General features: G+C 63.4%; 50 protein-coding genes and 1 pseudogene (1 of these 51 running past the window's edge). 29 read left to right on the top strand and 22 right to left on the bottom strand.

Translation table 11 applies throughout. The features are described 5' to 3' along the window. The 8 genes from NCS00_RS03410 to NCS00_RS03375 form a co-directional block, all read right to left on the bottom strand. On the bottom strand, positions 1-497 hold the 5' portion of the coding sequence (locus NCS00_RS03410) for a hypothetical protein (protein ID WP_250439081.1). 145 nt of this gene lie to the left of the window's left edge; the window shows 497 of its 642 coding nt (coding positions 1-497); its start codon is at positions 495-497; its stop codon lies beyond the left edge, outside the window. 186 nt (positions 498-683) lie between these two features. Then, complete coding sequence (locus tag NCS00_RS03405) at positions 684-1,388, bottom strand: ABC transporter ATP-binding protein (protein ID WP_008351154.1); 705 nt, start codon at positions 1,386-1,388, stop codon at positions 684-686. Positions 1,389-1,406: 18 nt separating this feature from the next. Beyond that, a complete protein-coding gene (locus tag NCS00_RS03400; RefSeq protein WP_008351156.1) occupies positions 1,407-2,183 on the bottom strand; it encodes an ABC transporter ATP-binding protein in 777 nt (258 codons plus the stop codon). Positions 2,184-2,200: 17 nt separating this feature from the next. After that, positions 2,201-3,370: an ABC transporter permease subunit gene (locus NCS00_RS03395; protein ID WP_008351157.1), complete on the bottom strand. Its 1,170-nt coding sequence runs from the start codon at positions 3,368-3,370 to the stop codon at positions 2,201-2,203. 24 nt (positions 3,371-3,394) lie between these two features. Further along, positions 3,395-4,345, bottom strand: a complete 951-nt coding sequence (locus tag NCS00_RS03390; protein ID WP_008351160.1) for a branched-chain amino acid ABC transporter permease — start codon at positions 4,343-4,345, stop codon at positions 3,395-3,397. Positions 4,346-4,557: 212 nt separating this feature from the next. Continuing rightward, a complete protein-coding gene (locus NCS00_RS03385; RefSeq protein ID WP_008351162.1) occupies positions 4,558-5,784 on the bottom strand; it encodes a branched-chain amino acid ABC transporter substrate-binding protein in 1,227 nt (408 codons plus the stop codon). Positions 5,785-6,215: 431 nt separating this feature from the next. Further along, entirely contained in the window at positions 6,216-7,178 is a 963-nt protein-coding gene (gene ispH, locus NCS00_RS03380) for a 4-hydroxy-3-methylbut-2-enyl diphosphate reductase (RefSeq protein ID WP_008351164.1), read from the bottom strand. Between the two features lie 2 nt (positions 7,179-7,180). Beyond that, complete coding sequence (locus NCS00_RS03375; protein ID WP_008351167.1) at positions 7,181-7,636, bottom strand: FKBP-type peptidyl-prolyl cis-trans isomerase; 456 nt, start codon at positions 7,634-7,636, stop codon at positions 7,181-7,183. A gap of 204 nt (positions 7,637-7,840) precedes the next feature. Between NCS00_RS03375 and radC the strand changes: the two genes are divergently transcribed. The 4 genes from radC to nadB all read left to right on the top strand — a co-directional run bounded on the left by radC (position 7,841) and on the right by nadB (position 11,007). Next, positions 7,841-8,590, top strand: a complete 750-nt coding sequence (gene radC, locus NCS00_RS03370) for a RadC family protein (protein WP_081851872.1) — start codon at positions 7,841-7,843, stop codon at positions 8,588-8,590. A 216-nt stretch (positions 8,591-8,806) separates the two neighbouring features. Then, positions 8,807-9,040 (top strand): 50S ribosomal protein L28, encoded by a 234-nt coding sequence (gene rpmB, locus NCS00_RS03365; protein ID WP_008351171.1) that lies wholly within the window; start codon positions 8,807-8,809, stop codon positions 9,038-9,040. 11 nt (positions 9,041-9,051) lie between these two features. Further along, a complete protein-coding gene (gene rpmG, locus NCS00_RS03360) occupies positions 9,052-9,219 on the top strand; it encodes a 50S ribosomal protein L33 (protein ID WP_007180630.1) in 168 nt (55 codons plus the stop codon). A 189-nt stretch (positions 9,220-9,408) separates the two neighbouring features. After that, positions 9,409-11,007, top strand: coding sequence for an L-aspartate oxidase (gene nadB, locus NCS00_RS03355; RefSeq protein WP_250439079.1), 1,599 nt, complete (start codon positions 9,409-9,411; stop codon positions 11,005-11,007). Here nadB and nadC read toward each other — a convergent pair. The 6 genes from nadC to purN form a co-directional block, all read right to left on the bottom strand. Next, positions 11,004-11,876, bottom strand: coding sequence for a carboxylating nicotinate-nucleotide diphosphorylase (gene nadC, locus NCS00_RS03350; RefSeq protein ID WP_250439075.1), 873 nt, complete (start codon positions 11,874-11,876; stop codon positions 11,004-11,006). The two genes, nadB and nadC, sit on opposite strands and share 4 nt — an antisense overlap. Next, entirely contained in the window at positions 11,876-13,003 is a 1,128-nt protein-coding gene (nadA, locus tag NCS00_RS03345) for a quinolinate synthase NadA (protein ID WP_034472958.1), read from the bottom strand. Before nadA ends, nadC begins: the two co-directional genes overlap by 1 nt. Before the next feature lie 115 nt (positions 13,004-13,118). Then, positions 13,119-14,315, bottom strand: a complete 1,197-nt coding sequence (locus tag NCS00_RS03340; RefSeq protein ID WP_008351187.1) for a DesA family fatty acid desaturase — start codon at positions 14,313-14,315, stop codon at positions 13,119-13,121. Positions 14,316-14,554: 239 nt separating this feature from the next. Further along, complete coding sequence (locus NCS00_RS03335; RefSeq protein ID WP_250439072.1) at positions 14,555-15,919, bottom strand: mechanosensitive ion channel family protein; 1,365 nt, start codon at positions 15,917-15,919, stop codon at positions 14,555-14,557. Positions 15,920-15,922: 3 nt separating this feature from the next. Next, positions 15,923-17,221, bottom strand: coding sequence for an RsmB/NOP family class I SAM-dependent RNA methyltransferase (locus tag NCS00_RS03330; protein WP_008351189.1), 1,299 nt, complete (start codon positions 17,219-17,221; stop codon positions 15,923-15,925). Continuing rightward, complete coding sequence (gene purN, locus NCS00_RS03325; protein ID WP_008351190.1) at positions 17,218-17,868, bottom strand: phosphoribosylglycinamide formyltransferase; 651 nt, start codon at positions 17,866-17,868, stop codon at positions 17,218-17,220. The genes NCS00_RS03330 and purN overlap by 4 nt, the downstream gene beginning before the upstream one ends. 150 nt (positions 17,869-18,018) lie before the next feature. Between purN and NCS00_RS03320 the strand changes: the two genes are divergently transcribed. The 6 genes from NCS00_RS03320 (at position 18,019) to NCS00_RS03295 (ending at position 25,358) form a co-directional block, all read left to right on the top strand. Then, positions 18,019-19,014, top strand: a complete 996-nt coding sequence (locus NCS00_RS03320; RefSeq protein WP_008351191.1) for a bifunctional riboflavin kinase/FAD synthetase — start codon at positions 18,019-18,021, stop codon at positions 19,012-19,014. A 95-nt stretch (positions 19,015-19,109) separates the two neighbouring features. Further along, complete coding sequence (gene ileS / locus NCS00_RS03315; RefSeq protein ID WP_034472965.1) at positions 19,110-21,941, top strand: isoleucine--tRNA ligase; 2,832 nt, start codon at positions 19,110-19,112, stop codon at positions 21,939-21,941. Further along, positions 21,942-22,460, top strand: coding sequence for a signal peptidase II (gene lspA, locus NCS00_RS03310; protein WP_033537118.1), 519 nt, complete (start codon positions 21,942-21,944; stop codon positions 22,458-22,460). Positions 22,461-22,514: 54 nt separating this feature from the next. Next, positions 22,515-23,723 carry a bifunctional phosphopantothenoylcysteine decarboxylase/phosphopantothenate--cysteine ligase CoaBC gene (coaBC, locus tag NCS00_RS03305; protein ID WP_034472998.1) on the top strand — a complete coding sequence of 403 codons (1,209 nt, stop codon included), beginning with the start codon at positions 22,515-22,517 and terminating at the stop codon, positions 23,721-23,723. A gap of 88 nt (positions 23,724-23,811) precedes the next feature. Beyond that, positions 23,812-24,258 carry a dUTP diphosphatase gene (gene dut, locus NCS00_RS03300; RefSeq protein ID WP_008351195.1) on the top strand — a complete coding sequence of 149 codons (447 nt, stop codon included), beginning with the start codon at positions 23,812-23,814 and terminating at the stop codon, positions 24,256-24,258. Between the two features lie 482 nt (positions 24,259-24,740). After that, a complete protein-coding gene (locus NCS00_RS03295; protein WP_008351196.1) occupies positions 24,741-25,358 on the top strand; it encodes a hypothetical protein in 618 nt (205 codons plus the stop codon). 176 nt (positions 25,359-25,534) lie between these two features. On the opposite strand, the gene clpA is transcribed toward NCS00_RS03295, so the two are convergent. Continuing rightward, on the bottom strand, positions 25,535-27,838 hold the full coding sequence (gene clpA / locus NCS00_RS03290) for an ATP-dependent Clp protease ATP-binding subunit ClpA (protein ID WP_008351197.1): 2,304 nt from the start codon (positions 27,836-27,838) through the stop codon (positions 25,535-25,537). Then, positions 27,835-28,149 (bottom strand): ATP-dependent Clp protease adapter ClpS, encoded by a 315-nt coding sequence (clpS, locus tag NCS00_RS03285; protein WP_008351199.1) that lies wholly within the window; start codon positions 28,147-28,149, stop codon positions 27,835-27,837. Before clpS ends, clpA begins: the two co-directional genes overlap by 4 nt. Before the next feature lie 525 nt (positions 28,150-28,674). Here clpS and cspD point away from each other — a divergent pair. Then, positions 28,675-28,881 carry a cold shock domain-containing protein CspD gene (cspD, locus tag NCS00_RS03280; protein ID WP_008351201.1) on the top strand — a complete coding sequence of 69 codons (207 nt, stop codon included), beginning with the start codon at positions 28,675-28,677 and terminating at the stop codon, positions 28,879-28,881. 158 nt (positions 28,882-29,039) lie between these two features. On the opposite strand, the gene icd is transcribed toward cspD, so the two are convergent. Continuing rightward, positions 29,040-30,296, bottom strand: coding sequence for an NADP-dependent isocitrate dehydrogenase (icd, locus tag NCS00_RS03275; RefSeq protein ID WP_008351202.1), 1,257 nt, complete (start codon positions 30,294-30,296; stop codon positions 29,040-29,042). A gap of 200 nt (positions 30,297-30,496) precedes the next feature. On the opposite strand from icd, the gene NCS00_RS03270 reads away from it, so the two are divergent. From NCS00_RS03270 to NCS00_RS03225, 10 genes are all read left to right on the top strand, one after another. Further along, positions 30,497-31,072, top strand: coding sequence for a pseudouridine synthase (locus tag NCS00_RS03270; protein ID WP_008351207.1), 576 nt, complete (start codon positions 30,497-30,499; stop codon positions 31,070-31,072). Positions 31,073-31,468: 396 nt separating this feature from the next. After that, positions 31,469-31,675 (top strand): hypothetical protein, encoded by a 207-nt coding sequence (locus NCS00_RS03265; protein WP_075583544.1) that lies wholly within the window; start codon positions 31,469-31,471, stop codon positions 31,673-31,675. 123 nt (positions 31,676-31,798) lie between these two features. Then, on the top strand, positions 31,799-32,368 hold the full coding sequence (locus NCS00_RS03260) for a DUF192 domain-containing protein (protein WP_008351215.1): 570 nt from the start codon (positions 31,799-31,801) through the stop codon (positions 32,366-32,368). A gap of 193 nt (positions 32,369-32,561) precedes the next feature. Next, positions 32,562-34,667 (top strand): elongation factor G, encoded by a 2,106-nt coding sequence (fusA, locus tag NCS00_RS03255; protein ID WP_008351216.1) that lies wholly within the window; start codon positions 32,562-32,564, stop codon positions 34,665-34,667. Between the two features lie 100 nt (positions 34,668-34,767). Then, the gene (locus NCS00_RS03250) at positions 34,768-35,250 is read left to right on the top strand and encodes a cupin domain-containing protein (RefSeq protein ID WP_033537126.1); all 483 of its coding nucleotides are present in this window, start codon (positions 34,768-34,770) and stop codon (positions 35,248-35,250) included. 128 nt (positions 35,251-35,378) lie between these two features. Then, positions 35,379-37,040, top strand: a complete 1,662-nt coding sequence (locus NCS00_RS03245) for an ABC transporter substrate-binding protein (protein ID WP_250439070.1) — start codon at positions 35,379-35,381, stop codon at positions 37,038-37,040. A 4-nt stretch (positions 37,041-37,044) separates the two neighbouring features. After that, on the top strand, positions 37,045-38,052 hold the full coding sequence (locus NCS00_RS03240; protein ID WP_008351219.1) for an ABC transporter permease: 1,008 nt from the start codon (positions 37,045-37,047) through the stop codon (positions 38,050-38,052). Continuing rightward, entirely contained in the window at positions 38,049-38,906 is an 858-nt protein-coding gene (locus NCS00_RS03235) for an ABC transporter permease (RefSeq protein ID WP_008351220.1), read from the top strand. The genes NCS00_RS03240 and NCS00_RS03235 overlap by 4 nt, the downstream gene beginning before the upstream one ends. Beyond that, positions 38,903-40,978, top strand: coding sequence for an ABC transporter ATP-binding protein (locus NCS00_RS03230; protein WP_034472969.1), 2,076 nt, complete (start codon positions 38,903-38,905; stop codon positions 40,976-40,978). The genes NCS00_RS03235 and NCS00_RS03230 overlap by 4 nt, the downstream gene beginning before the upstream one ends. Before the next feature lie 74 nt (positions 40,979-41,052). Further along, positions 41,053-41,472 carry a Rap1a/Tai family immunity protein gene (locus tag NCS00_RS03225; RefSeq protein ID WP_008351222.1) on the top strand — a complete coding sequence of 140 codons (420 nt, stop codon included), beginning with the start codon at positions 41,053-41,055 and terminating at the stop codon, positions 41,470-41,472. Between the two features lie 12 nt (positions 41,473-41,484). Here the strand turns inward: NCS00_RS03225 and NCS00_RS03220 are convergent, their stop codons facing one another. Genes NCS00_RS03220 through aspT (NCS00_RS03210) form a run of 3 tightly spaced genes read right to left on the bottom strand, consistent with a single transcriptional unit; the run spans position 41,485 to position 45,767 of the window. After that, entirely contained in the window at positions 41,485-42,333 is an 849-nt protein-coding gene (locus NCS00_RS03220) for an aldo/keto reductase (RefSeq protein WP_034472970.1), read from the bottom strand. Between the two features lie 55 nt (positions 42,334-42,388). Then, positions 42,389-44,080 (bottom strand): aspartate-alanine antiporter, encoded by a 1,692-nt coding sequence (aspT, locus tag NCS00_RS03215; protein WP_008351224.1) that lies wholly within the window; start codon positions 44,078-44,080, stop codon positions 42,389-42,391. Positions 44,081-44,084: 4 nt separating this feature from the next. Next, positions 44,085-45,767: an aspartate-alanine antiporter gene (aspT, locus tag NCS00_RS03210; protein ID WP_034472972.1), complete on the bottom strand. Its 1,683-nt coding sequence runs from the start codon at positions 45,765-45,767 to the stop codon at positions 44,085-44,087. Between the two features lie 475 nt (positions 45,768-46,242). Here aspT (NCS00_RS03210) and NCS00_RS03205 point away from each other — a divergent pair, with 475 nt between their 5' ends. Beyond that, entirely contained in the window at positions 46,243-47,253 is a 1,011-nt protein-coding gene (locus tag NCS00_RS03205) for a LysR family transcriptional regulator (RefSeq protein ID WP_241484878.1), read from the top strand. A 106-nt stretch (positions 47,254-47,359) separates the two neighbouring features. On the opposite strand, the gene NCS00_RS03200 is transcribed toward NCS00_RS03205, so the two are convergent. Continuing rightward, a complete protein-coding gene (locus NCS00_RS03200) occupies positions 47,360-47,866 on the bottom strand; it encodes a plasmid fertility inhibition factor family protein (RefSeq protein ID WP_008351228.1) in 507 nt (168 codons plus the stop codon). Between the two features lie 235 nt (positions 47,867-48,101). Here NCS00_RS03200 and NCS00_RS03195 point away from each other — a divergent pair, with 235 nt between their 5' ends. From NCS00_RS03195 to pdeM, 4 genes are read left to right on the top strand one after another with little or no spacing between them, the layout of a single operon-like run. Beyond that, a complete protein-coding gene (locus NCS00_RS03195) occupies positions 48,102-49,130 on the top strand; it encodes a ligase-associated DNA damage response exonuclease (protein ID WP_034473003.1) in 1,029 nt (342 codons plus the stop codon). Then, positions 49,127-50,782, top strand: a complete 1,656-nt coding sequence (locus NCS00_RS03190) for an ATP-dependent DNA ligase (RefSeq protein ID WP_034472974.1) — start codon at positions 49,127-49,129, stop codon at positions 50,780-50,782. The genes NCS00_RS03195 and NCS00_RS03190 overlap by 4 nt, the downstream gene beginning before the upstream one ends. Further along, positions 50,779-53,376: a ligase-associated DNA damage response DEXH box helicase gene (locus NCS00_RS03185; RefSeq protein ID WP_034472976.1), complete on the top strand. Its 2,598-nt coding sequence runs from the start codon at positions 50,779-50,781 to the stop codon at positions 53,374-53,376. Before NCS00_RS03190 ends, NCS00_RS03185 begins: the two co-directional genes overlap by 4 nt. Further along, entirely contained in the window at positions 53,377-54,060 is a 684-nt protein-coding gene (gene pdeM, locus NCS00_RS03180) for a ligase-associated DNA damage response endonuclease PdeM (protein WP_008351232.1), read from the top strand. It begins immediately after the preceding gene. On the opposite strand, the gene NCS00_RS03175 is transcribed toward pdeM, so the two are convergent. Further along, a complete protein-coding gene (locus NCS00_RS03175; RefSeq protein WP_250439141.1) occupies positions 54,023-54,466 on the bottom strand; it encodes a hypothetical protein in 444 nt (147 codons plus the stop codon). The two genes, pdeM and NCS00_RS03175, sit on opposite strands and share 38 nt — an antisense overlap. Before the next feature lie 325 nt (positions 54,467-54,791). Here NCS00_RS03175 and NCS00_RS03170 point away from each other — a divergent pair, with 325 nt between their 5' ends. From NCS00_RS03170 to NCS00_RS03160, 3 genes and pseudogenes are all read left to right on the top strand, one after another. After that, positions 54,792-55,964: an MFS transporter gene (locus NCS00_RS03170; RefSeq protein WP_250439069.1), complete on the top strand. Its 1,173-nt coding sequence runs from the start codon at positions 54,792-54,794 to the stop codon at positions 55,962-55,964. A gap of 22 nt (positions 55,965-55,986) precedes the next feature. Further along, a pseudogene (locus tag NCS00_RS03165) lies at positions 55,987-57,127 on the top strand (MFS transporter). An 82-nt stretch (positions 57,128-57,209) separates the two neighbouring features. Then, positions 57,210-57,551 carry a zinc ribbon domain-containing protein YjdM gene (locus tag NCS00_RS03160; protein WP_008351239.1) on the top strand — a complete coding sequence of 114 codons (342 nt, stop codon included), beginning with the start codon at positions 57,210-57,212 and terminating at the stop codon, positions 57,549-57,551. Positions 57,552-57,671: the final 120 nt, after the last annotated feature.

The following is a 57,671-nucleotide window of genomic DNA, read 5'->3' as shown; positions in this document are numbered from 1 at the left end:
GCATCGTAGTCACGGCCCGCAACCGGACTGAAAGTCACACGCGGTGGAGTACACCACCAATGGGCGTTACCCGCACTGCCGCTCGTTCCCATGCTCAGGACAATCGGCTGGCCGCCCGCCACCACATACTCTCTGATGGAATCCTTGAACTCCAGGCCGTCGACTCGCATGAACTCGCGCGGGCTCGGCGGCATGCCGATAACCTCGCTCCGCGACGAATATTTCCAATTGGCAAAAAAACCGTCGTCACCGGCCACCCATTCAGCTCCCTCGACGGAACCGCCATAACAGGCGTGATTGGGAAGGTACGAGGCAGTGCGCGTTCCGTTGCCGGAGAGAAGTCTGATACGCGCAGAGACCGCGCTATCGTATTCCGGCGCCGCGACGGTCACGTTATGACTGGGCTGCGGAAACAATCCGCAGCCCGTCAGTGCCATCGTGGCTGCGATGAGGAGGTGGCCGCGCTTCGGCAGCTGGCTGAGACTGGAGGTGAACATCGAAATCCCCGATTCTTGATCGGCATCCTGAGCTTCGATAGTGGGAAGAATCTGAGAAAGCGGGCTAATGCGACAGATGACAAGAAAGCGAGAACGATTTGGCGAAGCACCCGTAATCCTGGAAAAGAAAAAAGCCGACTGTCTCGCGACAGTCGGCTCCCTTTCGAGCATCGGACGGTTAAGTCTTCACTCACCCAAATACGCCGCCCTCACCTTCGGATCATCGAGCATGACCTTCGCGTCGCCGGACATCGTCACCGTGCCTGAATCCATCACGTAACCGCGATTCGCCGCCTGCAGCGCGAGACGCGCGTTCTGCTCCACGAGCAGCACCGTCAGCCCTTCCTTCGAGATTTCCCGCACGACTTCGAAGATCTTCTCGACCATGATCGGCGAAAGACCCATCGACGGTTCGTCGAGCAGCAAGAGCTTCGGGCGCGACAGCAGCGCGCGGGCCATCGCGAGCATCTGCTGTTCGCCACCCGACAGCGTGCCCGCGTACTGCGACGCACGTTCCTTCAGACGCGGAAAGAAGCCGAACATGCGCTCCGTGTCCTTCTGAATGCCGTCCGAATCGTTGCGCAGATACGCGCCCATCTGCATGTTCTCGAGAATCGACATGCGCGCGAAGATGCCGCGGCCTTCCGGCACCATCGCGAGGCCGCGCTTGAGCAGTTCGTGCGTCGGCACGCCCTTGATCGACTGGCCCATGTACTCGATATCGCCGCCCGAGTACGGCTTGAGGCCGGTGATGGCCTTCATCGTCGTCGTCTTGCCCGCGCCGTTCGCGCCGATCAGCGTAACCAGTTCGCCCTGCCCGACTTCGAGATCGACACCCTTCACCGCCTGGATGCCGCCGTAATTCACCTGCAGACCCTTGACCTTCAACATTGCGCTTGTGGTCGCCATTTAGTGCACCCCCGCACCCAGATATGCCTCGATCACCTTCGGGTCCTTCTGCACGTCCTGCGGCAGACCTTCGGCGATCACCTTGCCGTAATCGAGCACCGTCATGCGGTTGCACAATCCCATCACGAGTTTCACGTCGTGTTCGATCAGAAGAATCGTCTTGCCGTCCGCGCGGATCTTGTCGAGCAGACGAGTGAGCTCGACCTTCTCCGTCGCGTTCATGCCGGCGGCGGGTTCGTCGAGCGCGAGCAGCTTCGGATCGGTCGCCAACGCGCGCGCGATCTCCAGACGGCGCTGATGCCCGTACGACAGATTGCGCGACGTGTAATCCGCGTATTGCAGCACGCCGACGTATTCCAGCAGTTCGAGCGCGCGCTCCTTGATCTCGCGCTCTTCGCGGCGTTCGGCGGGCGTCTGGAACACCGCGCCGACCAGACCGTGCTTCGTGCGAACGTGACGTCCGACCATCACGTTCTCCAGCGCCGTCATGCCGCCGAAAAGACGAATGTTCTGGAACGTGCGCGCGATGCCCGCCTTCGCCACCTGATAAACCGCCGTCGGGGTGTACGCCTGGCCGTCGAGCTTGAACTCGCCCGAATCCGGCGTGTAGAGACCCGTGATCACGTTGAAGAACGTCGTCTTGCCTGCGCCGTTCGGGCCGATCAGACCGTAGATCTCGCCTTCCTTGATTTCGAGGCGTACGTCGGACAACGCCTGCAAGCCGCCGAAACGCTTGTTGACGCCCGTGACGGAAAGTCGTGTTTGCTTATCGCTCATCTTTCAATCCCCCGCCTTTAAGCACGCACCGGCTTCTTGCCGTTGCGCTTCGCGATCTTCGCGATCTTGTCTTCGTGTTTCGCGGCGGGCCACAGGCCTTCCGAGCGATACAGCATGATCAGCACCATCGCCAGACCGTACAGCAACTGGCGGATGACTTCGGTATCGACAAGCTGATGACCGAAGATGGCGTTCTGCAGCGGACCCATTGTCGTGCGCAGGAATTCGGGGAACACGGCGAGCAGCACCGCGCCGAGAATCACGCCCGGAATATGGCCCATGCCGCCCAGCACCACGCACGCCAGCACGACGATCGACTCCCAGAACGTGAACGATTCCGGCGACACGAAGCCCTGGAACGCACCGAACATCGCGCCCGACAGACCGCCGAACGACGCGCCCATCGCGAATGCGAGCAGCTTCACGTTGCGGGTGTTGATGCCCATCGCCTTCGCGGCGATTTCGTCTTCGCGGATAGCGGCCCACGCGCGGCCGATACGCGAATGCTGAAGACGCGTACACACCCAGATCACGAACAGCGCGCACAGCACGAACAGGTAGTAGTACAGGTACACCGACGGGAATTTGAAGCCGAAGAACTCGTGCGTCTGCGCGAGGCTGTAGCCGCCGACGTGCACCGGATCGATACCCGTGATGCCCTTCGGACCGTTCGTGATGTTGACCGGACGATCGAGGTTGTTCATGAAGATCCGGACGATTTCCCCGAAGCCCAATGTCACGATCGCGAGGTAGTCGCCGCGCAGACGCAGCGTCGGTGCGCCGAGCAGCACGCCGAAGGTCGCGGCGAGCGCCATCGCGATCGGCACGATGATGAGGAACGGCACATGCAATCCGTTCGGCGCGAGCGCCGCGATCCACTCGAACTGCGTCGACAGTTGCGGCGACGACAGCAACGCCGCCGTGTAAGCGCCGACCGCGTAGAACGCGATGTAGCCCAGGTCGAGCAGGCCGGCGAAGCCGACCACGACGTTGAGACCCAACGCGAGCATGACGTAGAGCATCGCGAAGTCGAGCACGCGGACCCAGTAGTTGCCGCCCGCTGCGCCGATGACCATCGGCGCGGCAATCACGAACACAGCGGTGAGAATGCCGATGACGAGCGTCTTCGTCATGTTCTTCTCGGGGATGAGCGTCGTGGACGGCTCAATCGGTTGAATCGAAGTCATTTTTTTGAGCTCCTCACACGTTCTTTAAGCGCGGTCCGCGACACGTTCGCCGAGCAGACCCGACGGACGGAACACGAGCACGATGATCAGCACGACGAAGGCGAAGACGTCCTGGTAGTTGGAACCGAAGACCCCGCCCGTCAGATTGCCGATGTAACCGGCGCCCAACTGTTCGATGAGACCGAGCAGCACGCCGCCCACCATCGCGCCCCCCAGGTTGCCGATGCCCCCCAGCACCGCCGCCGTGAACGCCTTCAGGCCGGGAATGAAGCCCATGTAGAAGTGCGCGTTGCCGTATTCCGACGCGATCATCACGCCCGCCAACGCAGCCAGCGCCGAGCCGATCATGAAGGTCGCGGAAATCACGAAGTTCGGGTTCACGCCCATCAGCGACGCGACGCCCGGGTTCTCGGCGATCGCGCGCATCGCGCGGCCGAGCTTGGTCTTGTGCACGAGGAGCAGCAGGCCGCCCATCACGAGGAACGCGACGACGATGATGACGATTTCGGTCATCGAGATCACCGCGCCCGGACGGGTTTCGTCGGCGGCGATCACGTTGATCGGATCGGTCGGCAGAAGCTGCGGGAAGGCGAGCGGATTGCGGCCCCAGATCATCATCGCGATGGTCTGCAAGAGGATCGAGACGCCGATCGCGGTAATCAGCGGCGCGAGACGCGGCGCCTTGCGCAGCGGCCGGTACGCGACGCGCTCGATGGTGTAACCGACGATCGCGCAGACGATCGCGGCGATAACGAGCGCGATCGTCAGCATGATCGGTCCGGGCAAGCCGGGCGCGTGATTCTGCATGACGCCGATGGCGGAGAGCGCGACCATCGCGCCGACCATCAGCACGTCGCCGTGCGCGAAGTTGATGATGCCGAGAATGCCGTACACCATCGTGTAACCCAACGCGATGATGGCGTAGACGCTGCCAAGCACCAGACCGTTGAGGATCTGCTGGATGAAAATATCCATTTAAAGCTCCTTAGCCCCGTGCGATTCGATAACGCCTTTATCACCGGCCGATAAACCGGTGTGAAGTGAAATCTGAAGCGGCACTGCGCGTACTTTTAAAAAACCGGTAAGGGTTGAGCGCCGATCGTCCGCCCGCGGCCGGATGAGGCTGCGAGCGGTTCACGGACGGATACGAAAACAGCGCCGCCGGATAGCTGGCGCCGCCAGACTGCCTACTGCTTGACGACGTCGAGTACGTCCTTCTTCTTGTCCTTGAAGTCGTACAGCGTGATGGTCCCCGCCTTCAGATCGCCCTTGTCGTCGAATGCGATATGCCCCGTCAGACCGTTGTAGTCGGTCGTGGCAATCGCAGCGAGCACCTTGGGCGCTTCGATGGAGTTCGCACGCTTCATTGCATCGACGATCACGTACATCGCGTCATACGTGAACGGCGCGTAAATCTGCACCGGCGTGTGAAAGCGCGCTTCGTACTTCTTCTCGAAGTCGGCTCCCTTGTCCATCTTCGAAAGCGCGAGCCCCGCCTCCGAGCAGACGATGTTCTGCACCGCGTCGCCCGCGAGCTCGGCCACCTTGTCGGTGCAGACGCCGTCGCCCGCCAGAATCTTCGCCTTGATGCCGAGCGCCGCCGCTTCCTTGGCGAACGGGCCGCCCGTCACGTCCATGCCGCCGTACATCACGACGTCCGGCTGGATGCGCTTGATCTTCGTGAGAATCGCTTTGAAGTTGCGCGCCTTCTCGGTCGTTGCTTCGCGGGCGGCGATCTTCACGCCGCCGGCCTGCGCGCTCTTCGTGAATTCGTCGGCGAGGCCGCGGCCGTAGGCACTCGCGTCGTCGACCACGACGATCTTCTTCGCGTGCAGCGTCTTCATCGCGTAGCCGGCGAGGACCGGGCCCTGCAACGCATCGGTCGCGACGACGCGAAACGTCGTCTTGTAGCCCTGCTTCGTGTACTCGGGATTCGTCGTCGACGGCGAAATCTGCGCGATGCCCGCATCGCTGTAGATCTTCGACGCCGGAATCGACACGCCCGAATTCATGTGGCCGATCACCGCAACCACGTGGTCATCGACGAGCTTCTGCGCGGCTTCGGTGCCGACGCGCGGATCGGCTGCATCGTCCTGGGCGTCGAGCTCGAGGCGGATGGAACGCCCGTCGATGGTCAAGCCTTGCGCGCTGATCTCCTCCAGTGCGAGACGCGCGCCGTTTTCGTTGTCCTTGCCGAGGTGAGCCTGCAGGCCCGTGAGGGGCGCCACATGACCGATCTTCACGACAGTTGCTTCGCTCGCGGGCGCTGGCGCCGGCGCGGACGCAACGGGCACGGCGGCGGAACTCGCTGCCGATGCCGCTGTGCTCGCCCCGCCTTCATCCTTCTTGCCGCATGCGGTTGCCATTGCAACCGCAGCCGCGATGGACACGGCGTGAGCAAACTTGAATCGCATCAAATAGGTCTCCTGCGCCTCTAAAAACTGTCGTCGTGAACCCTTCTGGCCTCAAGACGCGCGCATTGTAACGCTAAATATGAGACGAGCAATATTCTTGCGTGGCGGGGTTTTCCAGCATTGCAACCAGCATTTTTCGAGCGATTTTCCGGCTAGAGCGCAACCGGGTTGCGATCCGCATTTGTGCAGCAGTTGCACCACAACGGGAACAGGTTTAATCGATCGGTTCCGACGGTTACGTTTGCTTATCCGATTTACGGGGAAACCCTGAAGGCTTTCGGCGAAATTGCTCGTCGCGGCGCGCGCCCCATATCGGTGCTTACGCTTGGTGTCATCTCTCGCGTGAGGGTTCCGTTTCGATGGCGCCCGATGGGTTTCAAGCGCGAAAAAAAAAAGCGCCCGCAGGCGCTTTTTTAGAGGAAGGCCGCTAGTTACTGCGGCAGCGACAGTCCGCGCGGCAGCGGAAACGAGATCGTCTCTTCGATGCCTTCGAGCGAGCGCACGTTGCGCACGCCGAGTTCACGCAGACGCGCGATCACGGCCTGAGCCAGCACTTCCGGCGCCGATGCGCCCGCCGTCACGCCGATGCGCTTCTTGCCTTCGACCCACCGCGGATCGATCTGCGTCGGCGAATCGACCATATAAGAAGGGATGCCGCGCTTCTCAGCGACTTCACGCAGACGGCTCGAATTCGAGCTGTTCGGGCTGCCGACGACGATCACGACGTCGCACTGCGGCGCGAGAAATTTCACCGCGTCCTGGCGATTTTGCGTCGCATAGCAGATGTCCTGCTTCTTCGGCTCCTTGATCTCGGGATACTTGCTCTTGAGCGCGTCGATGATCGCGGAGGCATCGTCGACCGAAAGCGTCGTCTGCGTCACGTACGCGATGCGCTGCGGATCGGGCAGATCGAGCTTCAGCACGTCGTCGATATCCTCGACGAGATGCATGCCCTCGCCCGACTGACCCATCGTGCCTTCGACTTCCGGATGACCCTTGTGGCCGATCATCACGATGTCGAAGCCTTCCTGACGCATCTTCGCGACTTCGATATGCACCTTGGTCACGAGCGGGCACGTTGCGTCGAACACGCGCAGGCCGCGCGCCTCCGCTTCGCTGCGCACCGCTTTCGAGACGCCGTGCGCGCTGAAGATCAGTGTCGCGCCTTCGGGCACGTCGGAAAGCTCTTCGATGAAAATCGCGCCCTTCTTGCGCAGATCGGCGACGACATATGCGTTATGCACGATCTCGTGGCGCACGTAGATGGGCGCGCCGAACAATTTGATCGCGCGCTCGACGATCTCGATCGCGCGATCGACGCCCGCGCAAAACCCGCGCGGCTGCGCGAGCAGGATTTCGACGTCGGTCTGAACTTCGTTGAGGCTTTCAATCATGGTTACAGAATCCCGATGATTTTCACTTCGAAGACGAGCGCCTGGCCCGCGAGCGGGTGATTGAAATCGAACAGTGCCGCCGTTTCGCCGACTTCCTTCAGCACGCCGGCGTAGCGTCCGCCGTTCGGCGCGTTGAATTCGACGAGATCGCCGGGAGAAAAATCCTCGCCGATCATGCTGTTTTCGCGCAGCGTCGCGAGCGACACCCACTGGACCAGTTCCGGATTGCGCGGCCCGAACGCCTGATCCGGCGTTAGCTGAAAGGTCGAATGGTGGCCGACCTTCAGTCCCAGCAAAATCTCTTCCAACGGTTCGGCGAGTTGCCCTGCGCCTAGCAGAAGCGTCGCGGGCTTGTCGGCGAACGTATTGACGATGTCAGCACCATCGGCAAGCGCGAGCCGGTAATGAAGCGTGACGTGCGAACCGGGTTTCACCTCGGAGATATCGATGATGCTCATGAGTATTGGATGTGGCCGTTCGTTTGAAGGCAGGGCGCAGGCCCCGCATGGGGCGGCTCTTCGGCGCGTGGCAGCGAACCGCACGGCGCCCGTGCGAACCGGACGCCAAAACCGCTATTGTAAGACAGAGTTGTGGCAGCACGCGTCACGCGGCTCAGTCCCGTGTGCGCTTGCCCGCACGCCACGCGGTCCGGGAGCACCGCGATGAGCGCCGATCTGCGGCTCGTGCCGCCGCTCGTCGCACCCGACGGCGACAGTTTGTCCGCGATCGCGCCTCTCCTGCCGATCCGCAAGTGGGCGCGCGCGGACCGGCCGCGCGAACGCCTGCTCGATATAGGCCCGGCGTCGCTGTCGGACGCGGAACTGTTCGCCTTGTTCCTGCGCACCGGCCTTCCGGGGGCCACGGCCGTCGATGTGGCGCGTCAGCTTCTGCTGCGTTTCGGGTCGCTGCGCGGCGTGCTGGACGCGTCGGCGGCGGAATTGCGCGAACTGCGCGGCATCGGGCCGGCGCGGGCGGCGACGCTCATCGCCGTATCGGAATTGTGCCGGCGCGCGCTCGCCGAGAAGGCGCGCGATCGCGAACTGCTGAACGCGCCGGGCGCGGTGGAAGACTATCTGCGGCTCTTGATCGGCACGCGGCCCTACGAGGTGTTCATCTCTCTGTATCTGGATGCGCGCCATCAGTTGCTGCATGTCGAGGAGTCGGCGCGCGGCTCGCTGACGCGCGTGGCCGTGTATCCGCGTGAGATCGTGCGGCGCGCGCTCACGCTGAACGCGGCGGGGCTCATCGTCGCGCATAATCATCCGTCGGGCGGCGTCGAGCCGAGCGCGAACGACCGGCGACTCACCAAGACGCTGCAGGACGCGCTGACGCTCATCGACGTGCGGCTGCTCGATCACATCGTCGTGGCGGCGAACGAGGTCTTCTCGTTCGCGCGGCATGGCTGGCTGTGACGGCATAAAACGTTTGATATTGCAGCGTTTTTCCTGTTAGAATCCTCGTTTGCTTTTCTCAACCCGCCTGTTCTGAACGAATGCGGCCCTCATTGGCATAACCGTGCTGCCAAGTCCCCGATCGGCAAATTGGGCGATAAGAGGCATCGAAGCTGAAAGCGAGTGCTTTCGATTCGAGCGTTCGTCTCGGACTCAACGTGTATTAGGAGTGTCACCATGGCACGCGTATGCCAAGTAACTGGGAAAGGCCCGATGTCGGGCAACAACGTTTCCCACGCAAACAACAAGACCAAGCGTCGCTTCCTGCCGAACCTGCAGAATCGCCGTTTCTTCGTTGAAAGTGAAAATCGCTGGGTGCGTCTGCGCGTTTCGAACGCCGGCCTGCGCCTGATCGACAAGAACGGTATTGACGCCGTGCTCGCAGACCTGCGCGCACGCGGTGAAATCTAAGGAGCACGCACATGGCCAAGGGCGCACGCGACAAGATCAAGCTGGAATCGACCGCAGGCACGGGTCACTTCTACACGACGACCAAGAACAAGCGCAACATGCCGGAAAAGATGCTGATCAAGAAATTTGATCCGGTCGTCCGCAAGCACGTTGAGTACAAGGAAACCAAGATCAAGTAAGCCGCTTGATTTTTGAGTAGCCTGCACGAAGACAGCAGAAAGCCCCGCACCTCGCGGGGCTTTTTGTTTTCCGGCGCCGCTTTAACACGCTTTGCACACGATCGTGCGGGGGTTTTCGCTGTCACGGAATGTTCATGCGCGTTATGCTTGCCGGCTATCGACGAAGAACACGGACGGAGAACCGGCAGCATGAATTTCGATGTGGCGATCGTAGGAAGCGGCCTCGCGGGTCTGAGCGTCGCGCTCAATCTGGCCGAGACGCGGCGCGTCGCGATTCTCGCGAAGCGCGCGGCGAGCGTCGGCGCGAGCGATTGGGCGCAAGGCGGCATCGCGGCGGTGCTGGACTCCGCCGACAGCGTCGACAATCACGTCGACGATACGCTCGTCGCGGGCGGCGGACTGTGCGACGAAGCCGCGACGCGCTTCATCGTCGAAAACGGGCGCGCCGCGATCGAATGGCTCATCGACGAAGGCGTGCCCTTCACGCGCGATGTCTCCGCCGAACTCGGCTTCCATCTGACGCGCGAAGGCGGTCACAGTCATCGCCGCATCATCCACGCCGCCGACGCGACCGGCCACGCGGTGGTCACGACGCTTTCCGAACGCGTGCGCAACCATCCGAACATCACCGTCCTCGAAGATCACTACGCGATCGACCTGATCACGTCCGACCGTCTCGGGCTGCCCGGCCATCGCTGTCACGGCCTCTACGCGCTCGATCTGAACTCGGGCCGCACCGTGACGATCCAGGCGCCGCACACCGTTCTCGCGACAGGCGGCGCGGGCAAGGTCTATCTCTATACGACCAATCCCGACACCGCGACCGGCGACGGCATCGCAATGGCGTGGCGCGCGGGCTGCCGCGTCGCGAACATGGAGTTCATCCAGTTCCATCCGACGTGCCTCTTCCATCCGTATGCGAAGTCGTTTCTGATCTCCGAAGCGGTGCGCGGCGAAGGCGGCGTGCTGCGTCTGCCGGACGGCACGCGCTTCATGCCCGCGCACGACGAGCGCGCCGAGCTCGCGCCGCGCGATATCGTCGCGCGCGCGATCGACTTCGAGATCAAGAAGCGTGGCATCGATTGCGTGTATCTCGACATCAGCCACCAGCCGCGCGCGTTTCTCGAAGAGCACTTTCCGACGATCCTCGCGCGCTGCGCCGAATTCGGCATCGATATCGCGAAGGAGCCGATTCCCGTCGTGCCCGCCGCCCATTACACCTGCGGCGGCGTCGTCACGGACCTCGCGGGGCGCACGGATCGTCCGGGGCTGTATGCGGTCGGCGAGACGTCGTACACGGGTCTGCACGGCGCGAACCGGCTCGCGAGCAATTCCCTGCTGGAATGCCTCGTGATCGGGCGCGCGACGGCGCAGGCGATCGAAGCGGACGGCTTCTCGAATGGTTGTCACGCCCAACTGCCCGACTGGGACGAAAGCCGCGTGTCCGATCCGGACGAGGAAGTCGTCGTCGCGCACAATTGGGACGAGCTGCGCCGCCTGATGTGGAATTACGTCGGCATCGTGCGCACGGACAAGCGCCTTGCGCGCGCGCAACATCGCATCGCGCTGCTGCGCGACGAGATTCACGAGTACTACGCCAACTTCAAGGTGAGCCGCGATCTGCTGGAACTGCGCAATCTCGTCGATGTGGCGTCGCTGATCGTCGAAAGCGCGTGCTCGCGCCGCGAGAGCCGCGGCCTGCACTACAGCCGCGACTGGCCCGCGACCTTGCCGAAAGCGCTGCCGACGGTGCTGATGCCGCCGGCCGCGCGCCGCACGAGCCTTTAGAGCAGACGCATCGAGAAATCGGTCGCGCGCAGGTCTTTTGTGAGCGCGCCGACGGAAATGCGATCGACGCCCGTGTCCGCGATCGCGCGCACCGTGTCGAAGTTCACGCCACCCGACACTTCGAGCAACGCGCGCCCGGCCGTGATGCGCACCGCGTCGCGCATCATGTCGAGCGTGAAGTTGTCGAGCAGGATCGATTCGGCCCGATGTGCGAGCGCCGTCTCGAGTTGCTCCAGCGTTTCGACCTCGATCTGAATCGGCACGCCCGCCTTCAGCGCGAGCGCCGCATCCATCGCCGCGCCGACGCCGCCCGCCGCTGCGATATGGTTTTCCTTGATGAGAATGCCGTCGTAGAGCGCGAGGCGCTGATTCGCGCCGCCGCCGACGCGCACCGCGTATTTCTGCGCGAGCCGCAAGCCCGGCAGCGTCTTGCGTGTGTCCAGAATCCGTGCGCGCGCGCCTTCGATCGCGTCGACATAGCGGCGCGTGGCGGTCGCGACGCCCGACAGCAATTGCAGGAAGTTGAGGCCGTTGCGCTCCGCCGTCAGAAGCGAGCGCGCCGGGCCGTGCAGCAGTACGACCGTGGAGTTGGCCGCCATGCGATCGCCTTCGCGATACTGCCATTCGACTTCGATCGTCGGATCGACGCGGCGCATGACTTCGTCGAACCAAGGCGCGCCGCACAGCACCGCTTCCTCGCGCACGATGATGCGCGCGGTGCGGCGGGCGTCGGCGGGCACGAGGCGCCCGGTGTGATCGCCCGTGCCGACGTCTTCTTCGAGCGCATCGACGACATTGCGTGCGAGCGCATCGTCGAATGCTTCGCCGTATTGCTTGCGGACTTCCTCGAAAATCGCCGGATACGTCATCACGCGGCTCCCACGTTCGAAAACAGCGTTCCGTCCTTGGCGAGATCGCCGCTCGCCTGCACGCGTTTCTTGTGACGCGCCGCGAAGTCGAGCATGCGATCGATCGGCACGCGCGCGCGCTGCCCGATGGCCGGATCGACGTGAATCTCGTTGTGACCGCGTTCGAGCACGTCGGCGAGATTGGCGAGACCGTTCATCGCCATCCACGGACAGTGCGCGCAGCTCTTGCAGGTCGCGCTGTTCCCGGCGGTCGGCGCTTCGATGAAAATCTTGCCGGGCGCGGCGAGCCGCATCTTGTGCAGGATGCCGAGGTCCGTCGCGACGATGAAGCGCTTCGCGTCCAGCTTCACCGCGGCGTCGATGAGTTGCGTGGTCGAGCCGACGACATCCGCGAGCGCGACGACGCCTTCCGGCGATTCCGGGTGCACGAGGATTTTCGCGTCGGGATATTCGTTGCGCAGCAAATCGAGCTCGATGCCCTTGAACTCGTCGTGGACGAGACATGAACCTTGCCACAGCAGCATGTCCGCGCCGGTCTTCTTCTGGATATAGCTGCCGAGGTGACGATCCGGCGCCCACAGGATTTTTTCGCCGCGCGCGTGCAGATCGGCGACGATTTCAAGCCCGATCGACGATGTGACCATCCAGTCCGCGCGCGCCTTCACGGCCGCGCTCGTGTTCGCGTACACGACGACCGTGCGGTCCGGATGCGCGTCGCAGAATGCTGAGAATTCGTCGGCCGGGCAGCCGAGGTCGAGCGAGCAGGTCGCGTCGAGATCGGGCATCAGCACGCGTTTGTCCGGACTCAGAATCTTGGCCGTCTCGCCCATGAAACGCACGCCCGCGACGACCAGCGTTTTCGCAGCATGATCGCGGCCGAAACGCGCCATTTCGAGCGAGTCGGCAACGCAGCCGCCAGTTTCGTCGGCGAGTTCCTGGAGCTCAGCGTCGACATAATAGTGCGCGACGAGCACGGCTTCTTCGCGCTTGAGCAACGCGCGAATGCGCTCCTTCAACTCGCGCTTCCGTTCGGCCGACGGTGCGTCCGGCACGCGCGCCCACGCTTCGCCCACTCCACACGTCAGGCCTTGCGGCCGGTCGTACTCGACGCTCCTGATCGCTTCCATGTCCCTGTCCCCTGCTCCGTGCCAACAACGTAACGCAAGAATCGGCTGCACAAAAACAAAGACCCCGCCAGAGCGGGGTCTTGTGACGTCCTCAAATTTTAACGGATATCGCGCGTCAGGCGTAGCGGCGCAGACGCAACGCGAAGTCCTGCAGCGCCTTGATGCCGCTTTCTTCCGCGCGATGGCACCAGTCCTGCAATTGCGTGACGAGTTGCTCGCGCGATGCGTTGGAGCGATCCCACATCGCCGACAGATCCTTGCGCAGCTCGATGAACGTGCGCAGCTTCTGATTATCCGAAGTCAGCTCCGGCAGTTGCTTCAACTGCGGCTCGTTCAGGCCGTCTTCTTCCTTGTGGAACCACTTGCGCGCACCGCGCATCAACTGATACTTCTCGCGCGCGCCGGCCTCCTTCAGCTTCGCCAGTTCCTGCGCGTAGGCGTGCTTGAGCGCCTTGCCGTAGCGCGCCATCACTTCGTAGCGGTTGGCGAGCACGGCCTGCAGCGTGTCCTGATCGACGACGGCCTTGCTGGCGGCGAGCTTCGGCGTCGGCGCGACCTTCTTGACCTTCGCGAGGCCGACCATCGACATCATGCGGATGTACAGCCAGCCGATGTCGAACTCGTACCACTTGCTCGACAGCTTCGCGGACGTCGCGAACGTGTGATGGTTGTTATGCAGTTCTTCGCCGCCGATCAGAATGCCGAGCGGGAAGATGTTCGTCGATGCATCCGACGAATTGAAGTTGCGGTAGCCCCACCAGTGCGCGAGACCGTTGACGACGCCCGCCGCCCAGAACGGGATCCAGATCATCTGCACGGCCCAGACCGACAGACCGACGATGCCGAACAGCGCCACGTCGATGACCATCATGATGCTGATGCCCAGGATCGGATAACGCGTGTAGACGTTGCGTTCCATCCAGTCGTTCGGCGTGCCGTGACTGAACTTGCGCATGGTTTCTTCGTTTTTCGCTTCCGCGCGATAAAGCTCCGCGCCTTCGAGCAGCACCTTCCAGATGCCGCGCGTCTGCGGGCTGTGCGGATCTTCTTCGGTTTCGCACTTCGCGTGGTGCTTGCGGTGGATCGCCGCCCACTGGCCGGTCAACATGCCGGTGGTCATCCACAGCCAGAAACGGAAGAAGTGGCTCGCGACCGGATGCAGATCCAGCGCGCGATGCGCCTGGCAACGGTGCAGGTAAATCGTGACGCCGGCGATCGTGACGTGAGTCATCGCAAGCGTGAACAGCAGAATCTGCCACCAGGAGAAGTCCAGCAATCCGTTGGCGAGAAATTCAAGGGAAGAATTCAGCAAGGCAGTTACCTGTGTAGCTGTGAAATTCGGGAAAAATGGCCGGTCGAACAGACTTCGAACAACGCGTTGGGCACATGAAAGGAACGTGCGCAAGTTCGATCGCATTCTACTGCATGCGTTCCAAGTCTTTGTCCTAAAGGTGAAATTTTTTGAATCGTACCAAAACGAGGAAAAACTCACGCCCCGAATTGGTGTTGATTCCGACGCCAGATCGAACGATTGGTTCTGACGATCAGCGATCAGGCGGCAGGCGCAGCGCTTTCACCGCCGCTTCCGGCATAAAGTACCGATTCGCCGCCCGGGCGGGGCACGCCGTCGATAATCCTTATCTCGCGCTGAGCGTACGGGATTTCAATGCCATGCTCGCAGAATAACCGCCAAACCGCCCGATTCACGTGCGACTTTACGCCGCCTGTACCTTTGGCGGCCTCTTCGATCCAGAAGCTCAGTTCGAGGTTGATTCCGTCCGCGCCGAAGCTCGCGAGCAGCGCCGCGGGCGCCGGGTCCTGCAACACGCGCTCGACGCCCTGCGTTGCTTCGACGAGCAACTGCATCGCGCGTTCGACGTCGCAGCGATAGCTCACCTGCACCGCGATCTTCGCGTTGCCGCGCGTGAGAAACGACGAATGGTTCTGCACCACGTCGGTGATGAGCTTTTCGTTCGGAATCAGCGTTTCGATGCCGTCGAGGCCGCGCACCACCGTGTATCGGGTGCGAATCTGCGTGACCGTGCCCTGATTTCCGCTGACATTGATCATGTCACCGAGCCGCAAGGAGCGGTCCAGCAGAATGATGAAGCCCGATACGTAATTGCTCGCGATCTTCTGCAAGCCGAAGCCCAGCCCGACGCCGAGCGCGCCGCCGAACACGCCGAGCACCGTGATGTCGATGCCGACGATCGACAAGCTCACCAGAATGGCGGCGAGGATCATCAGCGCGCGGCCGACGCGCGCGAGCACCACTTTGAGATTCGCGTCGAGCGAGCGGGCGCGCATCAGGCGGTCGTCGAGCAGCGCGCCCGCCCACATCGCGACGATCAGCGTCACGCACACCCACAGCACGCCCGAGGCGAGCGAGAGCAGCGTCATGTGCGCGTTCGCGAAGTTGAAGCGCACGCTCGCCATCCAGTGGACGACGTCGTCCTGAATGCCCATGACGGTGAGCACCATCGTCACCCAGACGATCACGGTGACGAGTTTCTCGAAGAGATACAGCAGCGCGTTCGCCTCGTGCTCCGTCTGGCCGCGGCTGAACACGCGCCGCGCGACGTAGAGCATCGTGTAGATGACGGTGATGCCGCACAGCGGCACGAGCGCGAGCCGCAACAGCGACGTATGGATGAACGGCGCGAGCACGACCTGCGCGATCGACACGAAAACCGTGCCGAGCAACGGAAACAGCGCCTTGTTGAGACTTTCCGCGCCGAAGCGCACGGCTTCGAAACGCGACTGGCGGCGCGCATCGAGCTTCTTGCGAAGCAGACGCGCGCACCACCATGCCACTACGAGCAGGCCGACGAGCGCGGCCACCTGCCAGATCACTTCCGGCTCGCCGAAATCGCGGAAGAGCCGCGCGGAGAGTTCGTTCAGGAAGTGGTTCTGCATTGCTTACGCGGTTTCTTCGGCCGCTTTGGGCGCTTTTGCGGCGTCCGGCACGCGCTCCAGCACCGCCGCGAAGAAGCCGTCGGTGCCGTGCTTGTGCGGCCACAGCGACAGGAATTCGCCCGTATCGAGATCGATGCGCTGTTCCGCCAGCACGTCGCGCGCGGGCACGACGCGGAAGTTCGGATGCGTCTCGAGAAACTGCTTCACGACGTCTTCGTTCTCCGCTTCGAGCATCGAGCAGGTCGCATAGACGAGACGGCCGCCGGTCTTCACGAGGCGCGCGGCGCTCGACAGGATCGAGAGCTGCTTGGGCGTGAGTTCCGCGACGGTCGCGGGCGACTGGCGCCACTTCAGATCCGGATTGCGACGCAGCGTGCCGAGGCCCGAGCACGGCGCATCGACGAGCACGCGGTCGATCTTGCCCGCGAGACGCTTGATCTTCGCGTCGTGCTCGCTGTCGATCAGCACCGGATTCACGTTCGACAGACCGCTGCGCGCAAGCCGCGGCTTGAGCTTCGCGAGCCGGCGATCGGACACGTCGAAGGCGTAGAGACGGCCGGTCGAGCGCATCATCGCGCCGAGGGCGAGCGTCTTGCCGCCCGCGCCCGCGCAGAAATCGACGATCATTTCGCCGCGGCGCGGAGCCATCAGCGAGCAGAGCAACTGGCTACCCTCGTCCTGCACTTCGATCCAGCCTTCCTGGAACGGCGCGAGACGCGTGAGCGCCGGCTTGCCGTCCACGCGGATGCCGAACGGCGCGAACGGCATTTCGCCGGCGTCGATGCCCGCTTCGGTCAGCGCCTTCAGCACGACCTTGCGATCCGCCTTGATCGGATTCGAGCGCAGATCGAGCGGCGCGGGATAGTTCAGCGCGGCAGCGAGCTGCGCGAGTTCCTCCGGCTCGAAGCGCTTGCCCATCGCGTCGTAGATCCACTGCGGCAGGTTGGTCCGCACGCGCACCGGCAAGCTCGCCGGATCGATCTTCGAGACTTGCGAGAGCCATTGATACTCATCGGCCGAGACGAACGGCTTCAGCGCGGAGAGCCCGGCCGTCTGCATCAGCCCGAGCAGCGCCAGACGGCGCGCCTGGTTGCCGCTGCCGCTTTCCGCGAGATGCGAAAACTCCATCTTCCGGCGCAGCACCGCGAAAACCGCCTCGGCGATCACGCCGCGCTCGCCGTGCCCGAGCTTCGGATGCGCGCGGAAAAAGCGGCTCGTCGCGGCATCGGCGGGGCCGGAAAAGCGGAGCACGTCCGCAAGCAGCGTTTCGGTTTGTCCGATCAGAAATCCATGCAGCCTCATACGCCCTCCCCGGCAATGTCGGCAAAGAGCCATTGCGGCTCAGACGGCGTGAGCGCGACGCGCTCCCCTTCGATAGAAAGACGCCCTTCGATAAACCAGCGCACCGCGCGCGGATAGATGTCGTGCTCGACCTTGAGCACGCGCGCGGCGAGCGCGGCGGCATCGTCGCCGGCGACGACCGGCACCGCGCCTTGCGCGACGATCGGCCCGTGATCGAGCGTCGGCGTCACGAAATGCACGCTTGCGCCGTGCACGCGCACGCCGGCGTCGAGCGCCTGCTGATGCGTACGCAAGCCCGGAAAACACGGCAGCAGCGACGGATGAATGTTGAGCATGCGCCCGGCATATTTCCCGACGAAGGCGTCGGTCAGCACGCGCATGAAGCCGGCCAATACGACGAGATCGGGCTCGAAGCGATCGATTTCGCGCGCGAGCGCGGCATCGAACGATTCGCGACCGTCGAACTGACGATGATCCACCACCTTCGTTTCGATGCCGTTCGCGGCCGCGAAGCCTAGCCCGGCGGCATCGGGCCGGTTGGAAATGACCGCGCAGACGCGAGCCGGCCAGCCTTCGCGCGCGCAAGCACGCACGACGGCCTCCATGTTGCTCCCGCGTCCGGAGATCAGAATGACGATTTTTTTCATCCGCGGATTTTATCATTCGAAGGGTGCGAAAATCGTGCCAAACGGGTTCGGTCAGGCATCGCGCCGGGGCGCTCGCGCCCGTCCCTCCTTGCGAGCGTTTATAATCTAACGCTTTGCAGCATCAGCCCCTCCCACCGACCATCGCCTATCGTGAGAGTCTTTCGCGGCCTCCCCAATGCCGAAAGCCGGGCGCCCTGCGCACTGACCATCGGCAATTTCGACGGTGTCCATCGCGGCCACCAGGCGCTGCTCGCGCACGTGCGGGCAGCCGCCGACGCACGCGGCCTGCCGGTCTGCGTGATGACTTTCGAGCCGCATCCGCGCGAGTTCTTCAATCCGGCGGGCGCGCCGCCGCGCATCGCGATGCTGCGCGACAAGCTCGAAGCGCTGCGCACCAACGGCGTCGATCGCGTGGTGGTCGAGCATTTCAACAAGACGTTCGCGGGACAATCGCCGGATACGTTCGTGAAGAACGTCATCGTCGATGGCCTGCACGCGCGCTGGGTCATGGTCGGCGACGACTTCTGCTACGGCGCGAAACGCGCGGGCAATTTCGAGTCGTTGAAAGCCGCCGGCGAGAAATACGGCTTCGAAGTCGAGCAGATGGCAACGGTCGCGCATCCGAACGGCACGCGCATATCGTCGTCGTCGGTGCGGGCGTCGCTCGTCGCGGGCGATCTCGACGCGGCGCAAGTCGCGCTCGGGCGCCCGTATGTCATCAGCGGTCACGTCGTGCACGGCGCGAAGCTCGGACGCGATCTCGGCTTTCCCACGCTGAATCTGCCGATCGCGCACAAGCGGCCGGCGCTCGCGGGCATCTTCGTCGTGCGCGTGCACGGCCTCGCCGATGAACCGCTGCCCGCCGTCGCGAGCCTCGGCCTGCGCCCGACCGTCGACGATTCCGGCCGCGTGCTGCTCGAAGTGTTCGTGCTCGACTGGCACGGCGACGCCTACGGCAAGCTCGTGCGCGTCGAATTCCTGAAGAAGCTGCGCGACGAGGAAAAGTACGTCGACCTCGAAACGCTCGGCCGCGCCATCGCGAAAGACGTCGACAACGCGCGCGCGTACTTCGGCCTGCCGCCCGCGAGCAACGCCGGCAGCCGCGCGACGGGCTTCGCCATCTCGGCGACCGACCGAATTAGGTGAGCGTGCGGCGCGTTCTTGTGCCGTCCGCTGCCCCGCTTCCGAATCACCGCGCGCTAAAAGACGAGCGCCGTCTCACCGAATTCACTGAGTCACCCATGAGCGACAAGAAAGAAAAAGCCTCCTCGAAGTATCCCGTCAACCTGCTCGACACGCCCTTCCCGATGCGCGGCGACCTGCCCAAGCGCGAACCCGCGTGGGTCAAGGAGTGGCAGGACAACAAGATCTACGAGAAGATCCGCGCGGCGTCGAAGGGCCGCAAGAAGTTCATCCTGCACGACGGCCCGCCGTATGCGAACGGCGACATCCACCTCGGTCACGCCGTCAACAAGATCCTGAAGGACATGATCGTCAAGGCGCGCAATCTCGCGGGCTTCGACGCGGTCTACGTGCCGGGCTGGGACTGTCACGGCATGCCGATCGAAATCCAGATCGAAAAGCAGTTCGGCAAGACGCTGCCCGCCATCGAAGTGATGCGGAAGGCGCGCGCGTATGCGGGCGAACAGATCGAAAAACAGAAGGTCGGCTTCCGGCGCCTGGGCGTGCTCGGCGACTGGGACAATCCGTACAAGACGATGAACTTCGCCAACGAAGCGGGCGAGATCCGCGCGCTCGGCAAGATCATGGAGAAGGGCTTCGTGTTCCGCGGCCTGAAGCCGGTAAACTGGTGCTTCGACTGCGGCTCGGCGCTGGCCGAAGCGGAAGTCGAATACAAGGACAAGACCGATCCGACCATCGACGTCATGTTCGCGTTCGCCGAACCGGAGAAGTCCGCGCAGGCGTTCGGCCTGCCCGCGCTGCCGAAGACGGAAGGCGGCATCGTCATCTGGACGACGACGCCCTGGACCATTCCCGCGAACCAGGCGCTGAACGTGCATCCGGAGATCGTCTACGCGCTCGTCGATACGCCGCGCGGTCTCCTGATCCTCGCGCAGGAGCGCGTCGAAGCGTGCCTGCAGAACTACGGCCTGACGGGCGAAGTCATCGCGACGACGACCGGCGAAAAGCTCGCGAACCTGCGCTTCCACCATCCGCTCGCGGCAGCGCATCCGGGCTACAAGCGCACGGCGCCGGTCTATCTCGGCGATTACGTGACGACGGAAAGCGGCACGGGCATCGTGCATTCGTCGCCGGCGTATGGCGTGGAAGACTTCGTGTCGTGCAAGGCGCACGGCATGCCGGACTCGGACATCATCAACCCGGTGATGGGCGATGGCCGCTATATCGAATCGTTGCCGCTGTTCGGCGGGCTCTCGATCTGGAAGGCGAATCCGCAGATCGTCGAAGCGCTCGAAGGCGCGGGATCGCTGCTCAAGAGCGAAAAGTACACGCACAGCTACATGCACTGCTGGCGCCACAAGACGCCGATCATCTATCGCGCGACCTCGCAATGGTTCGCCGGCATGGACGTGAAGCCGAAGGACGGCGGCCGCACGCTGCGCGAGATCGCGCTGGAAGGCGTCGAGAACACGGCGTTTTATCCGTCATGGGGCAAGCAGCGTCTTTACAGCATGATCGCGAATCGCCCGGACTGGACGCTTTCGCGTCAGCGTCAGTGGGGCGTGCCGATGGCGTTCTTCGTGCACAAGGAAACCGGCGAGCTGCATCCGCGCACGCTGGAGTTGCTGGAAGAAGTGGCGAAGCGTGTGGAGGAAGGCGGCATCGAAACGTGGCAATCGCTCGATCCGCGCGAACTGATCGGCGACGAAGCCAACATGTACGAGAAGAACCGCGACACGCTCGACGTGTGGTTCGATTCCGGCACGACGCACTGGCACGTGCTGCGCGGCTCGCACAAGGATTCGCTGCAGTTTCCGGCCGATCTCTATCTCGAAGGCTCGGACCAGCATCGCGGCTGGTTCCATTCGTCGCTGCTCACCGCGTCGATGCTCGACGGCCGCGCGCCCTACGACGCGCTGCTCACGCACGGCTTCACCGTCGATGGCGAAGGCCGCAAGATGTCGAAGTCGCTCGGCAACGGCATCGATCCGCACGAAGTGTCCAATCGCCTTGGCGCGGAAATCATCCGTTTGTGGATCGCATCGACGGACTATTCGGGCGAGCTCGCGATCTCCGAGGAAATCCTGAAGCGCGTGACGGAGACGTATCGCCGTATCCGCAACACGCTGCGCTTCCTGCTCGCGAATCTGTCGGACTTCGATTTCGACAAGAACGCGCTGCCGGTTCAGGACTGGCTCGAAATCGATCGATACGCCATCGCGCTCACGCGCAATCTGCAGGACGACGCCCTCGCGCACTACGAGAAGTACGAATTCCATCCGGTCGTCGCGAAGATCGCGACATTCTGCTCGGAAGACCTCGGCGGCTTCTATCTCGACGTGCTGAAGGATCGCCTCTACACCACGAAGCCCGATTCGCGCGAGCGCCGCAGCGCGCAAACCGCGCTGTTCCATATCGCGCACGGCTTGTTGCGTCTCGTCGCGCCGTATCTGTCGTTCACGGCCGAAGAAGCGTACAAGGTGCTCAAGCCCGGTCAGGAAACGATCTTCACGGAAGTCTTCGCGACGTATCCGGAGATCGCGAACGGCGGCGATCTGCTCGACAAGTGGACGCTCATCCGCAGCGCGCGCGGCGACGTCACCAAGGCGCTCGAAGAAGCGCGCACGGCCAATCAGATCGGTTCGTCGCTGCAGGCGGAAGTCGTGGTTCGTGCGAGCGGCGCGCGTTACGACGCACTCGCGAGTCTCGGCGATGCATTGCGCTTCGTGCTGATCACGTCGTCGGCGCAAGTGGAAAAGGTGGCGAGCGAAGCAGAAGAAGGCGTCGATGTCGCCGCGTCGAGCTACATGAAGTGCGAGCGCTGCTGGCACTATTGCGCCGATGTCGGCTCGCACCCGGAACATCCGGGCCTCTGCGGCCGCTGCTTCTCCAATCTCTTCGGCGCAGGCGAAACGCGAGGCGCGGCATAAATGGCTCGAACGATGGCAAAGCAAACTTCCGTTAGAACCGCGAGCAGCGGTTCGCTCGCGCCGTGGCTCGGCGTCGCGCTGATCGTCATTCTGTTCGACCAGTTGACGAAGATCGCCGTGCAGCGCGTGTTCGCCTATGGCGATCCGCATGCGCTCACGCCCTTTTTCAATCTGCTGCTCGTCTACAACCGCGGCGCGGCGTTCAGCTTCCTCGCGATGGCGGGCGGCTGGCAGCGCTGGGCGTTCACGGCGTTGGGCGTCGTCGCGGCGATCGTGATTTGCTATCTGCTCAAGCGCCATTCGGGGCAGCGCATGTTCTGCACGGCGTTGTCGCTCATCATGGGCGGTGCGATCGGCAATGTCATCGACCGGATTGCGTACGGGCACGTCATCGACTTTCTGGATTTTCATGTGAACGCGTGGCACTGGCCGGCGTTCAACCTCGCCGATAGCGCGATCACCGTCGGCGCGGTCCTGCTGATTTTCGACGAACTGCGGCGCGTGCGCGGTTCACGTTGATATTCACGACGCGGCTCCTCTCACGGAGCCGTGTTCTTTTGCGATGGAGGCAAGTTGGAACTCGCGGGCAAACATCTCGTTTTAGGACTGACCGGCGGCATCGCCTGCTACAAGATCGCCGAACTGACGCGCCTGCTCGTCAAGGCCGGCGCAACCGTGCAGATCGTGATGACCGAAGCGGCCACGCAGTTCATCACGCCCGTCACGATGCAGGCGCTGTCGGGCCGTCCCGTGTACACGTCGCAGTGGGATGCGCGCATGCCGAACAACATGCCGCACATCGATCTTTCGCGCGAAGCGGATGCGATCGTCATCGCGCCCGCCTCGACCGACTTCATGGCGAAGCTCGCGCATGGCATGTGCGACGACCTGCTTTCGACGCTGTGCATCGCGCGCGATTGCCCGCTGCTCGTCGTGCCCGCGATGAACCGCCAGATGTGGCAAAGCCCGCCGACGCAGCGCAATGTCAGCCAGCTTCGCGCCGATGGCGTCGAAGTGCTCGGTCCGGATTCGGGCTCGCAGGCGTGCGGCGAAGTCGGCGACGGCCGCATGATCGAGCCGGAAGCCGCGTTCGAAGCGATCTGCGCGTTCTTTCAGCCGAAGATTCTGCGCGGCCAGCGCGTGCTGATTACCGCCGGTCCGACCTTCGAGCCGCTCGATCCGGTCCGCGGCATCACCAATCGTTCGTCGGGCAAGATGGGCTTCGCGCTCGCACGCGCGGCGGCGCAGGCGGGCGCGGACGTGCATCTCGTCGCCGGTCCGGTTTCCCTGCCGACGCCGTGGGGCGTGTATCGCGAAGACGTGCAGACCGCGCAGGAAATGCACGATGCGGTGATGGCCGCGACCCCTGACACCGACATCTTCATCGCGGTCGCCGCGGTGGCGGACTGGCGCGTCGATCACGTCAGCGAGCAGAAGATCAAAAAGACCGCCGACGCGTTGCCGACGTTCAACTTCATCGAGAATCCGGACATTCTCGCGTCGGTGGCGAAGCTGCCGAATCCGCCTTTTTGCGTCGGCTTTGCGGCGGAAAGCGGCAATCTCGAGGTTCATGGCGATGAGAAACGCAAGCGCAAGAACGTGCCGCTGCTGATCGGCAATATCGGACAGCTCACGTTCGGACGCGACGACAACGAAGTCGTGCTGTTCGAAGAAAGCGGCACGACACCGCTGCCGCGCGCCGGCAAGCAGGAACTCGCGCGCACGCTGATCGCGGAGATCGCAAAACGCGCGCCGAAGACCGGCGGCACGCTGTTGTCGTGACCGAACTCGACGCCGCGCGCACGCGCTCCTATCGACTTCCCGCCGATGCTTTCGAGCTCGGCCATTCCATTCAATAACGCCTCGATCCATGAAACTCGACGTCAAGATTCTCGATGCGCGCATGCGCGACTTCATGCCCGCCTACGCCACGCCCGGCAGCGCGGGCCTCGATCTGCGCGCGTGCCTCGATGCGCCGCTCGTCATCGAGCCGCATCAGACCGTGCTCGTGCCGACCGGCCTCGCCATACATCTCGCCGATCCCGGCTATGCCGCGATGATCCTTCCGCGCTCGGGTCTGGGTCACAAGCATGGCATCGTTCTCGGCAATCTCGTTGGGCTGATCGATTCGGATTATCAAGGCCAACTGATGGTTTCGACGTGGAATCGCGGCGACACCGCGTTCACGCTGAACCCGATGGAGCGTCTCGCACAGATGGTGATCGTGCCGGTCGTGCAGGCGCAGTTCAATATCGTCGATGATTTCGAAGCGAGCGAGCGCGGGCTTGGTGGATTTGGAAGTACCGGGAAACACTGAAAGCGAATGCACTCGCGCTGGGACGAGACATAGATCGTCCCACTGATCAGTTCCATTACCGATGAAACGCGGATTATCTTTTAGATAATCCGCGTTTTTGTTTAACGATCCAAAATATCGAGCTTTCAAATAGGAAAATTCTCGCAATCAAATCGCTTGCGCGTATTACAAACCTTCACAGTTATTTTGACATTACAAACCTATAACTCCCTACAACAAAAGAACGCGCGGACTATCTCCATCAACATAACTGCAGCTATCTCGGCGCGTTGTTCGAGACAGCATCGAGTTCATCGCTTGGCGATGAGCCCAATGTTTTCACGCACGTTTTCGCTGCGAAATTCCGATTCAAATGTTTGTTGTCGACGCTGACTTAATAAACCCGTGGAGGTAGCCATGTAGACCGCTTCAATACTCGATCCAATTGGATTAATCCGCGCCGCTTTATTTAGGATTCACAGTCATATCTCTAGGAGTGCATCATGGCCCAAGAATGTATGTTTTCAGACAACTACCAGCTCGCACTGGAATTTCCCAACGTCTCGCTGTCCGGCCTTGCACCGCCTGCCAGCGGATTCAAATTCTATGACCACTGGTTTTACTCCAATGACGCTGGCGTCCAATCAGTCTGCAACCCCGGCCGTGATGGGCAGGCGCTTCTGGGCGAAACAACTTCTACCGTAGTAAGTAAGCTCGATGTGGCTCAAGTGAGTTTCTACTCCAACACCTACACCGCGCAAATGTTTCCGACGTCGTATAACGGCCTGTTCTACCTTGTCGCCATTCAAGTAGATGCAGACATACACGGCAATGACTGCGAGGAAATCATCCTTGGCCCGCTTCCGCCCCCGCCTCTGGAAACCGTACTGGCGAGCCCCGACGATCACCACGATTCGTCGTGCATGCAAGGAATCGGCTGGAGATTTTTCACCATATTCGGAGTGTCGCCGGACTTCGTAAAACCCTCATCGGCAGTCTCGTTTCACAGCAATAACGGGGAACACGGCAAGTTTCGGCTCTCAGGTACAACTGGAGATAAAGACTTGCGCATCGTAACCATCAGCTCGATCAACATCATGGTCGGAACGCTCAACCCGTGAGGACGCAAACAGAAGACGCGCTTGCTCGTTTCCGCGCATCATCTGGACTTCGAGACTGATGGGATGGGACACGGATACATTAAACATGCTTGAGCAAGGAACGGCTTGTTGTGAAACGCGCAAAAAAAAAGCGTGGGCTCTTTCGAGTCCACGCTTATCGTCCCGCCTTAAACGCGTTAATCCACTTCGATCGCTTCCGGATTCGGATTGCGCGGCGGCGCCGAGTTTTCGTCGAACGTCAGCTGCACCTTGTCGTCCGCATCGACATCGACCGTCACGCGGCCGCCGTTGACCAGCTTGCCGAACAGGAGCTCGTCGGCCAAGGCGCGACGGATCGTGTCCTGAATCAGACGCTGCATCGGACGCGCGCCCATCAGCGGATCGAAACCGTGCTTCGCCAGGTGCTTGCGCAGCGAATCGGTGAAGACCGCATCGACCTTCTTCTCGTGCAACTGATCTTCCAGTTGCATGAGGAACTTGTCGACCACGCGCAGGATGATTTCCTCGTCCAGCGAACGGAAGCTGATGATCTGGTCCAGACGGTTGCGGAACTCCGGCGTGAACATGCGCTTGATGTCGGCCATTTCGTCGCCCGACTCGCGTCGCGACGTGAAGCCGATCACCGCCTTGCCCATTGCCTCGGCGCCCGCGTTCGTCGTCATGATGATGATGACGTTGCGGAAATCCGCCTTGCGTCCGTTGTTGTCCGTCAGCGTGCCGTGGTCCATGACCTGCAAGAGCACGTTGTAGATGTCCGGATGCGCCTTCTCGATTTCGTCGAGGAGCAGCACGCAATGCGGCTTCTTCGTGACGGCTTCGGTCAGCAAACCGCCCTGGTCGAAACCGACATATCCCGGCGGCGCGCCGATCAGACGGCTGACCGCATGGCGTTCCATGTACTCCGACATGTCGAAGCGCAGCAGTTCGATGCCCAGCGTGAACGCCAACTGCTTCGCGACCTCCGTCTTGCCGACGCCCGTCGGGCCGGAGAACAGGAACGCGCCGATCGGCTTGTCCAGCTTGCCGAGACCCGCGCGCGCCATCTTGATCGACGCCGACAGCGCGTCGATCGCCGGATCCTGACCGAACACGACGGCTTTCAGGTCGCGATCGAGCGTCTGGAGCTTGCTGCGGTCATCCTGTGACACGCTCTGCGCCGGCACGCGCGCGATCTTCGAGATGATCTCTTCGATCTCGCTCTTGCCGATGGTCTTCTTCTGCTTCGACTTCGGCAGGATGCGTTGCGCCGCGCCCGCTTCATCGATCACGTCGATGGCCTTGTCCGGCAGATGACGGTCCGTGATGAATCGTGCCGACAGTTCCGCCGCCGCCGACAGCGCACCCGACGAATACTTCACGCCGTGATGCTCTTCGAAGCGCGTCTTGAGGCCGCGCAGAATCGCCACCGTCTGTTCGACGGACGGCTCGGTGACATCGACCTTCTGGAAACGCCGCGACAACGCCGCGTCCTTCTCGAAGATGCCGCGATATTCCGTGAACGTGGTCGCGCCGATGCACTTCAACTGACCCGACGACAACGCCGGCTTCAGCAGGTTCGATGCGTCGAGCGTGCCGCCCGATGCCGCGCCCGCGCCGATCAGCGTATGAATTTCGTCGATGAACAGAATCGCGTGCGGACGCTCTTTCAGTTCCTTCAACACCGTCTTCAGACGTTGCTCGAAATCGCCGCGATACTTCGTGCCGGCGAGCAGCGCGCCCATGTCGAGCGAGTAGACCTGTGCATCGGCGAGGATGTCCGGCACTTCGCCGCGCGTGATGCGCCATGCGAGGCCCTCGGCAATCGCCGTCTTGCCGACGCCGGCTTCGCCGACGAGCAGCGGATTATTCTTGCGACGGCGGCACAGCACCTGCACCACACGCTCGACTTCGAGTTCACGGCCGATCAGCGGATCGATCTTGCCGTCCTTCGCGAGCTGGTTGAGGTTCTGCGTGAACTGCGCGAGCGGCGTTTCCTTCTGCGCAGCGGCGTCTTCCGATTCCGGATTCGCTTCGCTGCTCGCCTTGGCGGCGTCGCCGCTATTCGTCTTTGCAATGCCGTGCGAAATGAAATTCACGACATCGAGACGCGTGACGCCCTGCTGCTGCAGGTAGTACACCGCGTGCGAGTCCTTCTCGCCGAAGATCGCGACCAGCACGTTCGCGCCGGTCACTTCCTTCTTGCCATTCGAAGTCGATTGCACGTGCATGATCGCGCGCTGGATCACGCGCTGGAAACCAAGCGTCGGCTGAGTATCGACGTCGTCCGTGCCGGGCACGGTCGGCGTGTTGTCATGAATGAAATTGCGCAGGTTCTGACGCAAATCTTCAATGTTGGCTGCGCAGGCGCGCAACACTTCAGCCGCGGTCGGATTGTCCAACAGGGCGAGCAACAGGTGCTCGACCGTTATGAACTCATGCCGCGCCTGACGTGCTTCCATAAACGCCATGTGCAGACTGACTTCCAGTTCCTGGGCAATCATGCTTCCTCCATCACGCACTGCAGCGGATGCCCCGCTTGCCGTGCATGGCTAACGACTTGCTCAACTTTGGTCGACGCAATGTCTCGCGTGTAGACCCCACAAACTCCCCTGCCTTCGCGATGAACCTTGAGCATGATCTGCGTCGCGGTCTCACGATCCTTATTGAAGTATTCCTGCACGATCATCACGACGAATTCCATCGGCGTGAAGTCGTCATTCAGCAGCACCACCTTGTACATGGCCGGCTTCTTGAGCTTCTGCTCCTGCCGCTCCAGTACCGTGCCATCCTGCTTGTTGGGATTGATCGCCATACACCCATTCTAAACATCACGGACGTCCTCGCAATCGCCGCTCCAGCACCGACCGCCCGGTCGGAATGTGTCGCTGAAAACCGCACTCGCACAGGTGTCGCCCATCGAATCCTGCCGCTGCCCAACATTTCGGCGCGGCCCGCTTGCACCTCGTCGAAACCAGTATCGCACAGCTTCAAAAAAAACAAACCGAGCACCAAGCGCTGCGGGCCGCCGGGTATCACACAAGTGAGTCGATTATGCGACTTTTCAAGATGACTTGCTTGGACGGCAGCACACACGCAAAGCAGGAATTACCCTACGAATGCGCTCTTTGCAACGAGCTTAACGGCTATCCCAAAAATTCCTTGACACCCGATTTAAGAGATTTAACAATCAAACTGGCACTTTTTTCCGGGGGCCAACCACGGACGAAAAAAGAGGCCGAGGTGAGCTTGTGAGGAGGGGGCGGTTCACATTGTGGGGTGTGCCGTCGAGCTTTTCGAGCGTGCTCTGGGTGCGACAAGAGTTAGAGGGGAAGTACGAATGTCTACTGGTACGGTCAAATGGTTCAACGACGCGAAAGGCTACGGATTCATCACGCCCGATGAAGGCGGCGAGGATCTGTTCGCACATTTCTCGGCGATTCAAATGAACGGTTTCAAGACGCTCAAGGAAGGCCAGAAGGTCAGCTTCGAGATCGTCCAGGGACCGAAAGGCAAACAAGCTTCGAACATTCAGGACGCTGCCTGACCGTTCGATCGACTTAGCCTCGTGAAACCCGGCCTTCGCGCCGGGTTTTTTCATGCCTCGCGCGTTGCACGCATATGAGGCATGTGCGCGAAATAAAAACCCCGGAAGGCGTAGGCCTTCCGGGGTTTTTATTTACCACATCGAATCGAGGTGAGTCCTCACATATTCTCGATCATCACCTCTCCGAAACCCGAACACGATACTTGCGTCGCGCCTTCCATCAAACGCGCGAAGTCGTACGTGACGCGCTTCGAAAGAATCGACTGCTCCATCGACGAAATGATGCGGTCCGCGGCCTCGAACCAGCCGAGATGGCGCAGCATCATTTCGGCGGACAAAATTTCCGAACCGGGATTCACGTAGTCCTTGCCCGCGTATTTCGGCGCCGTGCCGTGCGTCGCCTCGAACATCGCGACGGAATCCGACATGTTCGCGCCCGGCGCGATGCCGATGCCGCCCACCTGCGCCGCGAGCGCGTCCGAGATGTAGTCGCCGTTCAGGTTGAGCGTGGCGATCACGTCGTATTCGGCGGGACGCAGCAGGATTTGCTGAAGGAACGCATCGGCGATCACGTCCTTCACGACGATATCGCTGCCCGACTTCGGATTCTTCACCTTCATCCACGGGCCGCCGTCGATCAGTTCCGCGCCGAACTCCTTCTGCGCGAGCGCGTAGCCGTAATCGCGGAAGGCGCCTTCGGTGAACTTCATGATGTTGCCCTTGTGCACGAGCGTCACCGAGCGGCGATCGTTGTCGATCGCGTACTGGATCGCCTTGCGCACGAGCCGCTCCGTGCCCTCCCGCGAAACGGGCTTGATGCCGAGTCCCGACGAATCAGGGAAGCGGATCTTCTTCACGCCCATTTCTTCGCGCAGGAACTTGATGACCTTCTTCGCTTCGGGCGAATCCGCCGGCCATTCGACGCCCGCGTAGATGTCTTCCGAATTCTCGCGGAAGATCACCATGTCGATCTTCTCCGGTTCGCGCACCGGCGACGGCACGCCCTTGAAGTAGCGCACCGGACGCAGACACACGTAGAGATCGAGTTGCTGACGAAGCGCCACGTTCAGCGAGCGGATGCCGCCGCCGACGGGCGTCGTGAGCGGCCCTTTGATCGACACGATGAAATCCTTCACCACTTCGAGCGTTTCGTCCGGCAGCCACACGTCGGGGCCGTAGACGCGCGTCGCCTTTTCGCCCGCGAAGATTTCCATCCATTGAATCTTGCGCTTGCCGCCGTAGGCCTTCTCGACCGCCGCATCGACGACCTTGATCATCACCGGGGTGATGTCGACGCCCGTGCCGTCGCCCTCGATATACGGGATGATCGGCTGATCCGAGACGTTGAGCGAGAAGTCCGCGTTGACGGTGATCTTGTCACCGCCTTCCGGAACCTTGATGTGCTGATACGGCATGGTCGACTCCAAATAAGGCCGGGCTTGAATGGAAGCAAGCAAACTGGATAGAGAGCGATGCGATGCAGCATGCGCGGGCGATGAACCCGCGCGATGAAGTTCACTTCATCATTCTAACCATGCTGGCTTGTCCCGGCGCGCCCGAAAGCCGCCGCGCGCATGCTTTAAGATGCCGCATCCGATCACGCCGCGCGCCTCGCATGTCACTTATCGCCCTGAACAAGCCCTTCGGCACCATCTGCCAGTTTTCGGCGCACGAGACGCGCGCGTCGCTCGGCGACTGGGTGAAGACGCCGGGCGTGTATCCCGCGGGCCGGCTCGACGCCGATAGCGAAGGCCTGCTCCTCCTCACCGACGACGGCGCGCTCCAGGCCCGCATCGCGGAGCCGCGTCACAAGCTGGTAAAGCGCTATTGGGCGCAAGTCGAAGGCGCGCCCGACGAAGCCGCGCTCGCGCGTCTTTCGAAAGGCGTCGATCTCGGCGATTACGTGACGCAGCCGTGCCGCAGCGCATTCGTCGACGAACGCGACATCGAAGCGCTCTGGCCACGCAATCCGCCGATCCGCTATCGCGCCGCCATCCCGACGACGTGGATCGAGCTCGCCATCACCGAAGGCAAGAATCGGCAGGTGCGGCGCATGACGGCTGCAGTCGGCTTTCCGACCTTGCGGCTCGTACGCGTCGCGATCGGCGCGCTCGATATCTTCACGCTCGGACTCGCGCCGGGCGAGACTGTCGAGGTCGCCCCGCGCGCGCCGTGGCAGCGCGTTCGTTGAATCGCATTCAACTATCCTGAATATCGGCCGTGTGCATCGCCGTGTGCATCGTTTAGTGCGATGTGTTTAAACGTGCTGTCATCGAGATCGAGTAGCGCATATCGCGCCGCCGATATTTTTTTTGTCGCCGCGCAATTTTCTCTGTAAATCGCGTCAACCGACTCTTCACGCGACGCGTTAAGGGCGTCAGATGCCGCATAAAGCTATCCGGCATGAGCGAATAACTGATTACAACTACCTGTGTGCTCCAGGGAGTTTGAAAGGTTCAAGCGTTCACATTCGCATCGAATTTGAATTATCGATGTCGAGTGTCAACCGAAAGGTAGGTGGCTCGTTTACCGACATGACTCAATGACCGGGTCGTTTGGTTAATTAACTCAAGCTGAGGATTCACAGATGAACAAACTGATCGCTGCTCTCGTCGCTGGCCTGTTCGCAACCGCTGCTTTCGCACAAGAAGCTTCGGCACCGGCCGCTGCTGCTCCGGCAGCTGCTTCGTCGGCTCACAAGTCGGCTCACAAGAAGACGTCGCACAAGTCGTCGAAGTCGCACAAGAAGGCAGCCGCTGCGTCGGCTCCGGCAGCCGCTTCGGCAGCTCAGTAAGTTTTTTGTAAGAGGCGGTATAGCGAAGTCAAGAACGAGCATTACCGCCGTCCTTACGGCGTTCAAAGGGCAGATGGCCGCAAGGCGTCTGCCCTTTTGTTTTGTGCCTGCGCATCGAGTAACATGCGCGGGGTTTGTCCGGCTCAGGCGCAAGCCATCGATCAGAAAGGGAGCTTTGCCGTGAATCTCGTCTCGCGCTTCTTCAATCAACAAATCAACCTCGGCAAGCTCGCGCGCGCATGCGTGATCGCGCTTGCCCTGCCCTTCGCCGCATTGCCGCTCGCACAGGCGCAGACGATGCCGCCCGGCGCCAAGCAGCCGTCCGACTTTCCGCGTGCAAAGCTGACCGCGGGCATGTATGTGATCGACGCCGCCGTCGCCGCGAACGATGCCGATCGCGAGCAAGGTCTCATGTATCGCACGCAGCTCGCACCGAACGAAGGCATGCTCTTCGTGTTCAATGAAAACGCCGTGCATTGCTTCTGGATGAAGAACACGCTGATCCCGCTGTCGATCGCGTTCATCCGCGCGGACGGCACGATCACCGACATCGACGAGATGCAGGCCGAAACCGAGAACAACCACTGCCCGCGCAACAACGGCGTGTATGCGCTCGAAATGCCGAAGGGATGGTTTGCCGCGAAAGGCATCAAGCCGGGCACGCAGATCAAAGGCTTGCCGCGCGCGCAGTAACGCGCTTCTTGCCCGCCCGAACAACCGGCGTCGTCGCACGACACGCCGGTTTTTTTGCGTCCGGGAAGTCGCTTGCGCCGGGCTGGCAGGATTCCTGCAAAGAGCCTGCCGACGCGCTATCCTAAAAAGATTCGGCGCGACGCATTCGCGTTGGCTTCACACGCCGCGCCGACTCAAACCACAGGAGGTTCACGTGCCCCGCAAGACTCCCATCGAGCGCTATCGGAATATCGGAATCAGCGCTCACATCGATGCCGGCAAAACTACGACTACCGAGCGCATCCTTTTCTACACCGGCGTGACGCACAAGATCGGCGAAGTGCACGACGGCGCGGCCACGATGGACTGGATGGAGCAGGAGCAGGAACGCGGCATCACGATCACCTCCGCGGCAACGACGGCCTTCTGGAAAGGCATGGCCGGCAATTATCCGGAACATCGCATCAACATCATCGATACGCCGGGGCACGTCGACTTCACGATCGAAGTCGAGCGCTCGATGCGCGTGCTCGATGGCGCGTGCATGGTCTACGACTCGGTCGGCGGCGTGCAGCCGCAATCGGAAACCGTGTGGCGTCAGGCGAACAAGTACAAGGTGCCGCGCATCGCGTTCGTCAACAAGATGGACCGCGTCGGCGCGGACTTCTTTCGCGTGCAGCGGCAGATCGGCGACCGGCTGAAGGGCGTCGCGGTGCCGATCCAGATTCCGATCGGCGCGGAAGATCACTTTCAGGGCGTCGTCGACCTCGTGAAGATGAAGGCGATCGTCTGGGACGACGAGAGCCAGGGCATCAAGTTCACCTACGAGGAAATTCCCGACAACCTCAAGGATCTCGCGCACGAGTGGCGCGAGAAGATGGTCGAGGCCGCCGCCGAAGCGAGCGAAGAGCTGCTCGAAAAGTATCTGGAAGACCACAACAGCCTGACCGAGGACGAGATCAAGGGCGCGCTGCGCAAACGCACGATCGCCAACGAAATCGTACCGATGCTCTGCGGCAGCGCGTTCAAGAACAAGGGCGTCCAGGCGATGCTCGACGCAGTGATCGACTACCTGCCCTCGCCCGTCGACGTGCCCGCGATTCTCGGCCACACGGAAGACGACGAGGAAGCGGAGCGTCATCCGAGCGACGACGAGCCGTTCTCCGCGCTCGCGTTCAAGATCATGACCGACCCCTTCGTCGGGCAGTTGATCTTCTTCCGCGTGTATTCGGGCGTCGTGAATTCAGGCGACACGGTCTTCAATCCGGTGAAGGACAAGAAGGAGCGCCTCGGCCGGATTCTGCAAATGCACGCGAACGAGCGCAAGGAAATCAAGGAGGTGCGCGCGGGCGACATCGCGGCGGCCGTCGGTCTCAAGGAAGCGACGACCGGCGACACGCTTTGCGATCCGCAGAACGTCATCATCCTCGAACGGATGATCTTCCCTGAACCGGTGATCTCGCAGGCCGTCGAACCGAAGACGAAGGCCGATCAGGAAAAGATGGGCATCGCGCTGAACCGTCTCGCGCAGGAAGATCCGTCGTTCCGCGTTACGACCGATGAGGAATCGGGCCAGACGATCATCTCCGGCATGGGCGAGCTGCATCTCGAGATTCTCGTCGACCGGATGAAGCGCGAGTTCGGCGTCGAGGCGACGGTCGGCAAGCCGCAGGTCGCGTATCGCGAGACCGTGCGCAACAAGGTCGAGGATGTCGAAGGCAAATTCGTCAAGCAGTCGGGCGGACGCGGGCAGTACGGTCACGCCGTGATCGCGCTGGAGCCGGACCCCGGCAAGGGCTACGAGTTCGTCGACCAGATCAAGGGCGGCGTGATTCCGCGCGAGTTCATCCCCGCCGTCGACAAGGGCATTCAGGAAACGCTGAAGGCCGGCGTGCTCGCGGGCTATCCGGTCGTCGACGTGAAAGTGCGGCTCACCTTCGGCTCGTATCACGATGTCGATTCGAACGAAAACGCGTTCCGCATGGCGGGCTCGATGGCCTTCAAGGAAGCGATGCGCAAGGCGAAGCCCGTGCTGCTCGAACCGATGATGGCCGTCGAAGTCGAGACGCCCGAGGACTTCATGGGCAACGTGATGGGCGATCTCTCGGGCCGGCGCGGCATCGTGCAGGGCATGGAGGACATCGCGGGCGGCGGCGGCAAGCTCGTGCGCGCGGAAGTGCCGCTTGCCGAGATGTTCGGCTACTCGACGTCGCTGCGCTCGCTGACGCAAGGCCGCGCGACCTACACGATGGAGTTCAAGCATTACGCGGAGACGCCGTCGAACGTGTCGGAAGCGATCATCAATTCGAAAGCGAAATAATCGCGATCGAACCGTGTAGTATCGGAAGTCCGTTGCTCGCTTCCTTGATGGCGGCAACGGACTTTTTCATATCCGCAGACCATACACGGGCATGAGCGACATGAGCGATCCACATCAGCACATCGATTGGCGCGAACACGGCGTCAAGGTCATCAAGGGCGATCAGCTCGACACCAACACGCCGCAGACGCCCGGCATGAACCGCGCGGCTGCCATCAACGCGGCGCGCGTCGGCGCCCAGAAAATCTGGGCCGGCACGGTCACGATCCATCCGAATGCGAAAACCGGCGCGCATCATCACGGCGCGCTCGAAAGCGTCATCTATGTCGTGCGCGGCCAGGCGCGCATGCGCTGGGGCGAGCATCTCGAGTTCACGGCCGAGGCCGGTCCCGGCGACTTCATTTTCGTGCCGCCTTATGTGCCGCACCAGGAAATCAACGCGAGCACCGCCGATCCGCTCGAATGCGTGCTCGTGCGCAGCGACAACGAAGCGGTGGTGGTGAATCTGAACATCGATGCCGTCGAGAAGCCCGAGGAAGTCTATTGGGTCGATCCGATTCACAAGCATCCACACGATCACTGAAAAGCGCACGGGCGCGTCATGGAGCGGCGCGTTCCTTGCTAGCGATGCCCGAATGCACCTCGACGGCGCGGTCGAGCCGATCGCGCGTGGGCGACGGCCAGCAAACAACGACAACGGAAAAGCACACGATGAAGAAACCTTCGACCGACGCGCATCTTCTGGAACTGGCCCGCCCTCGCGCGGGCGAACTGGGCAATCACGCGATCGACGAGTTCATGGCCGGACGCCTCACGCGCCGCGAGTTGCTGCGCCATGCGAGCGTGCTCGGCATCGCGCTCACGGCGGGCGGCATCTTCGGTATGCCGGGCGCGCGGGCGCAAGGCGCGGGCAAGCCGGGCGGCACGATCCGCGTCGCGCATCTGATGCCCGCGGGCGCCGTCGATCCGCTCACCGTGACGGATGCGTCGGGGCTTGCGCTCATCAATCAGACCGGCGAATTTCTCGTCGACGACGACAGCGAACATCTAACGCTCAAGCCGGCGCTCGCGCTGTCGTGGTCGTCGAATGCCAAGGGCGACGTGTGGACGTTCAAGCTGCGCCCGAACGTGAAGTTCCACGACGGCCAGCCGATGACCGCGAAGGACGTCGTCGCGACCTTCAACCGCCTGTCCGATCCGGCGACCGGCTCGGCTGCGCTTTCGGTGCTGAAGGGCGTGCTGTCGAAGGATTCGGCGAAGGCCGTCGACGATCACACCGTCGAGTTTCATCTCGACGCGCCCAATGGCAATTTCCCGTATTACGTTTCCTCGGATACGTATAACGCCGTGATCCTCCCGGCGAATTTCAGCGGCCCTTACGAGAAGACGTTCATGGGCACGGGCGCGCTGAAGCTGGATAAATACACGCCGAAAGTGGGCGCATCGTTCGTGCGCAATCCCGACTACTGGGGCGAGAAAGCGCTGCCCGATCGCGTGCAGTTTTCCTTCTACGCGGATCAACAGGCGCAGCTTCTCGCGATGCAAGGCCGCCAGGCCGACGTGATGGGCGACTTCACGGTGCAAGGCGGGGTCGCGATGCTGACGAATCCGCAATTCAAGGTGCTCGGCACGAAGTCGAGTTCGCATCGGCAACTGCATATGCGCTGCGACATGGCGCCGTTCAAGGACAAGCGCGTGCGTCAGGCGCTCGCGCTCGCGATCGATCGCGAAGTCATCGTGAAGGGCCTGTTCCGCGGCCGCGCGCAAGTCGGCAACGACAGCCCGTTCGCGCCGGTTTTTCCGTCGAGCGATCTCAGCGTGCCGCAACGCAAGATCGACATCGCGCAGGCGAAGAAGCTGATGAGCGATGCCGGCGTCGCGAACGGCTTCGACGTCACGCTCACGACCGAAAAGTACATGGAGATTCCCGATCTCGCAGTCGTCGTGCAGAACGCGGCGAAGGCGATCGGCATACGCATCCAGTTGAAGGTCGAGAGTCAGGACCTCTATTACGGCTCGGGCACGTTCGGCAAGTCGGACTGGCTCGATTCGCCGCTCGGCATCACCGATTACGGGCATCGCGGCGTGCCGAACGTGTTCCTCAACGCGCCGCTGACGAGCGGCGGCACCTGGAACGCGGCGCACTTCAAGAATCCCGAATACGACAAGCTCGTCGCGCAGTTCGTCGCGGCGCTCGACGTCGCGTCGCAGAAGAAGCTGTCCGGGCAGATTCAGCATTTGCTGCTCGACGAAACGCCGGTCGTCATCCCCTACTTCTACGACCAGCTGATCGTCACGCGCGCCAATGTCTCCGGCGTGCGCTTCAACGCGATTTCGCAGATGTGGTTCGACCGCGCGACGATCTCGGCGTAAGCGAATGAGCACGATCACGCCCACGGCGCACGTCGCCGACTTCGCCCGAATGAAGCGCATCGCGCGCTTCGTCGGCGTGCGGCTCTTGCTCGCGCTCGTCACGCTGTGGCTTCTGTCGATGATCGTCTTCGCGGGCGGCCAGTTGCTGCCCGGCGACGTCGGCCGCGCGATTCTCGGCCCGCTCGCCGATGCGCGCGCGGTCGCCGCGCTCAACCATCAGCTTGGCGTCGACCGGCCGCTTCTCACGCAGTATTCGAGCTGGATCGGCCATTTCCTGCGCGGCGACATGGGCGAGTCCTACGCGTTTCGCGCGCCCGTGGCGCCGTTCATCGGCAACGCGCTGTGGAATTCGGCGAAGCTCGGCGCGCTCGCGTTCGTCGTCGTGGTGCCGCTCGGCATCGCGGGCGGCGTGTACGCGGCGCTGCATTCGGGACGATGGATCGATCGCGTCATCAGCATCGGCGGATTGACGGCGACGGTGGTGCCGGAATTCGTCTCGTCGATCGTGCTGATCCTGATCTTCGGCGTCTGGCTGCAATGGCTGCCGATCGAAGCGACCGCGCCTGCCGACGCGGGCTTCTTCACGCAACTCGAACATCTGATCCTGCCAGTGCTGCCGCTCGTCTTCGTGTTCTTCGGCTACATCGCGCGGATGGCGCGCGCGGGCACCGTCGAAGCGCTCGACGCCGATTACACGCGCACCGCGATCCTGAAGGGCTTGCCGCAGCGCGTCGTGATCGTGCGCCATGTGCTGCGCAACGCGCTTTTGCCGACCGTCACCGTCGCCGCGACGCAGCTCGGCTACATGATCGGCGGACTCGTCGTCGTGGAAACGCTGTTTCACTACCAGGGCATCGGCTCGCTGATCTACAACGCCGCAAAAGCGAAGGACTTTCCGATGCTCGAAGCGGGCGTGTTGACCATCGGCGTGATCTATACGGCGGCGAATCTGATCGCCGATGCGCTCTACGTCGTGCTCAATCCGCGCCTGCGCACCGGGGAAGCGAAATGAGCACGGCGGCCGCTATCGCACCGAAATCGCGCCGCTTCGAAGCGTTGAGCGCGCTCGTGCGTTCCGCGACCTTCGATATCGGCGTGCTGATCCTGCTCTTCTGGGTGCTGTGCGCGCTCTTCGGCCACTGGCTCGTGCCGCACGATCCCTACGCGTCCGATCCGCTCAACTCGCTCGTCGCGCCTTCGGGCGATCACTGGTTCGGCACCGACCAGCTCGGTCGCGACGTGTTCGCGCGCGTGATCGTCGGCTCGCGCGACATTCTGACGATCGCGCCGCTCGCGACCTTGCTCGGCACGGCGGCGGGCACGGCGCTCGGGCTCGTCGTCGGCTATTTCGACGGCTGGGTCGACGCCGCCATCGGCCGCGTGATCGATGCGCTGCTCGCGCTGCCGCTCGTGATCGTCGCGCTGCTCGCGCTCGCCGCCGTCGGCGCGAGCAACACGACGGTGATCCTCGTCATCGGCCTCACCTTCGCGCCGATCACCGCGCGCACCGTGCGCGCCGCCGTGCTGAGCGAGCGCCATCTCGACTACGTGCTCGCGGCGCAATTGCGCGGCGAGAACGCGCTCTACATCATGTTCGCGGAGATTCTGCCGAACGTGCTGCCGCCGATCATCGTCGAGGCGACCGTGCGTCTCGGCTACGCGATCTTCGCCGTCGCGACGCTGTCGTTTCTCGGCTTCGGCATTCAGCCGCCGTCCGCCGACTGGGGTCTCGCCTTGTCCGAAAGCTATACGCTGATGGCGGGCGGCGCGTGGTGGACCGTCGTCTTCGACGCCGCCGCGATCGCATCGCTGGTCGTCGCGGTGAATCTCGTCGCGGATGCCGTGCAAGGAGTGCTCGACCGATGAACGGACCGCCGCCATCGGCTTTTCCCACGTTCGGCGCCGCGAAAGGCGATCAGGCCGACGCGCTCACGGTCGTCGGCCTCACGGTCGCGTACCGTTCGCGCGGACGCGAACGTGACGTGCTGCAGGACGTCACGTTGCGCGTCAGGCGCGGCGAGGCCTACGGGCTGGTCGGTGAATCGGGCTGTGGCAAGTCGACCGCCGCGCTCGCGGTGCTGCGCTACTTGCCGCGCAACGGGCGCGTGAAGGCTGGCCGCATTTCGATCGCCGGGCGCGACGTCGCCGCGCTCGACGCCGACGCGCTGCGCGGCATGCGCGCGACCGCCGTGTCGATGGTCTATCAGGATCCCGGACGCGCGCTGAATCCGTCGCTGACGATCGCGCGGCAAGTCTCCGAAGCGTTCGAAGTCACGGGCGCATCCGCCGACGAAGCGCTGTCGCGCACGGCCGACATGCTGAGACGCGTGCGCATCGCATCGCCCGAACGCGTGATGGAGAGTTATCCGCATCAGCTTTCGGGCGGGATGCAGCAACGCGTGGTCATCGCGATGGCGCTCGCGTGCAATCCCGAACTGCTGATTCTCGACGAACCGACCACCGGTCTCGACGCCACCGTCGAAGCCGAAGTGCTCGATCTCATCGCGCAATTGCGTGCGGAGTTGGGCACGGCCGTGCTCTTCATCAGCCACAATCTCGCGGTGATCGGGCGCATGTGCGATCGCGTCGGCGTGCTGTACGCGGGCAAGCTCGTCGAGGAAGGCACGACCGCCGACGTGTTCGCCAAGCCGCGTCATCCGTACACGGTCGGCCTGCTGCGCTGTCTGCCGCGTGCGGGGCGCGCCAAGGGAACGGGCCGGCTCGACACGATTCCAGGCTCCCTCCCGCTGCCCGGATCGATCACGCAGGGCTGCATTTTCGCGCCGCGCTGCAAGCTCGCCGACGAGCGTTGTCTGAAGGACGCGCCGCCGCCGTATCGCGTGGCGTCGGCGCACGGCGATCAGATGGCGCGCTGTCACTATCACGAACGCGCGGAAACGCTGCCGCGCTCGGCCGACGAAGCGCCGGTGCCCGTCGCCGATGCCGACGGTGTCGATCAGCCGCTCGCGCTATCCGCGCGCAATCTCTCGAAGACATTCCGCGTCGGCGATGAAGACGTGCGCGCCGTCCACGATGTCTCGCTCGATCTCGTGCAGGGCGAAACGCTCGGGCTCGTCGGCGAATCGGGCAGCGGCAAGACGACGCTCGCGAAGCTGCTGCTCGGCCTCGTATCGCCCGACAAAGGCGCGTCGCTCGAACTCGACGGCGCCGCGCTGCCCGAGCGCGTGACCCGGCGCAGCGAAGAACAGGTGAAGTCGCTGCAGATCGTCTTTCAGAACCCGGATTCCGCGCTGAATCGCGCGCATTCCGTGCGGCAACTGATCGCGCGTTCGCTGTCGAAGCTCGCCGCGTTGCACGGCGAAGCGAAGGAACAGCGCCTGCACACGCTGACCGAAGCGGTGCGTCTGCCGGAGCGCTATCTGAGCTCGCGCACGCGGCAACTGTCGGGCGGATTGAAGCAGCGCGTCGCGATCGCGCGCGCGTTCGCGGGCGATCCGCGCGTCGTCGTGTGCGACGAACCGACTTCCGCGCTCGATGTCTCCGTGCAGGCCGCAATCCTCAATCTGCTTGCCGATCTGCAGCGCGAGCGCCGCGTCTCCTACGTGTTCATCTCGCACGATTTGCATGTCGTGCGCTATCTGTCGGACCGCATCGCCGTGCTGTATCTCGGGCGCATCATGGAGATCGGGCGCGCGGCCGCCGTCTTCGACGGACCGCAGCATCCGTACACCGAAGCATTGCTGTCGTCGGTGCCGTCGATCGACGGGACGCACGCGAAGCGCATCCGGCTGTCGGGCGAGTTGCCGAGCGCGGCGAATCCGCCTTCGGGCTGCGTGTTCCATACGCGCTGTCCGCGCAAGATCGGCGAAATCTGCGAAACCGAAACGCCGCCGTGCCGCGACGCCGGCGACGGTCACGCGATTCATTGCCACATTCCCGTCGACGAATTGCGCACGCTGCAGCGTCAGGCGCGCTGAGGCTTTCGTCGGAACCAAAGCGGCGTTGCGCGCCTCTCATCGGTTCAACCTTCAAAACAACGAGGATTCAACCGATGAAACCCGCCCTCTCCGCCGCGCTTTGCGCACTGACTTTCGGCGTCGCGACGGCCGCGCAGGCGCAGACCGCACCACAGGCTCCGGCGCCCGGCGCGTCCGATCCGACTTTCTCGGCCTACGCGCTCGCGCAGCAATGCGCCGCGAAGTCCGACAACACGGCGCAAGGACAATGCGTGGGCGCGGTACGCGGAATCGTGCGCGGTTATCAGTACGGCGTGCTGTTTCTGTCGCAGCGCACGTCGCTGCCCGATGGCGAGACGAAGCGCGTATCGCTGTGTCTCGCGGACACGACCGTGTCGTCGATCGTCGACGACTTCCTCGCCGATGCGAAGCAGGTCAACGAAGCCGATCTGAGGCGCACGCCCGCGGAAGTCGCGGTGCTCGGCTCGGTGCACGCGCATCACGCGTGCACGTGATCCGGCGCGTCGTCACAGCATTTCGAGCGGGCGCTTCGACTTCGGCGGCTTGAACTGCCGATCGATGTCCGCGAGCTCGTCGGCGGACAGGTGAAGATCGAGCGCCGCGCGATTCTCGCGAACGTGCGCGACATCCGACGCTTTCGGAATCGCGAATACCTGCGGCTGCTGCAGCACCCACGCGAGCGCCACCTGAAACGCCGACACGCCGCGCGCCGCCGCGATCTGTTCCAGCGCGCCGCCGCGCGGCAGACGCGCGTGATCGACGGGGCTGTACGCCATCGCGGGCATGCGGTGCTCACGCAGCCACGGCAACAGATCGAACTCCGCCCCGCGCCGCGCGACGTTGAAGAGAATCTGATCGGTCGCGCAGGCGTCGCCGCCATCGAGCGATAAGAGCTCTTCCATGTCGTCCGTGTCGAAGTTGCTCACGCCCCAGTGGCGAATCTTGCCGTCGTCCTTCAGTTTTTCGAAACCCGCGATCACGCCTTCGAGATCCTCGCCGCCGCGCCAGTGCAGCAAATACAGATCGATGCGATCGGTCTTCAGGCGTTTCAGGCTGCGCTCGCATGCGCTCTGCACGCCGCGCTCGCTGCCGTTATGCGGATACACCTTGCTGACGATGAAAAGCTCGTCGCGCCTGTCGCCGAGCGCTTCGGCGATGAGCTTCTCGCTTTCGCCTTCGCCGTACATCTCGGCGGTATCAATGAGCGTCATGCCGAGATCGATGCCCTCGCGCAAAGCGGCAATCTCGCTCTTGCGCGCGTTCGGGCGCTCGCCCATTTCCCAGGTGCCCTGGCCGAGTTTCGGAATCGCTTCGCCGGACGGAAGCGTGACGGTTGCCGCATTGGATTGAGCCATGAAGAAGTCTCCTTGCAGGTCCGCCGATTATGGCGCAAGGAGCACGCCCGCCGCTTCAGACGAGCCCGACCACCAAAGGTCCGAGCAAGGTCAGCAGCACGTTCGCCAACGCATACGTGATCGCGAACGGCACCGTCGGCGCGGCGCTTTCGGCTTTGTCGAGCACGCCGCCGAACGCCGGATTCGCACTGCGCGAACCGGTGAGCGCGCCCGCGAGCAGCGCCGCGTTGTCGTAACGCAGGACGTAGCGGCCGAAGAGCATCGTCAGCACGAGCGGAAACAGCGTGACGAACACGCCGAGCAGGAAGATCGTCAGCCCGCTCTGTTTCACCGTGACGACCGCCTGCAAGCCGGAATTCAGCCCGACCACCGCGACGAACGCCGCCAGTCCGAAATCCTTCAGCAATTGCGATGCGGCCGGCGGCATCACGCCGTACATCGGATGCTTGCCGCGCATCCAGCCGAACAGCAAACCGGTGAGCAGGCAGCCGCCGCCCGAGCCGAGCGTGAGCGGCACGCCGCCTGCATCGACGACGATCAGCCCGATCAGCAACCCGAGCACGATACCCACGCCCATGTAGATGAAATCGGTCTTGTCGGAATACGGCAGTTCGTAACCGGCGGCATCGACGGCGCGCTTCGTGTCCTGCGGCGCGCCGTAGAATGTGATGACATCGCCGTGATCGAGCGTCGTCTCGGGCAGCACCGGCAACGGATGCCCCGCACGCGTGATGCCGTGGATATACACGCCGTGCCGAATGTCGCGATCGACCGTCGCGCGCACGTCGGCGATGCTCACGTGGTTCATCCCGCGCTTCGTGAACACGCCCTGACGCTTCTGCATGACGACGCTGCTGCCATCGGCGTCCGCGATTTCCTCGCCGATGTGCGCCGTCGCGCCCGCCATCGCCTCGCGCCGCCCGACGACGAGCACGATATCGCCCGCTCGCAATACGAAGTCCGCGGCAGGCTCCAGCGCGCGCCCGCCGCGCCGGATGCGCTCGACGGTGATCATGTCCCGGTCGTCGACTTCGACGTGCGCGACCGTGCGCCCCGCCGCGCCATCGTGCGTCACGCGATACGTGCGTCCGACGAGCGCGGGCAACGCCGAAATCTGCCCTGGTCCGGGACCGGACGCCCCGCCCGCGAGCGCCTTCTCCGCTTCGATCGACGCATCCCTGAGACTCTGCCCCATGAACTTCGGCAGGATGTTCACGCATACGATGATCGCGCCGAGCGAGCCGAACACGTACGTTACCGCGTACGCGACCGCGACGTCGGCCTGCAACGCCTTGGTCTGATCGGCGGGCAATCCGAGCCGCGCGATCGCATCGCCCGCCGTGCCGATAATCGCCGATTGCGTCAGCGCCCCGCCCGCGAGTCCGGCCGCTAGCCCCTTGTTGAGCCCGAACAGCTTCGCGCAGACGATCACGCTCGCGAGCGCCGTCACCGCGAGGAACAGCGCCATCGCGATTTCGCGCAGCGTGCGGCGGTTGATCGAGCTGAAAAACTGCGGGCCGGAGTCGTAGCCGACCGCGTAGATGAACACGGCGAACATCACGGATTTCACGCCGTTGTCGATCTGCACGCCCGCCTGGCTCACGATCACCGCCGCGATCAGCGAGCCGCCCACGCCGCCCAGTTGAAACTTGCCGAAGCTGATCTGGCCGATCAGATAACCCGCCGCGAGCGAAAGAAAGAGCGCCGATTCCGGCGATTTCTGGAAGATGTCGTGGAGCCATTCCATACGGTCAGCCCAGTTTGCTCGCGAGCCCGACGATCACCGGGCCGAGCAGCGGCAACAGCACGTTCGAGAGCGCATACGTGATCGTGTAGCCGATCATCGGCGTCGCGTTGCCCGTCACGCCGACGAGCGCACTGATCGCGGGCGTGCTGCATTGCTGACCGGCGATCGCGCCGAGCAGCATCGGCACGTCGAGCTTGAGCAGCCATCGTCCGATGAAGAGCGACGCGAGCGCCGGCACGAGCGTGATGACGATGCCCGCGACCGGCAGCGCGATGCCGTATTCGCGAACGAGCCGCAACGCGTCCGGGCCCGCCGACAGCCCGACCGCCGCGATGAACGTGCACAGGCCGAAGTCCTTCAATATCTGCGCCGCCGCCGAGGGCAGCGAGCCGGTCAGCGGATAACGCGAGCGGATCCAGCCGAACAGCAGCCCCGCGAGCAGGCAGCCGCCGCCCGTCCCGAGCGTGAGATCGATGTCGCCGGCATGTACCGACAGCCGCCCGACCGCGATGCCGAGCAGCACGCCGAGCCCGAGGAACACGAAGTCGGTTTTCTGCGTCGCGCGGATGATGTAGCCGAGCCTGGCCGCGCCGCGCGCGACATCCTCCTTGTTGCCGATGAGCGTCAGCACGTCGCCGCGATGCACCTGCGTGCCGGCGAGCGCGGGAATCGTGCTGTCGAGACGCGTCACGGCCGCGACGAAGACGCCGTGGGCGTCGGCGGGCGCGGCGCGGGCGCGCACCTGGGCGAGCGTGAGGCCGTGCAGTTCGCGCCGCGTGAGCATCACATCCGTGCGTTCGACATAGACATCGGAGACGCCGTTGCCGAAAACTTCCTCGCCGATCGCGGGAATCGCCTCGACCAGCGCCTCGCGCCGCCCGCCGACCACGACGAGATCGCCCGCCTTCAGCATGACCGCCGCTTGCGGCTTGATGACCGAGCGGTCGCGCTGCACGCGCTGCACGCTGATGTTGTCGCGAAAGCGCTTCTCCAGGTCGCCGACGGTGAGGCCCGCGGCGGCCGTCACCCTTAGCTCGCGGCCCGCGAGCGGCGGCGCGGCGGGCGTCTGCCCGGTGCCGAGCGCGCCGTCGCCGCCCAGCTTGCGCCACACGCGCTCCGCTTCCTCGCGCAGATTCACGCGCAGGATGAGCGGCGCGAACTGGCTCGTGAACAGCACGATCGTGACGAGGCCGAACAGATAGCTCACGCTGTAAGCGGTGACGATGTTCGCCTGCAGCCGCGCGGTATCTGTCGTGGACAGGCCGAGCCGCCCGATGGCCTCCGACGCCGTGCCGATCACCGCGGATTCCGTCGCGCCGCCGGCAAGCAAGCCGGCCGCCGTTCCCGCGTCGAGTTTCAATATGACGGCGGCGCCGAGCACGAGCGCGACCACGACGACGATCTCGACGATCGACAACGCGCCGTAACGCCAGCCGCGCCCGATGTTCGCGAAGAACTGCGGGCCGCCCGTGAAACCCAGCGCGAAGATGAAGAGCGCGAATGCGATGTTCTTGAGATCGGGTGAAATGCGCGCGCCGCTTTGTCCAAGAATCAGCGCGACGACGAGTGTGCCGCAAACGCCGCCGAGCTGAATGGGGCCGAGCTTCACGGACCCGACGAGATAACCAATAGCGAGGCTCGAAAATAGGGCGATTTCAGGATGCGCCGCAAGCAGAGTCCAAATCATGACGTCAACCCGTGTTTTCGAATTTCGAACGTAATTGCGGCATCGATATATCCATCAATATCCGAAAAGAGAAACGGGTTTGCACCAAAAGTTTTAATCGGCATTTACCGGGCGATATATAAAATCTCTTTCGGCCTTGAGTGTTACTTCGATGCGTTCGCACGCGGAAAGCGCGCAGAAAATGCCGTTTTTTAAGCAAATTAACCATACAGTCTTAATCCGCGAAAGATTTACGAAATCCATGCATTTCGTACATATTGCATTTCGAACAGCGCTAAATTAGTTTTCGAAACATGCGTCTTCGCTATTAACAGCGGCAATAACGATGCGGTAAATTTATCGCTCAATGGAAATTTGATATTGCAAATTTGGTTAGCCCTAAATATTATCGACTTAACGCGAGATTCAAGAACCGGACACAAAGTTGTCCTAGAACAACATGTCCGGCCCGTGTGGTAAAACCTGAGAGGGCTGAATGATGAATCAGATCCATGCAATGCGTGTGTTCGTGCGCGTGGCAGACACGGAGAGTTTTCGCCGCGCTGCTCAACAACTCGATGTCTCGAATGCGCTCGTGACTCGGGCAATCGCGATGCTCGAAGCGCATTTGCGAACACGTCTCATCAACCGCACTACCCGCAATCTGTCTCTCACGGAAGCGGGCACACGCTATCTCGAGGGCTGCCGCGCGTTGCTGGAGGAACTGGATCATCTGGAATCCACAGTCACGCACACCGAAGGCGAGCCGAGCGGCACTTTGCGCGTCGTTGCATCCAGCGCGCTTTCGCTGCTCACGCTGACGCCGCTCATCGACGGCTTCCGCAAGGTGTATCCGAAGGTCAACGTGCGGCTCACGCTCGCCGAGCGCCATGTCGATCTCGTCGAGGACGGCTATGACGTCGGCATCGTCACGGCGTTCATGGTGTCGAGCACCGCGCTCATCGAGCGGCCGGTCGGCACCAGCGCGCTCGTGACGGTCGCGACGCCCGCGTTCGTCGCCGAGCATGGCACGCCCGCCACGCCGACCGATCTGCAAACGTTGCCGTCCGTCGGACTGCCGAACGAAATGCGCAGCCAGACCTGGCATTTCCGGCATCGTCACGGCGCCGCCGATCAGGTCACCCTCGCGCCGGTCTACACGGTCAACAACGCGCTGATGGTGCGTCTCGCCACGCTGAAAAGCATGGGCTTCTCGATTCTTCCCGAAGGCATCGTGCGGGCGGACATCGAAAGCGGCACGCTCGTCCGCCTGCTCGACGGCTATTCGATCGACGACCCCGACATGAAAGTGTCGATCGTATATCCGGGGCGGCAATATCTGCCCGCGAAGACGCGCTTTTTCATCGACTATGCGCTGGACTATCTCGGCCGGGAATTCACCGCGCAAGGCGGCACGCGTCCCGACGAAATCATCCGCCCGACCATGCCGGCGATGATGCCGATGCAGGCGTTGCGCAACGCGACCGCGACCGCGACCGCCAACTGAAGCCATAGCAAGCACAAGGGCCAGCACGGCGTTTTACCGCCGTCTGACCCAATCTCCCGATCGCACCGCACAACTAAGCTTCGTCCAGCGCCGAATCGGGCGGCGCTCAACCCTCCCCGTACTCCGCATTCGACGCATCCGGCGCCGCGCACATCTCGCGCAGCAAGGACGCCTCGCGCTCGTGCACTTCAACCGGCATCAACAAGGCGCCGGCATAGGCCATGTAGCGCGCGCGATGCTGGCCGTTGCGAAACGCCACGACACCTTCCCGATGCACGCCCAGCAACCCGAGCAGCCCGGGCGAGCGGCGCACGCTGATCGTCACGTAGGGCATTTCGGGCACGCGCGGATTGTCCGGATCGAGAAACTCGCGGATGCCGCGCACCTTGCCCGCGTGCCAGTCGTCGACGGCCTTGAGCACGTAGTCGGTGTCGTCGCGATCGGCGCACGCGAGGAGCTTCCTCACGTCGACGAGCACGACCTGATGACGCGAGCCATGGTCGGTGAACACCCGCTTCAGCCGCACGAAGTCGTACTGCGGATGGCTCTGCAATCTGACGATCCAGACCGCTTCTGCGGCGGTCGGCGCAACCATCGTGTCCATGTTCGGCATAGGAGGAAGACTGCGGCGCGCGCGCCCCGTGCGCGCGTGTTTCGCTGACAAGCAGCCTGAACGACCGCCGCTGAACAGGCGCTCGGGCTAAACAAACTTTTACACCCTAGACGCAATTCGTGAAAGCGCCATGACGGGCACGGCATGTGCTTTTGTTGCCAGAATCGAACACATGGACATAGCCTGCGAGATCGCTTGTCATGTGACTTTCATTCACGGCACCGATCAACGACTCGTGGACACTTCTTCCGATCTCATCGTCGCGCGGCCCGAGGGTCTTTTCTGTGTGCCGGGCAACTTCCATATCGACCCGTGGCGGCCTGTCGAACGTGCCGTCATCACGCACGCGCATGCCGATCACGCGCGCTTCGGGCACACGCATTACCTGGCGGCCGAGCCGGGCGTCGGCGTGTTGCTGTCGCGGCTGCCGGGCATCGATGTTCAAGCGCTCGCTTACGGAGAAGCAATCGTCGTGAACGGTGTGCGCGTGTCGCTGCATCCTGCCGGGCACGTGCTCGGATCGGCGCAGGTGCGCGTTGAACACAAGGGCCGCGTGTGGGTCGCGTCCGGCGATTACAAGGTCGAGCCCGATCCGACCTGCGCGCCGTTCGAGCCGGTGCGCTGCGATACGTTCATCACCGAATCGACGTTCGGGCTGCCGATCTATCGATGGGACAGCTCGCGCGATGTCTTCGACGGCATCGACTCATGGTGGCGGCATAACGCGGCGCAAGGCCGCGCGTCGGTGCTGTTCTGCTATTCGTTCGGCAAGGCGCAGCGCGTGCTCGCGGGCGTCGATGCCGCCATCGGTCCGATCTTCTGTCACGGCGCGGTCGAGCCGCTCAATCGCGCGTATCGCGAATCGGGCGTCGCGTTGCCGCCGACGCGCCTCGTCAGCGAGATCGCCGCGAAAGACAAGGCCGCGTTCAAGGGCGCGCTGATCGTCGCGCCGCCGTCCGCGCAAGGCAGCACCTGGATGCGCCGCTTCGGCGAATACAGCGATGCCTTCGCGTCCGGCTGGATGCGTCTGCGCGGCACGCGGCGCCGCAAGGGCGTCGATCGCGGCTTCGTGCTCTCGGATCACGCGGACTGGCCCGGCCTGCAGCTCGCCATCGGTGCGAGCGGCGCCGAGCGCGTCATCGTCACGCACGGACAGATCGAGCCGATGGTGCGCTGGCTCAACGAGCAAGGCCTCGATGCGGGCGCGTTCACGACCGAATACGGCGACGACGCCATCGAAGCCGATATGGCGCAAACATCATGAAGCGCTTCGCGACGCTCTACGCCGCGCTCGACGCGACGACATCGACGAACGAAAAGCTCGAAGCGCTGATCGCGTATTTCTCGGGCGCGCAAGCCGAAGACGCCGCGTGGGCGTCGTACTTTCTCGCAGGCGGCAAGCCGCGCCAGTCGGTGCCGACGCGCCTGCTCACCGAGTTCGCCCGCGAACGCGCGGGCTTGCCGGAGTGGCTCTTCGAAGAGTCGTATCAGGCGGTCGGCGATCTCGCTGAAACCATCGCGCACGTTTTGCCGCCGGCGTCGGGAGAATCGTCGCTCGGACTCGCGCAATGGATCGAGGAACGCATCCTCACGCTGCGCGGCGCGGATCCGTCCGAATTGCGCGAGCGGCTTCTGAGTTACTGGGACGAACTCAACTGGAGCGAGCGTTTCCTGCTGACGAAGCTGATCGGCGGCGGCTTTCGCGTCGGCGTCGCGCGGCAGCTCGTCGTGCGCGCGCTCGCGCAGGTCGCGGGCGTCGATCATAAGCGCATCGCGCAACGCATGGTCGGCTGGACCGATTCGCGCGAGAAACCGAGCGCCGCGCGCTATCTTCGGCTGATCGCACCGGCAGCAGAAGGCGATGACGTCGACACGCCGCACGAAAGCGATATCGGCCTGCCGTATCCGTTCTTTCTCGCGCATCCGCTGCAGGCCGATCCGGCGACGCTCGGCTCGCCCGACGACTGGATCGTCGAATGGAAATGGGACGGCATACGCGCGCAGCTCGTGAAGCGCGCGGGCCGCGTATGGATCTGGTCGCGCGGCGAGGATCTCGTCACGGAGCGCTTTCCGGAGCTCGCGTCGCTCGGCGAAGCGTTGCCCGACGGCACCGTGATCGACGGCGAAATCCTCGCGTGGGAACCGGGCGCGGACGCGCCCTTGCCCTTCGCGCGACTGCAGCCGCGCATCACGCGCAAGTCGCTCACGAAGAAAGTGCTGGCCGATTCCCCCGCCGCGCTGCTTGCCTACGATCTGCTCGAGATCGATGGCCGCGATCTGCGCATGGAGCCGCTGCACGCGCGGCGCGCGCAACTCGACGCGCTCGCGTCGTCGCTTGCGGTGAATGTCCTGCGCGTGTCGCCGGTCGTGACGGCATCCGACTGGACTGCACTGGCGAAATTGCGCGACGAAAGCCGTGCGCGCGGCGTCGAAGGATTCATGCTGAAGGAACGCGCGTCGATGTACGGCGTCGGGCGCACGAAGGCGTCGGGAACGTGGTGGAAGTGGAAGATCGATCCGTATGCGATCGACGCCGTGCTGCTCTATGCGCAGCGCGGTCACGGCCGGCGCGCGAGCCTGTACACGGATTTCACCTTCGCCGTCTGGGACGAAGCCGACGGCATGCGCACGCTCGTGCCCTTCGCAAAAGCGTATTCAGGACTGACCGACGAAGAAATGCGCCAGGTCGATGCGATCGTGCGCAAGACGACCATCGAGAAATTCGGGCCGGTGAGAAGCGTCACGCCGACGCTCGTCTTCGAGATCGGCTTCGAAGGCATACAGGCGAGCCCGCGTCACAAATCGGGCATCGCCGTGCGCTTTCCGCGCATGCTGCGCTGGCGCACCGATAAAAAAATCGAAGACGCCGATACGCTCGACATCCTCAAGGGCTTTCTGAACGAGGCCACGGCATGAGCGAGTCCGAATCGGCCGGCGAGCGCAGGCACCGCGCGCCGCGACCTCGACGCGTGCCGCGCACGCGTGCGGCGCAGGCAAAACTCGATGCCGCCGCCGAATCCTTCACGCCCGCGCCTTTCGCGTACGACGCGAACGAAGCTGCAAAGCCAATCGACGAACGCATCGCGCGCTGGTTCGACGAGCGCGGCTGGCAGCCGTTCGAATTTCAGCGCGAAGCGTGGCGTGAGATCGAGCGTGGCGCGAGCGGCCTGCTTCACGCGACGACGGGCGCGGGCAAAACGTGGGCCGTGTGGCTCGGGGCGCTCGCGGCTTTCGCGCGGTCATCGAAAGCCGATAAAAATCCCGCGCCGCTCACCGTCCTCTGGATCACGCCAATGCGCGCGCTCGCCGCCGACAGCGCCCGCGCGCTGCAAAGCGCCGTCACTGCGCTGAACGTGCCGTGGACGGTCGGGCTGCGCACCGGCGACACGTCATCGACGGAACGCGCGCGTCAGAGTCGCCGGATGCCGTCCGCGCTCGTCACGACGCCCGAAAGCCTCACGCTGATGCTCACGCGCGCCAACGCGCAAGAAGAACTGAAGCATCTGCGCATGATCGTCGTCGATGAATGGCACGAACTGCTCGGCAACAAGCGCGGCACGCAGACGCAACTGGCGATCGCGCGGCTCGCGCGCTGGCGTCCCGATCTGCAGATCTGGGGCTTGTCCGCGACGCTCGGCAATCTCGCGCTCGCGCACGATGCGTTGCTGCATCCGGTGAAGACGCCGCGCGTCGTGGTGCGTGGCGCGCAGCCGAAAACGCTCGTCGTCGATACGCTGATTCCCGAAACCATCGAGCGCTTCCCGTGGGGCGGCCATCTCGGCGTGCGGCAAGTCGGTCCCGTCGCCGACGAAATCGAGCGCGCGCAAAGCTCGCTCGTCTTCACCAACACGCGTTCCCAATCGGAAATCTGGTATCGCGCGCTGCTCGAATTGCGGCCCGACTGGGCCGGCTTGCTCGCGCTGCATCACGGATCGCTCGACAAGGCAGTGCGCGACTGGGTCGAACTAGGCTTGAAGAACGGGCAACTGAAGGCGGTCGTGTGCACGTCGAGTCTCGATCTGGGCGTCGATTTTCTGCCGGTCGATCGCGTGTTTCAGATCGGCTCGCCCAAAGGCGTCGCGCGTCTGATGCAGCGCGCGGGACGCTCGGGGCATGCGCCGGGGCGCGTATCGCGCGTGACGATCGTGCCGACGCATGCGCTCGAACTCGTCGAAGCGGCCGCGGCGCGCTGGGCGATCGAAGAGCGGCGCATCGAAGGACGCGACATGCCGTTGAAGCCGCTCGACGTGCTCGTCCAGCATCTCGTGACGGTGGCGATCGGCGGCGGCTTCACGCCCGCCGACATGCTCGACGAAGTGAAGAGCGCGTATGCGTATCGCGATCTGACGCAGCGGGAATTCGACTGGGCGCTCGCTTTCGTCGAGCGCGGCGGCGCATCGCTCGCGGCGTATCCGGACTTTCATCGCGTAGTGAAGGACGATGACGGCGTGTATCGCGTGCCGCGCGAAGACCTCGTGCGCAGGCATCGCAACAACGTCGGGACGATAGTTGCAAACGCAACCATCAACGTCGCCTATATGACGGGCGGGCGCATCGGCGCGATGGAGGAGTCGTTCATCTCGCGCTTGAAGCCCGGCGATGTCTTCACCTTCGGCGGACGCGCGCTCGAACTCGTGCGCGTGCGCGACATGACCGCGTATGTGAAACGCGCGACTTCATCGCGCGGGGCGATGCCGCAATGGGCGGGCAGCAAGATGCCGCTGTCGTCCGAACTGGCCGATGCCGCACTCGTGATGCTCGCGCGCGCCAACGACGGCATCTACGACGAGCCGGAAATGCGCGCCGTCAAACCGCTGCTCGATTTGCAGGCGAAGTGGTCCGCGCTGCCGGGGCCGGGCGTGCTCGTCGTCGAACGCGTGCGCTCGCGCGAAGGTCATCACTTCTTTTGCTATCCGTTTGCGGGGCGCATGGCGCATATTGGCCTGGGATCGCTGATCGGATGGCGCGTCGCACGCGATCAGCCGAGCACGTTTTCGATTTCGATGAACGATTACGGCTTCGAACTGCTGTCGGCAAAACCGTTCGACTGGGAGACGCTCATCGCGGAAGGGCTTTTTTCCCCGGAGAATCTGGAGCACGACATTCTCGCGAGCCTCAACGCATCCGAATTGTCGGCGCGGCGTTTTCGCGAAATCGCGCGCGTGTCGGGGCTGATTTATCAGGGGCATCCGGGACAGCAGAAAAGCGCGAGGCAATTGCAGGCGTCGAGCGGATTGTTCTACGAAGTCTTTCGCAAGCACGACAGCAGCAATCTGCTGCTTGCGCAGGCCGATCAGGAAGTGATGCTGCAGGAACTCGAACTCGGCCGCATCCGCGCGGCGCTCGAACGCATGAGCGCGAGCCGCCTCGCGCTGCATGCGCCGAAGAAGCCCACGCCGTTCGCGTTTCCGCTGATCGTCGCGCGCTTGCGGGAAAAGGTGAGCACGGAGAAGCTCTCGGATCGCGTCGAGCGCATGCTCGCGGACCTGGAGAAGGCGGCGAAGACATAAATGGAAGCTTTGACCATCGATGTGAATGGCCATGCGCTCGTCCTATCCGCCGATCGCGCGGCGTTCGATCCGCACGCCCGAAGCCTTTTCATCGCCGATGCGCACTTCGGCAAGGACGCCGTGTTCCGCGCGCGCGGCATTCCGGTGCCCGTCGGCACGACCGGCGAGAGCCTCGCGCGGCTCGATGCGCTCGTCGCGGCGCATCGGCCGGAATCGATCGTCTTTCTCGGCGACTTGCTGCACGCGCGCGAATCCCACGCCGACGAGACGCTCGACGCCCTCGCCGCGTGGCGCGCGAAGCATCGCGAACTCGCGCTCGTGCTCGTCGAAGGCAATCACGACAGGCACGCGGGCGCGCTGCCCGCGCTGTTCGGCGTCGATGTCGTGAAGGAACCGCACGCGCTCGGACCGTGGGCGCTTTGCCATCATCCGCAGACGGTCGATGGCGCTTACGCGCTCGCGGGACACGAGCATCCGGTGTACCGGCTCGCGACGCGCGTCGACAGCGCGCGTCTGCCGTGCTTTCGCTTCGGCCCTCGCGCGGGCGTGCTGCCGGCGTTCGGCGCGTTCACGGGCGGCTTCGAAGTCAACGGCGGCGTGCGCGGCGAAGCGCTCTACGTGATCGCGGGCGAGCGCGTGTTCCCGCTCAGTGATAGACGTTCGTCGACGATTGCAGCTTCGTGAGCTTGCCGCGCTGCAAGCGGTACCAGCCGAGATTCGACTGCATCACCACCTCCTCGCCTTGCCAGAACACGCGCTTGACCGTCATGCGCTGGCCGGCGCGCTGCACGAGTGGCGGATGGCGGCGGAAATCGTAGAAGATCGGGCCCGAACCGGTCTGCACGAGCATGCGCGTGACGGTGTCGCTCGTGCCGGAAGTTTCATCGAAATGGACGACGCGCTTCGCGTCGAAGCGATCGAATACCTCTTTGTCGATGACCGCGGCCATGCCGGATTCATCGCGGAGAAAGTGCAGCGTTCCCGCCTGCGTTGCGATGGGCCCGGCGGCGTCGCTCTGGGCGAACGCAAGCGTAGCGATGAACAGCGTGCCGGCGGCTGCCGCGTGAATACAGAATTTTGTCAGTGACATCTTTCGTTCAAAAAGTTGCTGCGTTTTACCAACACTGCGACCAACACTGCGCGGCGCCCCCGACGCGCAAGGAATGCGAGGCCGCGAGCGTGTTACCGGAAACATCTGACGCATGGCGGCGCAGCGTTTGCAAGAGTCGTGCGCCGCTGCCGCGTCAGAAAGAATATCCGTTCGGGCCGGAGCATGGATCGGCCGATCGGAATAAGGGTTTATACCAGCGTCGAAAATGACGTTTCGGTACAATTCGAGCCTTCAACTCCGCCTCGGCGCCTGCATCGCTCAATCCGACGATGCGCCCAGACGTGACATCTCCTTCTCTTCCGCCATGCCTCTGCCTCTTTTCGCTCTCGCCATTGCCGCGTTCGGCATCGGCACGACGGAATTCGTCATCATGGGCCTGTTGCCCAACGTCGCGCGCGATCTCGCGGTGACGATTCCGGCGGCGGGCATGCTCGTGTCCGGCTATGCGCTCGGCGTGACGGTCGGCGCGCCGATTCTCGCCGTCGTCACCGCGAAGATGCCGCGCAAGAAGGCGCTGATGAGCCTGATCGGCGTGTTCATCGTCGGCAATCTGCTGTGCGCGCTCGCGCCGAACTACTGGGTGCTCATGGGCGCGCGCATCGTCACCGCGTTCTGTCACGGCGCGTTCTTCGGCATCGGCTCGGTGGTCGCGGCCGATCTCGTCGCGCCGAACCGCCGCGCGCAGGCCATCGCGCTGATGTTCACCGGCCTCACGCTCGCCAACGTGCTCGGCGTGCCGCTCGGCACCGCGCTCGGCCAAGCGGCCGGCTGGCGCTCGACGTTCTGGGTCGTCACGCTGATCGGCGTCGCGGCGGCGGGCGCGCTGCATGTGTGCCTGCCGAAGCACATCGCGATGCCGGAAACCAGCATCCTGCGCGAATTCGACGTGCTCAAGAACCCGCAAGTGCTGATGGTGCTCGGCATCAGCGTGCTCGCGTCGGCCAGTCTTTTCTCGGTGTTCACGTATATCACGCCGATTCTCGAAGACGTGACGGGCCTTTCGCCGCACGCGGTCACGTATGTGCTGCTGCTGTTCGGTCTCGGCCTGACGGTCGGCAGCACGCTCGGCGGCAAGCTCGCGGACTGGAAGCTGCTGCGTTCGCTGCTGTCCTTCCTGCTCGCGATCGTCGCCGTTCTGACGATCTTCGCCGGCACGATGCATCAGCCGGTCGCCGCGATGATCACGATCTTCTTCTGGGGCGTGCTCGCCTTCGCGATCGTGCCGCCGCTGCAAATGCTGATCGTGAACCGCGCGAGCGATGCGCCGAATCTCGCATCGACGTTGAACCAGGGCGCGTTCAATCTCGGCAACGCGACGGGCGCGTGGCTCGGCGGCTGCGTGATCGGCGCGGGCGCACCGCTCACGTCGCTGCCGTGGGTCGGCGTACTGATGGCGGTGAGCGCGTTCGGCCTGACGCTGCTCTCGGCGACGCTCGACAAGCGCGCGCGCCGTCTTTCGATCGGACAACCCGCCTGAGTTCCTTCGGGCGGTACGTTGCATGAAAGGCATTCTCTCGCGCGATTTTCTCGCGCTGATTCTGAGCGTCGCGGTTGTCGGCCTTGGGGCTCGGCGCGACGCTGCCGCTGACGTCGCTCGCGCTGACGCAATCGGGTTATGGCACGGACATCGTCGGCTCGATGACGGCGACGCAGGCGCTCGGCGGGCTCATGGTTGCGCCGGTGGCGAGCCGCTTCGCGGGGCATTTCGGGGCGCGCGAGACGATCGTCGGCACGGTGATCGTCGCGGCGTTCTCGACTATCGCGATGCAGTTCACCGTGAACCTGTGGCTGTGGGCCGTGCTGCGTTTTCTGTGCGGCGCGGCGCTGATGCTGCTTTTCACGATCGGCGAAGCATGGGTCACGCAACTCGCCGACGACTCCACGCGCGGCCGCGTCGTCGCGATCTACGCGACCAACTTCACGCTCTTCCAGATGACGGGCCCGGTGCTCGTCAGCGTGATCGGCGGCTTGCCGTCGATGCGCTTTGCCATCTGCGGGGCGATCTTTCTGCTGGCGTTGCCCGCGCTCGCATCGATACGCGGCGCGCCGCACGCGCTGGCATCGGAAGAAGGCGAGCACGGCGACTGGCGCAGCGTGTTGCCACGCATGCCCGCGCTCGTGATCGGCACGGGCTTTTTCGCGCTCTTCGACACGCTCGCGCTCTCGCTGATGCCGCTTTTCGCGATGTCGCACGGCGTCGGCGAGGATATCGGCGTGCTGTTCGCATCGGCGATCCTGCTCGGCGATACGACGATGCAGTTCCCGATCGGCTGGCTCGCCGACCGCATCGGGCGCGCGAAGGTGCATGCGGGCGCGGGCGTGGTCGTCGCGCTGCTGCTGCCGCTTTTGCCTTGGGCGATCGCGTATCCGTGGATCTGCTGGCCGCTGCTCTTCGTGACCGGCGCGGCGGCGGGCAGCGTGTACACGCTGTCGCTCGTCGCGTGCGGCGAACGCTTTCGCGGACCGTCGCTGGTCTCGGCGACGGCGATTGTCGGGGCTTCGTGGAGCGTCGCGAGTTTCGGCGGACCGATCGTCGCGGGCACGCTGATGCAGCGCGTCGGCGCCGATGCGCTCATCGGCGTGCTGACGGCGGCCGCGTGCGCGTTTCTCGCTGCGGCGTGGTGGGAGCGGCGCGGTTAGGAGTTCGAGCGTGTCGTTCGGCGCGAGGTCGGCGGTATACTTTTCCGGCCTTCAATTCCGCTACGAGGCATCAAGGAAACGTATGAGCGCTTTACCTCCCTGTCCGCAATGCCAGTCGGCATTCACCTATGAAGATGCGGGCATGTACATCTGTCCCGAATGCGCGCACGAATGGTCCGCGCAGACAGATACCGCATCGGAGCCCGCCGCGAAGGTCTATCGCGATTCCGCGGGCAACGTTCTTCACGATGGCGACACCGTCACCGTCATCAAGGATCTGAAGCTCAAGGGCGGCGGTGGCGTCGTCAAGATGGGCACCAAGGTCAAGAACATCCGGCTCGTCGACGCCGATCACGACATCGACTGCAAAATCGAGGGCTTCGGCGCGATGAGCCTCAAGACCGAGTTCGTCAGGAAAGCCTGACCCGCAACGACCGGCCGCGGTGTTTCACCCGCGCGCCGGCAATATCTGTCCCGCGCATTCGCCGAAGCCCACGCGATATCCCTCGCCCTGGCACCATCCGCGCAGGGTGATTTCATCGCC

Origin of the sequence: Caballeronia sp. AZ1_KS37, from assembly GCF_023631165.1 — a bacterium.
GTDB lineage: Bacteria > Pseudomonadota > Gammaproteobacteria > Burkholderiales > Burkholderiaceae > Caballeronia > Caballeronia zhejiangensis.
The sequence above is the reverse complement of the archived record's forward strand: the minus strand, read 5'-3'. Positions and strand labels throughout refer to the sequence as shown.

Coding starts and splice junctions, on each gene's coding strand:
- NCS00_RS03405 (WP_008351154.1), bottom strand. CDS start 1,388: ATGTTGAAGGTCAAGGGTCTGCAGGTGAATTACGGCGGCATCCAGGCG.
- NCS00_RS03400 (WP_008351156.1), bottom strand. CDS start 2,183: ATGAGCGATAAGCAAACACGACTTTCCGTCACGGGCGTCAACAAGCGT.
- NCS00_RS03395 (WP_008351157.1), bottom strand. CDS start 3,370: ATGACTTCGATTCAACCGATTGAGCCGTCCACGACGCTCATCCCCGAG.
- NCS00_RS03390 (WP_008351160.1), bottom strand. CDS start 4,345: ATGGATATTTTCATCCAGCAGATCCTCAACGGTCTGGTGCTTGGCAGC.
- NCS00_RS03385 (WP_008351162.1), bottom strand. CDS start 5,784: ATGCGATTCAAGTTTGCTCACGCCGTGTCCATCGCGGCTGCGGTTGCA.
- ispH (WP_008351164.1), bottom strand. CDS start 7,178: ATGATTGAAAGCCTCAACGAAGTTCAGACCGACGTCGAAATCCTGCTC.
- NCS00_RS03375 (WP_008351167.1), bottom strand. CDS start 7,636: ATGAGCATCATCGATATCTCCGAGGTGAAACCCGGTTCGCACGTCACG.
- radC (WP_081851872.1), top strand. CDS start 7,841: ATGAGCGCCGATCTGCGGCTCGTGCCGCCGCTCGTCGCACCCGACGGC.
- rpmB (WP_008351171.1), top strand. CDS start 8,807: ATGGCACGCGTATGCCAAGTAACTGGGAAAGGCCCGATGTCGGGCAAC.
- rpmG (WP_007180630.1), top strand. CDS start 9,052: ATGGCCAAGGGCGCACGCGACAAGATCAAGCTGGAATCGACCGCAGGC.
- nadB (WP_250439079.1), top strand. CDS start 9,409: ATGAATTTCGATGTGGCGATCGTAGGAAGCGGCCTCGCGGGTCTGAGC.
- nadC (WP_250439075.1), bottom strand. CDS start 11,876: ATGACGTATCCGGCGATTTTCGAGGAAGTCCGCAAGCAATACGGCGAA.
- nadA (WP_034472958.1), bottom strand. CDS start 13,003: ATGGAAGCGATCAGGAGCGTCGAGTACGACCGGCCGCAAGGCCTGACG.
- NCS00_RS03335 (WP_250439072.1), bottom strand. CDS start 15,919: ATGCAGAACCACTTCCTGAACGAACTCTCCGCGCGGCTCTTCCGCGAT.
- NCS00_RS03330 (WP_008351189.1), bottom strand. CDS start 17,221: ATGAGGCTGCATGGATTTCTGATCGGACAAACCGAAACGCTGCTTGCG.
- purN (WP_008351190.1), bottom strand. CDS start 17,868: ATGAAAAAAATCGTCATTCTGATCTCCGGACGCGGGAGCAACATGGAG.
- ileS (WP_034472965.1), top strand. CDS start 19,110: ATGAGCGACAAGAAAGAAAAAGCCTCCTCGAAGTATCCCGTCAACCTG.
- lspA (WP_033537118.1), top strand. CDS start 21,942: ATGGCTCGAACGATGGCAAAGCAAACTTCCGTTAGAACCGCGAGCAGC.
- dut (WP_008351195.1), top strand. CDS start 23,812: ATGAAACTCGACGTCAAGATTCTCGATGCGCGCATGCGCGACTTCATG.
- NCS00_RS03295 (WP_008351196.1), top strand. CDS start 24,741: ATGGCCCAAGAATGTATGTTTTCAGACAACTACCAGCTCGCACTGGAA.
- clpA (WP_008351197.1), bottom strand. CDS start 27,838: ATGATTGCCCAGGAACTGGAAGTCAGTCTGCACATGGCGTTTATGGAA.
- clpS (WP_008351199.1), bottom strand. CDS start 28,149: ATGGCGATCAATCCCAACAAGCAGGATGGCACGGTACTGGAGCGGCAG.
- cspD (WP_008351201.1), top strand. CDS start 28,675: ATGTCTACTGGTACGGTCAAATGGTTCAACGACGCGAAAGGCTACGGA.
- icd (WP_008351202.1), bottom strand. CDS start 30,296: ATGCCGTATCAGCACATCAAGGTTCCGGAAGGCGGTGACAAGATCACC.
- NCS00_RS03270 (WP_008351207.1), top strand. CDS start 30,497: ATGTCACTTATCGCCCTGAACAAGCCCTTCGGCACCATCTGCCAGTTT.
- NCS00_RS03265 (WP_075583544.1), top strand. CDS start 31,469: ATGAACAAACTGATCGCTGCTCTCGTCGCTGGCCTGTTCGCAACCGCT.
- NCS00_RS03260 (WP_008351215.1), top strand. CDS start 31,799: ATGCGCGGGGTTTGTCCGGCTCAGGCGCAAGCCATCGATCAGAAAGGG.
- NCS00_RS03250 (WP_033537126.1), top strand. CDS start 34,768: ATGAGCGATCCACATCAGCACATCGATTGGCGCGAACACGGCGTCAAG.
- NCS00_RS03245 (WP_250439070.1), top strand. CDS start 35,379: ATGAAGAAACCTTCGACCGACGCGCATCTTCTGGAACTGGCCCGCCCT.
- NCS00_RS03240 (WP_008351219.1), top strand. CDS start 37,045: ATGAGCACGATCACGCCCACGGCGCACGTCGCCGACTTCGCCCGAATG.
- NCS00_RS03235 (WP_008351220.1), top strand. CDS start 38,049: ATGAGCACGGCGGCCGCTATCGCACCGAAATCGCGCCGCTTCGAAGCG.
- NCS00_RS03230 (WP_034472969.1), top strand. CDS start 38,903: ATGAACGGACCGCCGCCATCGGCTTTTCCCACGTTCGGCGCCGCGAAA.
- NCS00_RS03225 (WP_008351222.1), top strand. CDS start 41,053: ATGAAACCCGCCCTCTCCGCCGCGCTTTGCGCACTGACTTTCGGCGTC.
- NCS00_RS03220 (WP_034472970.1), bottom strand. CDS start 42,333: ATGGCTCAATCCAATGCGGCAACCGTCACGCTTCCGTCCGGCGAAGCG.
- aspT (WP_008351224.1), bottom strand. CDS start 44,080: ATGGAATGGCTCCACGACATCTTCCAGAAATCGCCGGAATCGGCGCTC.
- aspT (WP_034472972.1), bottom strand. CDS start 45,767: ATGATTTGGACTCTGCTTGCGGCGCATCCTGAAATCGCCCTATTTTCG.
- NCS00_RS03205 (WP_241484878.1), top strand. CDS start 46,243: ATGATGAATCAGATCCATGCAATGCGTGTGTTCGTGCGCGTGGCAGAC.
- NCS00_RS03200 (WP_008351228.1), bottom strand. CDS start 47,866: ATGCCGAACATGGACACGATGGTTGCGCCGACCGCCGCAGAAGCGGTC.
- NCS00_RS03190 (WP_034472974.1), top strand. CDS start 49,127: ATGAAGCGCTTCGCGACGCTCTACGCCGCGCTCGACGCGACGACATCG.
- NCS00_RS03185 (WP_034472976.1), top strand. CDS start 50,779: ATGAGCGAGTCCGAATCGGCCGGCGAGCGCAGGCACCGCGCGCCGCGA.
- pdeM (WP_008351232.1), top strand. CDS start 53,377: ATGGAAGCTTTGACCATCGATGTGAATGGCCATGCGCTCGTCCTATCC.
- NCS00_RS03175 (WP_250439141.1), bottom strand. CDS start 54,466: ATGTCACTGACAAAATTCTGTATTCACGCGGCAGCCGCCGGCACGCTG.
- NCS00_RS03170 (WP_250439069.1), top strand. CDS start 54,792: ATGCCTCTGCCTCTTTTCGCTCTCGCCATTGCCGCGTTCGGCATCGGC.
- NCS00_RS03160 (WP_008351239.1), top strand. CDS start 57,210: ATGAGCGCTTTACCTCCCTGTCCGCAATGCCAGTCGGCATTCACCTAT.